Below are 50,194 nucleotides of genomic sequence, written 5' to 3'. Positions count from 1 at the left end.
AGGAGATGTCCGTTGGCCAGGTCATAGCTGGAAACTGTGCGTATTCCATTACCAGCCAGTTCCTCGAGGACCTGGCCGGCTGCGCTGTATTCAATACCGCCGACGAGGGTTTCGACGGTGTTGCACTGCGCTCGTTGCAGACCAATCTCACGCAGCTGACCTATGCAGTCATGGCGCAAATGCCGGGTATGCCCCTTGGCATCCATCTGACTCAGCACTTCACCGGTTGCCGCGAAACGCCAGTTGCAACGTGCGCCTTCACCCGGCTCCAGTAGCAGATCGCACTCGGCTTCTGCGTCTGGCCAATCAGGTGCTTCAAGGCTAGCAAGAAAATGCCGGACTTCTTCGAGGACCGCGCCGGACAGTCCATACTCGGAAATCAACCGGCTACCCGCCGGATCATCATGGCGCACCGGCTGGCCGCTGCGATTGTGCATGGCGTCAATCGGCGTATAGCGTCCCCAAGTGATGCGCTCCGCGTAACACTCCGGCTCGCCACTGATGTGCTCAGCAATAGCCACCGGCCTCAGCAACAGATCGTATTCGATCCGCCGATGCCACCCTCGCTGATCCCACATTTTAACCGCCAGCCCATCAGGACCTGGCAAGCTCAGCTGCCAGCCTGCATCGACGCTATCGCTGCACAGTGACTGGCCTGACAGACTGTAAATGGTGCGCAGGTTTACCGGCACTTCGGGATCAGTGAGGGATGAAACAAACAGTCGAGGATCGCGCTGCTCGCAAAGCCGCCCAGCCACGTCATGAACCTGATGCGTAACCCGCGTCTCTAGCAAACCGCCCGTCGCGCGGCGATGATAGGCCAGTTCACGAACGGCCAACCCGCGGGGTTCGATGACGGTGATTGAAGGCGTATGGCGATGCAAATCGTGGCGCTCGAAAGAAGAGAGGCCACTGCCAATCTAGATGCACCGCAGACTAGCGTCTACTGACAACAATGACAGTAGACCGCGCTCAGCGCCCACCGCCCAAGTCGACAAACGTCCCAGTCGCATAAGAAGCCTTGTCCGACAATAACCAGATTATCGCCTCGGCTACTTCATCCGGCCGACCGCCGCGAGCCATGGGAATGCCTGATTCGAGCTTGCTGACCCTTTCCGGATCCCCGCTCAATGCATGAAAGTCAGTAAAGATATAGCCGGGCCTGACCGCGTTAACGCGAACCCCTTCACCGGCCACTTCTTTGGACAAGCCGATGGTGAAGCTGTCCAGCGCACCTTTTGAAGCCGCGTAATCCACGTATTCATTCGGCGAGCCCAAGCGCGCCGCGACCGAGGACACATTGACGATGCTGCCGCCCTGCCCGCCGTGCTTGGGCGACATGCGCAGGATGGCGTGCTTGGCACAGTGGATCGGCGCCAGAACGTTGGTCTTGAGAATTTTGAGAACGCGAAATTCGGACATTTCATCGACCCGGGACTTGTGCCCCACGGTGCCGGCGTTGTTGACCAGTGCGGTCACCCGGCCAAGCTCTGCATCCACGCGATTGAACAGGGCGATCACTTCGTCCTCGATGCTGACGTCAGCACGAATGGCGATGGCTTGCGCGCCGAGTGCGCGGACCTGCTCCAGAACGTTGTGCGCTGCCTCTTCATCGGATTGGTAATTGATGCAGATCCGATAGCCCAGCCCCGCGGCCAACAATGCGGTGGCAGCCCCGATGCCGCGGCTGCCGCCGGTGATGACGATGACTTTTTCCATGCTGCCTGTTCTCCCGCTTCACACCTGTGCAGTCGGAGCAAAGGATAACCGCCATCGGGGTTTTTTGCATGACCTGTAGCAGCTGTCGAGCCTGCGAGGCTGCGTTCGGCGGCGCAGGCGTCGCAGGCGTCGCGAGATTATTGGCTGAGGTTGTTCAGGTAAAGGGTGTTGGCCGGTTTGACGACGGCTGCGCCGCGGGACGCAGCCTCGTAGGCTCAACAGTTGCTACGGAATGTTTCAACCGGCAGCCAACTGCTCTCCACGAATGATATCGACCATAAACCGATCCGCCGGGAGCGGGTGGCCCAGCAAATAGCCTTGCAGCGAATCGCACCCCAGCTGCGTCAGGAAATCCTGCTGAACACCGGTTTCCACACCTTCGGCAACGATGCGCAACCCCAGTGCCTGACCCAGCGCGACAATGGCGGACACGATGGCCGCATCGTCGCTGTCATGTTCCAGATCGCGGACGAAGCCCCGGTCGATTTTCAGCTCGTTGGCCGGCAGGCGTTTAAGGTACATCAGGCTCGAATAACCCGTACCGAAGTCGTCGATGGACAGATCAACCCCCATGTTTGACAGCTCCTGCAACACGGTCATGCTCGCATCGGCGTCGCTCATGGCGGTGGTTTCGGTGATTTCCAGAGTCAGGCTGTTAGCCGGCAAATGGTGAGTGGCCAAGGCCTTGGCGACACTTTGCACGAGCCCGGCATGGCAAAACTGCAGCGCCGAAAGATTGACCGCGATACGCCAGTCGGTATAGCCAAGGACGTACCATTCGCGCATCTGCCGACAGGCTTCGTTGAGCACCCATTCGCCAATCGGGATTATCAGGCCGGTTTTCTCTGCAAGATCGATGAACTTGTCCGGTAACAACATGCCTTGCGTCGGGTGCACCCAGCGCAGCAGCGCTTCGGCACCAACCGGGCGGCCGTTGCTCGCGTCAAATTTGGGTTGGTAATAAAGGCTGAACTGGCACTGATCCAATGCCGTGCGCAAATCCTGCAGCAGTTGCAGTTGCTTGCGCGCGTTGCTGTTCATCGACGCATCGAAAAAACTGTAGCCGTTTTTGCCAGCACCTTTGGCGTGATACATCGCCGCGTCGGCATTCATCAGTAGCTCATCGGCGGTTTCACCGTTGCCCGGATACAGCGCGATACCCACACTTGCGGAGATCTGCAGGTCATGTTCGGCCACGCGGAACGACCGTGCGATCAAGCCGACTTGCCGCGCGGCCAAGGCCAAGGCGTCGTTCGCCTCCTCCAACTGCACCAGCAGCACGAACTCGTCGCCACCGATTCGTGCCAGTGTGTCCGGGCTCCGTAAATCCTCACGCAGACGCAGGCCGACTTCGCGCAGCAACTGATCGCCCATGTGATGGCCAAACGCGTCATTGACCGGTTTGAATCCGTCGAGATCAATGAACATCAACGCAAAGCAACCGCCCTGTTCCTGCACCCTCGCCATCGCCTGGTCAATCCGGTCTGCCAGCAGCATCCGGTTTGGCAGGCCGGTGAGGTTGTCGTGCAAGGCCAGCTGCCTGAGCTCTCGATTGGCTTCAGTCAACGAAGCGGCCAGGCTGGCCGTTCGTGCTTCCAGTCGCGCGTCGAGGATCGACGTGAGCAACGCGATGCTCAGCACCGCCAGCGTGGTGACAAGCACCAGGCTGTCGAGGCCTTTGCCGTTGAGGCCATCGACTGCCGCGCCGCAGAAACTGCCGTCCGGAAAACGCGCAGCGGCCATGCCGGTGTAGTGCATGCCGACGATGGCGATGCCCATGATCACCGCCGCGCCACCTCGAATCAGGCAAACATAGGGCGAGTGCTGGCGCAGCCGAAAGGCGATCCACAGCGCCGCCCCCGACGCGCCGACGGCGATCAGCAACGAAGCGCTGAACAGTGTCGGATCGTAATCGATGCCCGGCTGCATGCGCATCGCAGCCATACCGGTGTAGTGCATCGCGCTGATGCCGGCGCCCATCACCAGCGCGCCGAAGGCCAACTGCCAGACCGGCAACTGCGGTTGACTGACCAGCCACAGGGCGAAGCCGCAGGACAAGACCGCCGTGATCAGTGACAACGCGGTGAGCGTCACGTCGTAACCCAGGTCGATTGGCAAATCGAAGGCGAGCATGCCGATAAAATGCATCGACCACACACCGATCCCCATGGCAATAGCGCCGCCCGCCGTCCAGAAATGCACGGCCCGACCTTTGGCGGAGGCAATGCGCCCGGTCAGATCCAGTGCGGTATAGGAGGCCAGAATCGCCACGCAGAGCGAGACGACCACTAGCGAGGTGGAATAAGTACCGGTGAGCATGAAGGTTCTGTTTCTCGAGACTGAACACGCCGGATTGCTTCCATTCGCGGCGATGCAAAACGCGCGAGTGTATAGGTTCCCCCGAGTAACGCACTGACAAAATAACCAAAACGCCAGCAAGCCGATGAAACGCTTGTTTCAAAATTTTACTTCAACGACGAAAGCCCCAAGTCCGTAGCAGCTGCCGAGCCCGCGAGGCTGCGTCCGATGGCGTAGCCGTCGCCAGACAGTCAGTTCGCGGCGACAGGTTTACGACCGCTGCGCGCTCTAACGCAGCCTCGCGCGCTCGGCAGCTGCTACCACGATCAGCGTTTTTCAGGCGCCTGCAGCGCGCCGACCCAGCCGCCGCCCAGTGCTGCGATCAATTGGACGCTGGCGATCAAACGGTTCTGCATCAAATCGAGCATATTGCGCTCGTTGTTCAGCGCGGTCGCCTGCACGACGACGACATCGAGATAGGCAATCACCCCGGCCTTGTATTGGTTTTGTATCAGGCGCAACGATTCTCGTGCCGCGTCCAACGCCTGCTGGCGAACGGCCGATTCGTCTTCCAGAACTTTAAGCTGCACCAGATAGTTTTCCACTTCTCGGAACCCGTCGAGCACGGTTTGCCGGTAGGCAGCAACAGTCTCATCGTAGGCCGCCTCGCTGCGATCGACTTCCGCCGAGCGCTGACCACCGTCGAACAAAGTCATCGCCAGTTGTGGGCCAACCGACCAGAAGCGGTTAGGCACACTGATCCAGTTGTTGGTCGTGCTGCTGCTATAACCGCCGTTCAGACTCAGCGTGAAGTCCGGGTAATACGCCGCTTTGGCGACACCGATGTTCGCGTTGGCCGCCATCACCGAACGCTCGGCCGAGGCGATATCCGGCCGCCGCTCGAGCAATTGCGACGGCAGCTCCAATGGCACAGCAGGCAGTGCAGGAATGTCCGTGGTTTCGGCAATGCTGAACTCAGCCGGTGGTACGCCAGTCAGCACCGCGATGGCATTCTCGAACTGTGCCCGTTGCCAGATCAGGTCAACCATCTCGGCTTCGGTGCTTTTCAGTTGTGTTGTCGCCTGCGCCACCGCGTCTTTGCCGGAAACACCTGCGCGATACTGGTTTTCGGTCATTTTCAGCGAGCGCTGATAGGCCTCGACAGTGGCCTGCAACAGGCGGCGCTGTTCATCGATCACGCGTAACTGAAGGTAGTTCTGCACCAGTTCCGACTGCTGACTCAGGCGCATCGCTGCCAGATCGGCAAAGCTCGCCTCGGCATTCGCGGTGTCGGCTTCGAGCCCCCGGCGCAATTTGCCCCAGACATCGGCTTCCCAACTCACGCCGGCCTGGGCCGTGTAGGTGTCGCGAATACCGCTGGAGGAGCTTGTCAGGCTGGAACTACTGCTGCCGGTGCCCTGGCTTGAACGGTTTTTGCCGACACTCAGATCCACCGTCGGGAAAAATGCCCCACGCGCGCTGCGGACCAACGCTTGCGCCTGGCGATATTGTGCTTCCGACTGCGCAACCGTCTGGTTGGAGCGGTTGAGTTGCTCGATCAGCTCATTGAGCTGGCGGTCTCCGTACAACTCCCACCAGGCCCCACGTGCCAGGGAATCGCTCGGGTTGGCCTGACGCCAGCCAGCCGCTTCCTTGTATTGCACCGGTGCGGCGGCCTGTGGACGCTGGTAATCCGGGCCGATGGCGCAGCCACTGAGCAGCGCCACGCACAGCGTGAGGCTCAGTAAACGCGACCCTCGCACGGTGATCAGCGATGTAGGCAGACGGGTGAGCGAACGGTCAGTCATAACGGGGTTTCCAAAGCAGCATCGGTACGCACCCCACGCCAGTGGTTGAAACGATGGCGCAGTTTGTCGAGATAGAGGTAAACCACCGGAGTGGTGTAAAGGGTCAGCACCTGACTGAAAATCAGCCCGCCGATAATGGTCAGGCCCAGCGGCTGGCGCATTTCCGCACCTTCGGCACGGCCGAGCAGCAGCGGCAAGGCGCCGAGGATCGCCGCCAGCGTGGTCATCAGAATCGGTCGCAGGCGTTGCAGGCAGGCACTGCGGATTGATTCAAGCGGCGCCAGGCCCTGATGCCGCTCCAGTTGTAAGGCGAGGTCGATCATCAGAATGGCGTTCTTCTTCACCACGCCAATCAGCAGGAACAGCCCCAACAACGAGATCAGGCTGAATTCACCGCCCAGCACGTAGATCGACAACAACGCGCCGACCCCGGCCGACGGCAAGGTCGAGAGGATGGTCAGCGGATGAATATAACTTTCATACAACACGCCCAGCACCAGGTACACCGCCACCAGCGCCCCCAGAATCATCCACGGCTGGCTCTTTTGCGTGGCGGCAAACGCGTCGGCAGTGCCGGACATTTTCGCGATGACTCCTTCCGGCAAGCCAACCCGGGCGATGGCCCGCTCGATGGCAGCGGTGCCCTGCTCCACCGTCACGCCTTCGGCCATGTCGAACGAGATGTCTTCGGAGGCGAACTGACCTTCGTGGCTGACCCGATCTTCTGCCAGGCTGTTTTCGTAGTGGGCAATCGTCGACAACGGAATTCGTGCGCCGTCGGCGGTGATGACCTTGACCTGGTTGAGGGTAATCGGGTCCTGCGCGTACTTCGGATTGACCTCCATAACCACCTGATACTGGTTGAGGCTGTCGTAGATCGTCGAGATCTGCCGCTGGCTGTAGGCGTTGTTCAACACCGACGTCACCATGTTCATGTCGACGCCCAGGCGTTTGGCCTGATCACGGTCGACAATCAGCGTCACCTGCTGCGCGCCGCTCCCTTCGCGAGCATCGATCGCGGTCAGCTCCGGCAATGCCTTCAGCGCCGTCACCACTTTTGGATACCACGCGCGCAACAGGCTCAGGTCACCGCTTTGCAGGATGTAGGAATATTGGGAGGTCGTCTGTTCGCGCCCGCCGCCGAATTGCAGGTCCTGATCGGCCATCAGCATCAGCTGCGCTCCGGGGACCTTGGGCATTTCTTTGCGCAGTTGTTCGATGACCTTTTGTGCATTGACGCCGCGTTCCTTGATTGGTTTCAGACGCACGAGCATGAAGGCGTTATTGGTACCGTTGTTGCCACCAATGAACCCCGCGACGCTTTCCACTGCGGGATTCTTCAACACCTCGCGGCGGAAAATCTCCATTTTCGGCTGCATCACGGTAAATGACAGCCCGTCATCACCGCGGACAAAACCGATCAGTTGACCGGTGTCCTGCTGAGGCATAAATGTCTTGGGAACAACGACATACAGCGCGATGTTCACGCCGATTGTGACGATAAGGCTGAGCAACGTCAGGCGTCGATGACGCAATACCCAATCAAGGCTGGTAGCGTATTTGCCGACCATCCAGTCGTTGGTACGCTGACTCCAGCGTTGCAGACGATTTTCCTGGCCCGGCGAGTGCGGCTTTAACCACCGCGCGCAGAGCATCGGCGTCAGCGTCAGCGAGACCACCAGCGAGACGATGATGGAAGCCGCCAGAGTGATCGAGAACTCCCGGAACAGACTCTCGACGATACCGCCCATGAACAGAATCGACAGGAACACTGCCACCAGCGACACGTTCATCGACAGAAGGGTGAAACCCACTTCTTCCGCGCCCAGGTACGCGGCCTTCATCGGCGGCACGCCTTGGTCGATGTGCCGGGAAATGTTTTCCAGCACCACGATGGCATCGTCGACCACCAGCCCGGTCGCCAGAATCAGCGCCATCAGCGACAGGTTGTTCAGCGAGAATCCGTACAGGTACATCACCGCAAAGGTGCCAACCAGCGACACCGGCACGGCGAGTGTCGGAATCAGCGATGCGCGGAAATTGCCGAGGAACAGGTACACCACCAAAATCACCAGAGCCACGGCAATCAGCAAGGTCATCTCGGCCTCGTGCAGCGTAGCCTTGATCACCGGCGAGCGGTCCATCGCCAGATTCAGCTTCACACTAGCCGGGAGCACCGCTTGCAAGGCCGGCAACTGCGCCTTGATTTCGTTGACCGTCTCGATGATGTTGGCACCGGCCTGCCGGTTGATCACCAACAGCACGGCAGCATCGTTATTGAAGAAACCGCTGTTGTAACGGTCCTCGACACCGTCACTGACCTTGGCCACGTCCTTCAGGCGCAGCGCGGCACCGTCCGCATAGTGAATAATCAGTGACTCGTAATCCTTGGCCTTTTCCAGCTGATCGTTAGCCTGCACCTGCCACAGCCGCTCGCCGTCTTCGACCGAACCTTTGGGTCGTCGCACGTTGGCATTGGCGATGGTGTTGCGCACATCGTCCAGCGCCACGCCGTACTGGTTGAGCGCCTGCGGCTCGAGCTCAATGCGCACCGCCGGCAACGAACTGCCGCCGATCTGCACCTCACCGACGCCCTGCACTTGCGACAGGCTCTGCGACAGAATGGTCGAGGCCAAATCGTAGAGCTGGCCCTTTTCCAGCACGTCCGAGGTCAGCGACAGCACCATGATTGGCGCCTGGGAGGGGTTGACCTTCTTGTAGGTCGGCATGCTGCGCATCCCGCTGGGCAGCAGGTTGCGTGAGGCGTTAATCGCTGCTTGCACCTCCCGCGCCGCGCCGTTGATGTCGCGGTCGAGGTCAAACTGCAAAATAACCCGGGTCGAACCCTGGCTGGAGCGGCTGCTCATGGTGTTGACGCCGGCGATGGCGCCGAAGGAACGCTCCAGCGGGGTTGCCACGGTCGACGCCATCACCTCGGGACTGGCCCCGGGCAAACTCGCCTGCACCACGATCACCGGGAAATCCATCTGCGGCAGCGGCGATACCGGCAGCAAGCCGAAACTCACGCCGCCCAGCAGCATGATCGCCAGGCTCAGCAACATGGTGGCGACCGGGCGCTTGATGAACGGTCCGGACAGATTCATGGCTGCTCAACCACGGCTGCCGGCTCGGATTTGCGCCCCCAGCGGCGGCCGAGACGGTCGAAGTACAGATAGATGACCGGCGTGGTAAACAGCGTCAGCACCTGGCTCAGCAGCAGGCCGCCAACCATGACCAGACCCAACGGCTGACGCAGCTCCGCGCCGGAGCCGGTGGCCAGCATCAAAGGGACAGCGCCGAACAACGCCGCCAGTGTGGTCATCAGAATCGGCCGGAAACGCAGAAGCGCCGCCTGATAGATCGCCGTTTCCGGGTCCAGGCCCTGATTGCGCTCGGCGTCGAGGGCGAAGTCGATCATCATGATCGCGTTTTTCTTGACGATACCGATCAGCAAGATGATGCCGATGATCGCGATCATCCCCAGATCGTTGCCGCTCAACAGCAACGCCAGCAAAGCGCCAACCGCCGCCGAGGGCAAGGTGGAGAGAATCGTGATCGGGTGAATATAGCTTTCGTACAGCACGCCGAGCACGATGTACATGGTCACCACGGCAGCCAGAACCAGCAGCAAGGTGCTCGACAGTGACGCCTGAAAAGCCTCGGCCGCGCCCTGGAACTGGGTCTGCACGCCAATCGGCATGCCGATGTCCTGCTGCACCTGCTCGATGATCTCCACGGCGTGCCCCAGCGCCACGCCGGGCGCCAGGTTGAAGGACATCATCACCGCCGGAAACTGGCCAATGTGGGTGATCGCCAGTTGCGCCTGTCGCTCTTCGATACGCGCCAGGCTCGACAGGCGTACCTGCCCGCCATCGGTAGTTTTGACGTGAATCTGATTCAGCGCATCCGGGCCGATTTTCTCGCCCGACTGCGATTGCAGGACCACCCGGTACTGGCTGGCCTGGGTGTAGATAGTGGAAATTTGCCGCTGACCAAAGGCATCGTAAAGCGCATCGGTAATATTCGACACCGATACGCCGACCCGCGACGCCGCATCCCGGTCGATCACCAGATAGACCTGCAAACCTTTGTCCTGCAGGTCACTGGCAACATCGGTCAGCTCCGGCCGCAGAGCCAAAGCCTCAACCAGTCGGCCGCTCCACAGGCTGAGCAATTCCGAGTCCGGCGACGACATGCTGAACTGATATTGCGTGCGGCTGACGCGGTCTTCGATAGTCAGGTCCTGCACCGGCTGCATGAACAGGCGAATGCCGGGCAGTTTGTCCAGTTCGGGTTGCAGACGACCGATCACTTGCGTCGCGCTCAAGTCGCGATCGCTGTGAGGCTTGAGGTTGATCAGCAGGCGTCCGCTGTTGAGCGTCGAGTTGTCACCGTCCACGCCTATGTAGGACGACAGGCTTTCAACTGCCGGGTCCGCCAGAATCACTTTCGCCAGACCTTGTTGACGCTCGCTCATCGCCGCAAACGAAATCGACTGCGGGGCCTCGGAAATGCCCTGGATGACCCCGGTGTCCTGCACCGGGAAAAAGCCCTTGGGCACCACCATGTACAGAAACACGGTCAAGGCCAGCGTACCGACAGCGACCAGCAGCGTGAGCGGCTGATGCTTGAGAACCCACGTTAACTTGCGCCCGTAAGCAGCGATCATCCAATCAATTGTTGCGCCACTGGCACGGTAGAAACGGCCCTGCTCTTCTTCCTTCGGCTCGCGTTTGAGCAAGCGTGCGCACATCATCGGCGTCAGTGTCAGAGACACCACCAGCGAGATGAGAATGGCCACCGCCAGGGTGATCGCAAACTCGCGGAACAGACGCCCCACGACGTCGGCCATGAACAGCAGCGGAATCAATACCGCGATTAGCGACAGCGTCAGGGAAACCAGGGTAAAGCCGATTTGTTTGGCGCCCTTGAGCGCCGCATTCATCGGGCTTTCGCCTTCTTCGATGTAGCGGGAAATGTTCTCCAGCATCACGATGGCATCGTCGACCACAAAACCGGTGGCGATGGTCAACGCCATCAAGGTCAGGTTGTTGACCGAAAATCCCGCGAGATACATCACGCCAAAGGTCCCGATCAGCGACAGCGGCACGGCCACCGACGGAATGATCGTGGCACTGAAACGCCGCAGGAACAGAAACGTGACCATGACCACCAGCGCGATGGCGATCAGCAGTTCGTGCTGCACGTCGGTGACGGAAGCGCGGATAGTCTGGGTGCGGTCGGTCAGTACGGTGACATCCAGGCCAGCGGGCAGGTTGTCAGTGATGCTCGGCAATAACGCTTTGATTCGATCAACCACTTCGATGACGTTGGCACCGGGCTGGCGTTGAATGTTCAGCAGCACGGCCTGGTTTTCGTTGGCCCATGCAGCCAGACGTTCGTTCTCTGCCCCGTCGACGATTTCCGCGACATCCTTGAGCCGCAGCGGCGCGCCATTGGCGTAAGCCAGGATCAGGTTGGCGTAATCTTCGGGCGAAGTCAGTTGATCGTTGGCGTCGAGCATCGATACGCGCGTCGGGCCGTCGAAATTGCCTTTTGGCTGGTTGACGTTGGAAGCGCCGATCAGCGTGCGAACATCCGACAGGTTCAAACCATTGGCGGCGAGCGCTTCGGGGTTGACCTTGATCCGCACCGCCTGACGCTGACCGCCGGCAATACTGACCATGCCGACGCCGCTGATCTGGGCGATTTTCTGCGCCATGCGCGTGTCGACCAGGTCATTCAGTTTGGGCAGCAGCATCGTTTTCGACGTGATGGCCAGCGTCAGTACCGGGGTGTCCGCCGGGTTGACCTTGTTGTACACCGGCGGCGCGGGCAAATCGTCTGGCAGCAAATTGGTCGCCGCATTGATCGCCGCTTGCACCTGCTGCTCGGCGACGTCCATGTTGATGTCGAGACTGAAACGCAGCGTCAGCACCGAGGCGCCGCCGGAGCTGGTCGAAGCCATCTGGGTCAGGCCGGGCATCTGCCCGAACTGACGCTCGAGCGGCGCAGTGACCGCACTGGTCATCACGTCCGGACTGGCGCCGGGGTACATCGTCATCACGCGGATGGTCGGGTAATCGACCTGGGGCAAGGCCGATACTGGCAGCAGGCGATAGGCAATCACACCGGCCAGAATAATAGCCAGCATGCTCAGGGTCGTCGCTACCGGACGCAGGATAAACAGCCGCGAGATGTTCATGCGCCGCCCTTTTTCGCCTTGTCGGTAACGCTCACATCCGGCGCCGTGGCGGCCGATTTGCCCTGCAGGTGTTCAGTGGGGGTGGTCGGCACATCCTTGCTGTCACTGACCACTTCCACTTCGCTGCCTTCCTTCAGACGATCGGTGCCTTCCAGGACCACGCGGTCACCGGCAGCCAGACCCTCGGTCACCACCGTATGCTCGCCATCGCTGGCGCCGATTTTCAATGCGCGGATCGTGACCTTCTTGTCGCCGTCCAGTGCATAGACGAAGGTGCCATTGGTGCCGAACTGGATCGCGGCCGAAGGCGCCAGGACCACGTCTTTCAGCGTGTCAGCCAACAGATGAACGTTGACGAACTGATTGGGAAACAGGGCCTGATCGCGGTTGTCGTAACGGGCCTTGAATTTGAGGGTGCCGGTGGTCACGTCGATCTGATTATCGAGGCTCTGCAGCACGCCGGTGGCCTGGATTTTAGTGTCGCCACGGTCCCAGGCTTCGGCGGGGAGTTTGGCACCCGAGCGGTAACGGGTCAGCACCACGTCAAGGCTGTTTTCCGGCAAGGTGAAGGCGACGCTGATCGGTTGTGTCTGGGTGATGATCGCCAGCGCAGTGGTGTCATTGGCGGCGACCAGGTTGCCGACGTCGAGTTGACGCAAGCCGACGCGGCCGGCAATCGGCGCGCGTATTTTGGTGAATTCCAGGTTGAGTTTGGCATCGTTGACCGCTGCCTGATTGGTTTTCACAGTGCCCTGATATTGGCCCACCAGCGCTTCGGCGGTGTCCAGCGTCTGCTTGGCAATACTGTCTTCGCGGAACAAACCGCGGTACCGCTCGACATCGACCTGAGCGTTTTTCAACTGTGCCTGATTCTGCAGCAACGTGCCTTGGGCCTGGAGCAAGGCGTTCTGGTAAGGACGTGGATCGATTTCAGCCAGCAGATCGCCCGCCTTGACCATTTGCCCTTCTTCGAACGAGATCTTGATCAGCTCGCCGCCGACCCGGCTGCGCACGTTGATGGTGTTCAGCGCCGTCACCGTGCCCAGCGCCTTGTAATAGAGCGGGAAGTCGCCCCTCACTGCTGGCGCCACACGTACCGGAATGGCCCCCGCTGCGCCGCCGAAGCCTGGACGCATGCCACCCGCCCGGCCGGTTTGCCCGGCAGCCGCTTTCTGCCCGGCCCCTTCTTTTGGCGCAGCGCTGTTCGGCCAGAATTTCCAGCACAGCACAGCGACGACCAACAGGACGAGCAAGCCGAATAGCCAGCGACGGGAATTACGGGGAGAGGATTGCATTGAATGATCAACCATTGGGCGCGAGAGCTTCTTTTACAGGAGGCTGAACGATAAGCACTGGAGCGACTTAAGCAAAGCGCCTTTACCGGCAATTTACCTTCTGCTTACGTAACAGGAGATTTAACTAAAGCGTTGAAGCACAAATGAAAACGGCCTGGCGGAGGGGCCAAGCCGTTATCAATTGTAATGGTTTGCTTATTTCAGAACAGACAGAGCCGCTTCGTAGTTCGGCTCTTCAGCGATTTCCTTGACCAGTTCGCTGTGCAGGACATTGTCATTTTCGTCCAGTACCACGACGGCACGGGCGGTCAGGCCTTTCAACGGACCGTCGGCTATTGCCACGCCATAGCTTTCAATGAACTCGGCGCCGCGCAGGGTCGACAGGTTCTGCACGTTTTCCAGACCTTCAGCGCCGCAGAAACGGGCCTGAGCGAATGGCAGGTCAGCAGAGATGCACAGCACGACGGTGTTGGCCAGTTCATTGGCCTGGGCGTTGAACTTGCGCACCGAAGTGGCGCAGGTCGGGGTGTCGACGCTTGGGAAAATGTTCAAAATTTTGCGCTTGCCGGCGAAGCTCGCCAGGGTCACGTCGGACAGATTGCCGGCCACCAGAGAAAAGGCTGGCGCCTTGGAACCGGCTTGTGGCAGTTGGCCGTTGACTTGAACCGGATTGCCTTTGAGAGTGACTTGAGCCATGAACGGAGTCCTTCTGAACGTTGATATGGAAATTCGACGAGGCAGAAGTTAACCATGAAATGCGCCGGGGACCTATGGCCGGATACAAAATGGAAAGGTTCACCTTCCGTTCACACTATTACGGGTGGTCAGTGGCGATGATTTTCTGCATCTGTAAGAATCACCGGCTGCTGCCGCTGCGTGCAAATAACTCGAATCAATCCCCCTGCTGGTGCCCCCCACGTTTACTGCTAACTTCAGTAGAACGCTTCACTGCGTTTGCTTGATTCAATGTCATTTTGGCTATCAGGAATTTTCGATATGCACGGTGCAATTCGCGCGGCGGGCTACAGCTTGATGATCTTGTTCGTGAGTTGCGGCGTGGGCGCTCAGGACCTTGCCGGCGGTGACAAAACCAGCTTCAGCGCAACTCCGCAGGAAGCGCGGGCAATCGCCAAGGAGGCCTATCTTTATGGTTTTCCGATGGTGGAGATGTACAAAACCCTGTACACCCAGGCCGTAGACGACCAAAGCCAGAATTTCAAAGCACCGCTGAACCAGATCGGCAACACTGCCACGGCTTTCACCGCACACGACACCGCATTCGTCACACCAAACGCCGACACGCCCTACTCGTTCGTCTGGATGGACCTGCGCAACGAACCGCTGGTATTGACGCTGCCGCCCATTGATGAAAAGCGCTATTACTCAGTACAACTGATCGACGCCTACACGCAGAATTTCGCCTACCTCGGCACGCGGAGCACCGGTAATAACGGCGGTCGATTTTTGATTGCGGGGCCGGACTGGCAGGGTCAGCCACCCGACGATGTTGATCGCCTGCTGCGCAGTGAAACCAATATTGCGTATGCGCTATACCGCACGCAGTTGTTTGATGCCAACGACTTGAGCAAGGTCAAGGACATCCAGGCAGGCTATACCGTTGAGAAGCTTAGCGATTATATGAAACAGCAAGCCCCGCCGCCGGCGCCGAACATTGATTGGCCAAAACCCGCGCCCACCATGAGCGACACCCCTGACCTGTTCCGCTACCTGAATTTCATGCTGACATTCGCTCCGCCTCAGGACGCTGAAAAACCGTTACTGGCGCGTTTCAAAGAGATCGGCATCGAGGCCGGCAAGCCCTTCATTGTCACTGATCTGAGCCCCGATCAGCGCCAGGCACTGGAAGACGGTATCGCAGACGCCAAGGCGGAATTCGCCACGCTCAAAAAAGCCCGGATCGATACTCACCAGGTCACCAGCGGTGATTTTTTCGGCTCACGCGATCATCTCAAAGGTAATTATCTGTACCGCTACGCGGGCGCCAATATGGGGATTTTCGGTAATTCTTCCGAAGAGGCTGCCTACATCGGCTATTTTGCTGACAAGGAGGGCCAGCCGTTAGACGCCTCCAAAAGGAGTTACACCCTGCGGTTTGACAAAGACGCCCTGCCCCCGGCCGAGGGGTTCTGGTCATTGACGATGTACGACGGCAAAAACAAACTCCTGGTAGCCAACCCGCTGAACCGCTACCTGATCAACTCGCGAATGTTGCCGGAGCTGTCCATGGATACCGACGGGGGTCTGACGCTTTATGTGCAACGCGACGCGCCAGCCGAGGCGCTGCAGAGTAACTGGCTGCCGGCGCCGGACGGGCCTTTTTTCGGAGTGTTACGGCTGTATCTGCCGAAACCTCAAGTGGCCGATGGTCAGTGGAAAATGCCGTTGTTGACATCGGGTAGTCGTCAGGAATAAGTGCTTGGTACCGGAGGAAGCGAACCTCCTCCGGGCCCCTTGGAAAAATATCCAGCAAGCTCAGCGCATCATTCTGACTTCAGCTTCACGTACGACTGATGCATGTCCGCCGCCCAGCCATCGATCACGGCTTTCACATCATCAGCTTTCATGACTTGGGCCTCATTCTCCAGCGGCTTGCCGATGCCTTTGCGCACCACCTGCGCCACGACATTGTTGCTGCCGCCATCGAGAAACACTGCTTCCGTGGCCAGATCGGTTTCCTGATCACGAATACCGGTGGCAGTGCTCACCGCCGCCGCTACCAGAGCAATCGGAATCACTTCGTAAGGTTTGAGGCCTTCGGTCTTGCTGCTGACTGCCGTAATAGCGGCTCGAACTACGATCACGCCGGGGCCAGGGCCGGCCGCAAGTGGCAGTGATTTGCTGATTTCGCGTTTGAGCGCTTGATCGTAGTAACTGGTAATACCGTTCAGCGTCGCTTGAGGAATTTTGGCGGTCGCCTGCGGCTGGGGATAGAGCTGGGTTGGTTCGATGTAGACGCTGGTGAACTTGTCGATGTCGATCTTCGGGTCGATCCAGCGCATTACCGTCGCACCCGAAGGTGATTTGGTTTCGCGTAACTGACTATAGTCCTTGAGAAAGCCGGAATACTGGTCTGGATCAACCACTTTGCTGGAGCAACCCACCAATCCAATTGAGACCACACACAGGGTGCTCACCATCACTGCTAGCTTCATGCTGTAACTCCTGGGTCGACAATCGTCTGAAGACGGGTGTTACAGGTATAGCCAATGATGAGTTATTTGTTATGAAAATCGAAAAATTCATATAAAAGAGCACACCGCTGCACGGCTAGCACGACCTCATCGTGATCAACCGCGCTCGCGGGGGATCAGGCTCTGCAACTGCTGGGCGAGGAAATTCGCGTCAAACGCAAACGTGTCCGGGTCTTTCAAACCGTTGGTTTTGCGCCATTGCCAGCTGTTCGATGGCGGTTGGCACACCAGCGAGATGCTGCCATAACGCGCGGCAGTCAGGCCCATCACTGCCAGCGAAATCTGGCCGGCGGAACCCATCACGTCAGGCACGAATTCAACAGGCTTGCCGGCGATCACGATGCTCAGCTTTTCCGTCTTGAACGTAGACGTCTCCACTGGAGCGCTCGGCCCTGAAGCAACGTACGTCTCGCGGCTGACTACCAACAGGTTCGGCGCCTTGACCGGCTCCAGCCATTGCTGGATCTCATCGAACAGCGCGCCAATGCGCGTCGCCCACACGGCCGATTGCGACTCGAACTGTTGTTTCTTGTGCGCTTCACTGTCTGCATAGAGACGAAGCATTTCGCCCAATTGCTGTACGTCGTCCATTGCGGTGATCCTTTGATTCAAGCGGTGCTACGGACATTGAGCATGGCAGATGCGCGACCGCGGCGTACGACTAAAACGCCTGAGCGGTCAATCCGTTGATGGACCGCCAGACGTAGGCGCCGGCCGACCGATTGATCATGCCCCGAGCGTACGCCGCAGACGGGCCATGCTTAACGTGTCCACCAGTCTGCCGTCGCGCACCGCATAGTCGCGGAACAGCCCTTCAGTCTCGAAACCGAACTTGCGGTACAAGCTAATGGCAGCTTCATTGTCGGCGTACACCGAGAGCTCGACCCTTTGCAGGTTCATCCAGTTGTCGGCAATGTCCAGCGCCGTCGCCAGCAGTTTCGAGCCAACGCCTTTGCCCTGCCATGCCGGCAGCACGCCCATGCCAAAGCTGCCGGCATGACTGCGGCGCACGCGCGAAAATTGTTCCAGGCCCATGTGGCCGATGACTGTCCCCTGATGCAGCGCCACCAGCTTTACAGCGCGCTCGTCCTCTGCCGCCAGACGCTTGCGCCAGATCTCGGTCGATTGGAAAGGCATTTGCAGGACCTGACGGGTCACCGCCGGGTCGTTATAGAGCGCGGTGACACCCTCGATGTGAGATTCGTTGAAACGTTCGAGCGTGATGACGTTGTTGCTGACAGGCATGGGTGATTCTTCCTTGAGATCCTTATGGCCATTCACTCTACAACGTGTTCTGCCGCCAAGGCGACTAACTCGCCCCGCTTGCGAATGCATTGAGCACTCCCTATGTACTAGGCGTCTGCCGAAAACTCACCGCCAGCCGATTCCAGCTGTTGATGGTGTTGACCGCGATGGTCAGGTCTACCATTTCACCGTCACTGAACTGCTCACGAGCCTCTGCGTAGACAGCGTCCGGAACCCGCGTCTCGGCGAGCAGGGTTACCGCTTCGGTCCATGCCAGCGCCGCCCTTTCGCGCAACGAAAAAAAGTTGCTGTCGCGCCAGACGACGATCGCATAGAGCCGACGCTCAGTCTCGCCCAGGCGCCGTGCGTCGAGCGAATGCATGTCGGTGCAAAAGGCGCAGCCGTTGACTTGCGAGGCGCGGATCTTGATCAGGTGGAGCAAAGCGGGTTCGATGCTCAAGTTGCTGGTCAAGGCTTCCATGGCAATCATCGCTTTCATCGCTTTGGGCGATGCACTGTAGTAATCCAGACGTGGATTCATGCCGGCCTCGGGATTGGATAGGTGCAGTCCACCTTAGGCTCAGACGGGCGGGCGTTACAGATCCAATTCTGCGGAATACCGGTGGACCATCTGTCACAGCACGCCAATCGCGGGTTTTTTCTCTACGCAACTTCTGCCGACTGGCGCATGCGGTACTCTTTGCGACGGTCTGCTGAACGCAGGCATGCGCGAATTCAAAGCGCTCTCTTCGGCCAAGGAGCCCTTGTCGGTATGGAACTTCATGTAGTCATCAACGGCCGCAAGGACCTCGCAGGCCAGCTCTACAACCAATTGCGCAGTGCGATCGAATCCGGTCGTTTGGCAGCGGGCACACAACTGCCGCCCAGTCGATTGCTCGCCGAGCAACTGGGGATTTCGCGCAAGACCATTTCCGATACCTACGCGCAACTCACCTACGAAAACTTCCTCACCGGCGTGATCGGCAAAGGCACTTACGTGAATGCGCGGCCGGCAAAAGTCATGCGCAAGCAAAGCCATAATGAGCTGGCCAGTTTTGAGGTCATCGAGTCGTGGCGCAACATGCCAGAGTTTCTACGCCACCCTACGCTGGAAGCGTGCCTGCGCTACGATTTCATCGGCGGCGCCACCAGCAGAGGCCAGTTTCCTCAGGATGACTGGCGACGCTGCACCGCCCACGCCCTGCGTCAGGTCGGCGCTGCCAAAGGGCTTTATAGTGAGTCCGAGGGCCTTGCGCCGCTGCGCAGTGCGATTGCCCGACACATCGCGTTTTCACGCGGGGTCATTTGTCAGGACAAAGACGTAGTGGTCTGCAACGGTGCGCAACAGGCGCTGGACCTGATTTCGCGTGTGACGACGCGGCCTGGCAGCCTGGTTGCCGTCGAAGATCCCGGTTATCCGCCCGCGCGACTGCTGTTCGGGTCTCACGGGGCCACGGTTGTCGGCGTGCCGGTGGACGCCGAGGGTATTCAGGTTGAGCTGATTCCGGACGGCACTCAGCTAATTTATGTGACACCGTCGCACCAGTTTCCCCTCGGCATGCCGATGAGTCAGGCGCGTCGCGTAGCGCTGCTGGAACGGGCGCACGAACTGGGCGCACTCATCATCGAGGATGATTACGACAGCGAATTTCGCTACGAGGGACGGCCGACCGATTCGCTGCAAAGCATGGACGAGCGCGGGATCGTCGCCTACGTCGGGACGTTTTCGAAAACCCTGCTGCCCGAGCTGCGCCTCGGCTACACGATTCTGCCGCCAGCGATTCTCGACGCCGTTATTCGCGCCAAACACCTCACCGACCGCCACACCTCTACCCTGCCCCAATGGACGCTGGCCAAATTCATTAGTGAAGGCTGCCTGCTCAAGCACATCCGGCGCTGTCACACCATTTACGCCGGGCGCCGTGAACGCATTCTGGTACGCATCGCCAGTGATCTTTCACCGTGGCTTGAAGCCGTGCCGATCACGGCCGGTTTTCACATGGTGCTCATGTGCAAAGTCCCGGTAGACCTGGCATTGGTCGTGGAGTTGGCGAGAAAGGTCGAGGTCGGGCTTTACCCTATCGCCCCCTTTTTCTACGAGCGAGCATCACAAAACGGCTTGTTGATGGGATTTGGTGCGATCGAAACCCTGGACATCGATATCGCTCTGGACCGACTGCGCGACATTCTCCAGCAGGTCGCCTGAGGCATTGGTCTGGCGCTTTATCCGGCGATTGGTTATTGGCGATGAAGGGATGCAGGCCTATTCTGCATGGGCGTTATCTCTCAGTGAGCAGGATTCGTCCGGCCTGATTCAGGAGTGTGAGTAATGTCCCCCGAAGTGATCAATACCGTAAAAGTCCAAGCCGCCGCTGGACGCTCGGAAGAGCTTGGCAGGCAATTGCAGAAAATTGTCGAAACCCTGCGCGAACTGCCCGGCTGTGACTCATATATGGTCGACCGCTGTCCCGAAGACAGTAACCGCTGGACGGTCAGCGCACGTTGGCAATCGGAAGCCGCCATGCACATGCATTACAACTGCCCCGAAGTGCAAGGCTTCATCGGCCTGATCGATAGTCGCTTGGCCAACAGCGTCGACTTCAACAGTTTTCCCCTCGTATGAGCGCAAATTGGTCACCTTGTCTTCACGAGTATTGGCTGTTTGATTGCTCAGGCTGGCAAATTACTGTGGGTCCAACAACCAACACCACGGGTAATTAACCATGAAAGCCTTGCGTTTCTGTGCTGCCTGCATCGCCGTTGTGACGCTGAGCGTTGCGCCCTCGACTTTCGCCGATGAGACCGAAGATCCTTCGGAGAAAGTGAAGGTGTTGCAAGAACAGATGCTGAAAAACGTGCCCGGCAAGAAAGCGATGATGATCGAGGTCGACTACAAGCCCGGCCAGTCATCCATCGCTCACAAGCACGAGGGTACAGCGATGGCTTACGTACTGTCCGGCGCTGTCACCTCTCAGGTTAAAGGTGAGAAGACCCACACCTATAAAGCAGGCGAATATTGGTACGAACCTGCTGGCTCGGAACATCTGGTGTCGAAAAACGCCAGCACGTCAGCGCCCGCGAAACTTCTGGTATTCATGGTGCTGTCCCCCGACGAGAAAGTGTTGGTCCCATTGGAAAACTGATAGCTGCGGGATCAGCCATGAATAAACCGGCTCGAATGATTGATTCGGGCTCGTTGCGGATATTAACGAACAGTAGATAGTGCAAGTTCGGGCGTAATGAAACAGGCTAAAAGTTGTCTTGAGGCGAATGGCTCAATCGCTGGCAAGCCAGCTCCAGGTTTTGCGTTGACCACAGATTTGCGAGCGCCATCAACCTTGGAGCTGGCTTGCCAGCGATCAGGGATCGCGCCCGTACCCTGAATCTTCAGACACAAAAAAACCCCGCATCTCTCAATGCGGGGTTTTTCATTCAGCCGTCGATCAGACCGCCGGCTCCAGCTCGGCGTTGGCCGTAGCAGGGGCCGCAATGACCGCCTGCCCGCTCAACGCCAGATCCAGCAACTCGCGGTTGGCGACTGCGTACATGGCGTAGTCAGTGCCGCTTGCTGCACGGATCTCCACCAGCATGGCGCGCCAGCGGTCGATCATGCTCTTGTGCTCTTCCATCCACAGTGCCAGGCGTGTTTCCACGTCCTGAGTGCCGTCGCCCTGTTGCAGGACGGAGATGGTGATCGCACGTTGCTGCCAGTCGACGTCATCGCGGAACGCTTCACGGGCCAGGGCCTGCCAGTTGTTTTCAACCGGCAGAGCGCTGATCTGTTGCAGGTACCAGGTGATGTCCAGCGCACTGCCCACGGCGAAGTAAGCCTTCGCCACGTCCGCAGGGTTCTGGCCGGTTACGTCGGACGCTTCGATGATCGGCAGCAGCGTATATAGGTGCGAAGTACCCGCCACCATACGCGCAAGCAACTCCGGCACACCGGCTTCGACGTACGCCTCATAACGCGCCTGCCAGTTTTCGTGGATTTCGCCACTCAGCAGTTCGTCGAGCTTGAGACCCAGTTCCTTCAGATGCGGACCAAAGTGCGCAACGTCACGGGCAGCGTTCTGCTCATTGCGACGGGCACGCAGGAACCAGCGCGTAGCACGACGGCCCAGGCGCATCAGCTCGTCCATCAGCTCCAGTTGCACGTCGGCGGAAACCTGGTAATCCAGGGCTTCTATTTGGCGGAACCAGTGCGGAAGGTGAAAGATATCCCGAACAATTACATACGCACCCGCCACATTCGCCGGGCTCATGCCGGTCGACTCTTTGAGTCGCTGCACGAAAGTGATGCCCATGTGGTTGACCAGATCGTTGGCGATCTGGGTGCTGACGATCTCACGCTTCAGACGGTGACGACGCATGGCTTGCGAGAACTTGCTCACCAGGCTTGGCGGGAAAGCGGTTTCCATGTCGCGCGTCAGGTAGTCGTCATCCGGAACCTGAGAGTTGAGCAGCGCTTCTTTGAGGTCGATCTTGCTGTAGGAGATCAGCACCGACAGCTCGGCACGGGTCAGGCCGTGGCCTTCCGCGACACGCTCGTTGAGCGCCTCTTCAGCCGGCAGGAACTCGATCGCGCGATCCAGCTTGCCGCGACCTTCCAGGTCGTTCATCAGACGCTTGTATTCGGCAATCCGCACGAAGGCACGACGGGCCGCCAGCGACAAGGCCTGAGTCTGCTTGTAGTTGTTGCCGAGCACCAGATTGCCGACTTCGTCAGTCATGCTGCCGAGCAACTGGTTACGTTGCTTCTCGGTCATGTCGCCCGCCTGAACCACTTCGTTCAGCAGAATCTTGATGTTCACTTCGTGGTCGGAGCAGTCCACGCCACCGGCGTTATCGATGAAGTCGGTGTTTGAGCCACCGCCATTCAGACCGAATTCGACACGACCCAGTTGGGTCATACCGAGGTTACCGCCCTCGCCCACGACCTTGCAGCGCAGTTCGTTGCCGTTCACGCGCAGCGCATCGTTGGCCTTGTCGCCCACATCGGCGTGGCTTTCGGTGCTGGCTTTGACGTACGTACCGATACCGCCGTTCCACAGCAAATCCACTGGTGCCTTGAGCAAGGCGTTCAGCAGTTCGGTTGGGGTCAGCTTGTCAGCCTTAATGTCGAAACGCTCTTTCATCTGCGGGGAAATCGCGATGCTTTTCGCGCTACGGGAGAAGATCCCGCCGCCTTCGGACATGATGCTGGTGTCGTAATCCGTCCACGCCGAACGCGGCAGATCGAACAGGCGCTGACGCTCGGCGAAGCTGTTCGCTGGCGTAGGGTTTGGATCGATGAAGATGTGCAGGTGGTTGAAGGCAGCGACCAGTTGCAACTTGTCGGACATCAACAAACCGTTACCGAACACGTCACCGGCCATGTCGCCGACGCCGACTACGGTGATGCTGTCTTCCTGAACATTGATGCCGCGCTCACGGAAGTGGCGTTGAACGCCGACCCATGCGCCCTTGGCAGTGATGCCCATTTTCTTGTGGTCGTAACCGGCCGAGCCACCCGACGCAAACGCGTCGCCGAGCCAGAAGCCGTAGTCGATGGCGATGCCGTTGGCGATATCGGAGAAGGTTGCAGTGCCCTTGTCCGCCGCAACCACCAGGTACGGATCATCGTCGTCATGGCGCACGACGTTGACTGGCGGAACCAGTGCGCCGTCCTTCAGGTTGTCGGTGATGTCCAACAGGCCCGAGATGAAAATGCGGTAGCAGGCGATGCCCTCGGCCGCGATCTCGTCACGGCTGCCGCCCAGCGGCAGGCGACGCGGCAGGAAGCCACCCTTCGCACCCACCGGCACGATGACCGAGTTCTTCACTTGTTGGGCTTTAACCAGACCCAACACTTCGGTGCGGTAATCCTCTTCACGATCGGACCAGCGCAGACCACCGCGAGCAACGTTGCCGAAGCGCAGGTGCACGCCTTCGACGCGCGGCGAGTAAACGAAGATTTCAAACTTCGGTACCGGCTTCGGCAGCTCTGGAATCTGGTGCGGGTTGAACTTGAAGCTGAAGTAGGATTTGTTCTGACCGTTGGCATCGGTCTGGTAGAAGTTGGTCCGCAGTGTGGCTTTGATCAGGTCCAGGTAGCGACGCAGAATACGGTCTTCGTTCAGCACCTGAACGTCGTCCAGTGCGGTCAGAATCGCCTGTTCCAGACGTTGCTGCTTGTCTTCCAGATCATCGCTGGACAACTTGCGCGCCAGGTAGAAACGGGTTTTGAACAGCCGGGTCAATTCGCGAGCAATGTCGGTGTGGTTGTTCAGGGTGCTGGCGATGTAGCCCAGGTCGAAGCCCAGACGGATCTGCTTCATGTAACGGGCATAAGCGCGCAGCAGCGCCACGTCGCGCCACGGCAGGCCGGCGGTCAGCACCAGACGGTTGAACGCATCGTTTTCAGCATCGCCACGGACGATGTGCACGAAGGCGTCCTGCAAGGTGTCGTTGAGTTGCTGGATGTCGAGTTCCAGCCCTTCAGCGGCGGTGAACGCGAAATCATGAATCCAGAACTCGCGGCCATTGTTGTGGCGCAGGCGATAAGGGAACTCACCCAGCACGCGCAGGCCGAGGTTTTCCAGAATCGGCAAGACGTCGGACAAGGCCAGCGGGGTGTCGGCGTGATACAGCTTGCAGTGCAGCTCACGCTGACCGGACACCTGGCCCAGTGGCTGATAGAAGCTCATCACCAGTGGATTTTTTTCGGTCAGGCTCAGCAGGTGCTGCATATCGACCACCGCCGAATGCGCAGCGAAACGCTCGCGGTACCCCGCCGGGAAGCCTTTCGGGAAATCGGCCAGCACGTTGGTGCCGCTGGCTTCGCCGAAGCTTTCGACCGTCAGGCTGGCGTAGTCGTCCTGCCAGCTGCGGCAGGCTTGCACCACTTCTTTTTCCAGCAGAACCGGGTCGATGTCGAGGCGGTTCTTCGGGTCGACACGCAGAATCAATTGCACGCGAGCCAGCACGGACTCGGAGAAGAAGGTCCAGAACTCGCAATCGGACGCTTTCAGGCGATCCATCAGCACTTGCTGGATTTTCTGGCGCACTTCGGTGGAATAGATGTCGCGCGGCACGTAGGCAAGGCAGTAGCAGAAACGGCCGTACGGGTCTTTGCGCAGGAACACGCGAATCTTGTTGCGTTCCTGGATCTGCACGATCGACATCACGGTGCTGAACAGCTCATCGACCGGCGTCTGGAACAGGTCATCACGCGGCAGCACTTCGACAACCTGCGCGAGTTCCTTGCCCAGGTGAGCCTTGGCCTGGAAGCCCGAACGGCGTTCGATTTCCTCGACCTTGCGGCGGATATACGGGATGACCCGCACACTCTCGCCATACACCGACGAGGTGTACAGGCCCATGAAACGGCATTCCTTGATGACTTTGCCATCGGCATCGATTTCGCGGATCGACACGTAATCCGGGTAAGCCGGGCGGTGTACACGGCTTGGATGCGCCGCTTTGGCAAACGACAGCAGGGTCGGTTCACGCAGGTAGTTCACCGCGTAATCTTCGATCCGCAGGTCTTCGTAGGTCAGGCCGCTGCGCAGCAGTTTGGTCAGACCGAGGAAGGAATCCTGGTCATAAACGATGTGGCCGCCGTCGGCTTCATCGCGCACCACGAACTCTTCGTAGCCGAGGAAGGTGAAGTGGTTGCCCACCAGCCATTCCAGGAAACTTTTGATTTCAGCTTTTTCTTCAGGATCGGCAGCGAACTGGCTGTTGTCCAGACCGGTGAGAATTTCGAGGACCTTGGCTTTCATCGGCTCGAAATCGGCGACCGCAACGCGGACTTCGCCGAGAACCTGCTCGAGCTCTTTGCTCAGAACATTCATTTCGGCCGCATTGGCGCAACGGTCGATTTCCAGGTACATCAGGGATTCTTGCAGGATCCCTTCGCCCTGCGTGCCCTTCGGCAGGATTTCCAGCAACTCGCCCTTGCTGCCGCGACGCACGCTCAGCACGGTGGTTTGCAGGGTGTGAATGCTGTAGCCGCGACGGTTCAGTTCGGTACGCACCGAATCCACGAGGAATGGCAGGTCGTGGTGCAGCACTTCCACTGCAGTGTGCGTGGACTGCCAGCCGTGGCGTTCGTAATCAGGGTTGTAAACGCGCACCTGCGGCTGCGCGTGATCGAAGCGCTCAAGCAGGCGCCATGCAGAAAGGGTGCAGCCAGCGAGGTCGGACAACCGACGCTGCGTCAGCTCGTCCAGGGAAATGATGCCGAAGAATTGTTCAGCGAACAGCGCCACTTGTGGCAGTGCCTGTTCACTGATGTGCTGCGCCAGTGCCGCTTGCAGTTGGTGCTGGAAGTCGGCTTTGCTGGCTGCGGTGAAGAACGCCATCTGTGGTACTCCGCTTGGGCTTGTTATTGATGGAAGCGTCGCGTGCAAAAACCCCTTTCGGGGCAATCCGTCGCCCTGTTCCTGATTCTCGGGCAGAGGAAACAGGGTGACAGGTGGGTGAAGCTGGACGAGACACTCAGGTCACATTCACCGTCCATGAATGGGCATCTGCAAAAACGACTCTGCGATCAATTGCACAATGTCTTTACAGGTATCCATTCGATGCGCAGCTTAACCAGTGCGGCAAGGCCCGTGCTTGCGGTGCAGCGACATATTCGGTCATCGGAATGCAGGTTATGGACCGAGCCTGGAACAACACTAGCAGCCACAGCGCAAAATGGCCGGTTTATCCCAGTATTTGCGGCACTTGCGTACCGGAAATGACCAGCAACACACCGGTTGCTCGCGACACATCCTCTGACACCCTGACGAGCATTAATTCCCGGGTGCTGGCAGAATCGCCTTTTATCATGCTCACAACGCTCGCCGAGTCAGGATTACCCTATGCAAATGACCACCGCTCTCTTGATCGTCAACCCTTGTGATGAGGAAGAAGACAATATGGCCATGCTCGCCTGCCACAGCGAAAAGGGCGAAATGTTCCTGATGACACGTTATCCGGACGAGGATGAGCTGGAAATTACCCTGGATGGTGAGCCTTCGACGCTGGACGGTGTGAAAGCCACCCTCAGCCCTACCCGCCTTCTCATCGAAATTGCCGCTGGCGATGCGGATGCGCTGAATGGGGATGATTCGCTGGAAATTACGCACAGCACGGATGCGGGGGATCTGGCAGAGGTTGAGGAGACTTTGCAGAATATTCTCAGGGGGAATGGGACTTATATCAGCGAGCTTTGATGGTGCCTTGGCCTGCCTCATCGCGAGCAGGCTCGCTCCCACATTGATCGCATCTCGATCAAGCAACTCGGTCACGGTGGGAGCGAGCCTGCTCGCGATGGGGCCTGAAAGAACACATCACCCTGTGCGCCTGCAATTTCTAACACTTTCACCCATCCATTCCCGCACTTTGAACAAATTGCCATTAGTCGCCGCCCCTCGCGATGGATTAAAGTAACGCCCCCAGCCCGGGCGTTGGCAAAACGTCTGCGGTCACCCTTTGCAGGAACAGTCATCGATGGAACATCGTGAAGCGCTGCTCGCGCTGCGAACCTTTCTTTCAACGCAGATTCTCGGCCAGGAAAAGCTCATTGAGCGCTTGCTCATCGCCCTGCTCGCCGACGGTCACATGTTGGTCGAGGGCGCTCCTGGTCTGGCCAAGACCAAGGCCATCAAAGAACTCGCTGAAGGCATCGAAGCCCAGTTCCATCGCATCCAGTTCACCCCGGACCTGCTGCCCGCCGACATCACCGGCACGGAAATCTATCGCCCGGAAACCGGCAGTTTCGTCTTCCAGCAAGGCCCGATCTTTCACAATCTGGTGCTGGCGGACGAAATCAACCGGGCGCCGGCCAAGGTGCAGTCAGCCCTGCTGGAGGCCATGGCCGAGCGTCAGGTCAGTGTCGGGCGCAGCACTTACGAGCTGTCGCCGCTGTTTCTGGTGATGGCCACGCAGAACCCGATCGAGCAGGAAGGCACCTATCCATTGCCCGAAGCGCAGCTCGACCGCTTCCTGATGCACGTCAAAATCGGTTTCCCGGATGCCGCCGTCGAGCGCCGCATCCTGCAGCAGGCCCGTGGCGAAGCGCTGAATGGCGAAACCAAACCGGAGCGCCGCGTCAGCCAGCAGGCCATTTTTGCCGCGCGCAAGGAAATCCTCGGCTTGTACATGGCCGATGCCGTTGAGGAATACCTGGTGCAGTTGGTCATGGCCACACGCACGCCGGCCAAGTTCGATCCGGAAATGGCCGAGTGGATCGCCTATGGCGCCAGCCCGCGAGGCTCGATCGCCCTTGACCGCTGCGCCCGCGCTCACGCCTGGCTGGCCGGGCGCGACTTCGTCAGCCCGGAAGACATTCAGGCGGTGCTGTTCGACGTATTGCGCCACCGCATCATTCTGTCCTTTGAAGCCGAAGCCGCGGGCATCGATCAGGACCGAGTGGTCCAGCGGATTCTCGACGTCGTAGCCGTCGCTTGACCCCGATGAACGCCAGCCTGCCGCCCGAACCGGGTATCCGTATCAGCCTTTCCGAGCTGATCGAGATGCGCCATCGTGTTCGCGAAGTGCAGCTGTTTTCCACGCCGAGCCAGCGCAGCCCGCTCATCGGCCTGCACCATTCCAAGCTGCGCGGGCGTGGCGTCGATTTTGATCAGGTGCGGGTTTATCAGGCGGGCGATGACGTACGCACCATCGACTGGCGGGTGACCGCACGCACGCAGGAACCCCACACCAAACTCTTCCACGAAGAACGCGAGCGGCCGATTTTCATCATGGTCGAGCAAAGTCGCCGACTGTTTTTCGGTTCCGGACTGATGTTCAAATCGGTACTCGCCGCGCAGGCCGCGAGCCTGATCGGCTGGGCCGCGCTCGGCCACAACGATCGCGTCGGCGGGTTGGTGTTCGGCGACAACGAGCATTACGAGATCAAACCACGCCGCAGCAAACAAAGTCTTTTGCAATTGCTCAACCGGCTGGTGCGCGTCAATCAGTCGCTGCACACCGAAAGCGAGCAGAATCGCGACTCGTTGAACATGGCGCTGCGCCGCGCCCGCGAGGTACTGCGCCCCGGCAGTCTGGTGATCGTGATCTGCGACGAGCGCGGACTGACCGAAGGTTCCGAGCAACAACTGAGTCTGTTGTCGCGGCATTGCGACCTGTTGCTGCTGCCGGTGTCCGACCCACTCGACCATGCCTTGCCCGCCGCCGGGCTTCTGCGCTTCGCCGAACGCGGCGCGCAACTGGAACTCGACACCCTCAATTATGATCTGCGCCAGACCTATCGCGCCCAGGCCGAAGCACGTATCGCCCGTTGGGAATTGCTGGCGCAAAAACTGCGTGTGCTGCTGATGCCGTTGAGCACCCAAAGCGAAATGGTCGAACAGTTGCGCGAGTACCTGAACCCGGAACGTCCAGGGAAAGGCCGATGAGCAGCCTCGATCAACTGCAACCGCTGATTTCGCCACCGCCCATTGGCTTCTGGCCACCGGCGCCAGGCTGGTGGTTATTGCTCCTGTTGATCCCGCTGCTGGCTTTCGGCTTTTGGCAACTGCGCCGCTTTCTGCCGGCTAAACGTGTTGCTGCGACCGCCGAGCAACCGCTGGATCCCGTGCGCGTGGCGGCGCTCGCTGAACTGGCGCTGATGCCCAAACCCTACGATGGCGCGCCCGCCGGGGCGTGGCTGCAGCAGCTCAACGGTCTACTCAAGCGCCTGTGCCGCAACCATTATCCCTACAGTCAAAGCCACACGCTGAATGGGCGCAAATGGCTGGCGTTTCTCGACAATCGCTGCCCCGCCGCCGGCCTGACGCGCTGGATGATACTGGTCGAAGGCGCCTACAAACCGGAATGCAAACTCGACGACAAAGCCATCGCCGGCCTCACCCAGGCTGTCGATACCTGGATCCGCAAACATGTTTGAGTTCGCCTGGCCTTGGATCTTCGCCCTGCTGCCGTTGCCTTGGCTGTTGCGCATTGTGTTGCCGGCGGCCGACAGCGGTGAACCGGTACTTAAAGTCAGCTTCCTCAGTGACCTCGAAGGACTCACCAACCGACGCGCCCGGGCCAATCTGCCCGCATGGCGGCAACAGGCGCCCTTCCTGCTGCTGTGGTTGTTGCTGCTGATCTCGGCGGCGCGCCCGCAATGGCTTGGCGAACCGTTGCCCATCGCCGCCAGTGGTCGCGATTTGCTGGTGGCGGTGGATGTCTCCGGCTCCATGGATTTCCCCGACATGCAGTGGCAGGACGATGAAGTCAGTCGCCTCGCGCTGGTGCAGCGACTGCTCGGTGATTTCCTCGAAAGTCGTGAAGGCGATCGCGTTGGCCTGATTCTGTTCGGCAGCAAGGCATACCTGCAATCGCCGCTGACCTTCGATCGGCGTACCGTGCGCATTTGGCTTGACGAAGCGCGGATCGGTATTGCCGGCAAAAACACGGCGATCGGCGACGCGATTGGCCTGGCACTCAAGCGCCTGCGCCTGCGTCCGGCGCAGAGCCGGGTATTGATACTGGTGACGGATGGTGCCAACAACGGCGGCGAAATCGACCCGCTAACGGCGGCGCGTCTGGCGGCCCGTGAAGGCGTGAAAATTTATCCGATCGGCATCGGCGGTGATCCCGAGCAAAGCGGCACGGCGGGCTTGCTCGGCATCAATCCGAGTCTGGACCTCGATGAGCCGTCCTTGAAGGCAATCGCCCAGGTTACCGGCGGCCAGTACTTCCGGGCACGCGATGGCCAGGAACTGCAAGCGATCAAGGCAACCCTCGATCAACTGGAGCCGGTGACCCAACAACCGACCCAGGCGCGCCCAGCCCAAGCGTTGTATCACTGGCCTCTGGCGCTGGCGTTGCTGCTGAGCATATTGCTGGTGGTGCGCGAACGCTGGCCGCATAACCCGATACAGCGTCTGTTTACCAAGGACTTGTTTCTGCAAGCGCAATTGCCTGACTGGCGCCAGCGGCTCAACCGCTTGCGTCTGCGGAGGCGCAAGTGAGCGTGCTCTGGCCGTACTGGTTCCGTCCGTGGTGGTTGCTGCTGTTGCCGGTGCTTGGCTGGTTGCTCTGGCAGCTTTGGCATCGGCAAAAGCGCGCCGGGCGCTGGCAAATGATCCTGCCGCCAGCCTTTCATGCGGCGTTGCTCAGTGGCGGCAACGGTCGCGAGAGCAAATTGCCATGGGTTGCCCTTGGTGTGGGCTGGGTATTGACCGTACTGACCCTGCTGGGGCCGAGTTGGGAGCGCGTCGAGCAAACCAGCCAGAAACCGGCCGATCCACTGGTGGTGATCCTTGAGCTGACCCCGGAAATGCTCGCCACCGACGTTGCGCCCAATCGCTTGGAACAAGCCCGACGCAAAGTCTTCGACTTGCTGCAGCGTCGCAGCGACGCCCAGACAGCCATCATCGTCTACTCCGGCAGCGCGCACACGCTGGTGCCGCTGTCGGACGACCTTCAGACCAGTCGCAATTTGCTGGATGCGCTCAAGCCCTCGCTGATGCCGGCAGCCGGCCATCGCGCCGATCTCGCCGTGCGCAAAGCCCTCGCGCTGCTGAACCAGGCCGCGCTCGGCGACGGTCGGATCCTGCTGGTTGGTTCGTCGCTGAACGAGCTGGAGCGCGAAGGCATTCACCTGGCGTTGAAGGGTAAATCCACGCAATTTCTGATGCTGGGTATTGGCACGCGCGAAGGCTCACCGATTACCCAGGAAGACGGCAGTTTTCTCAAGGATGAACTGGGCGCAATCCTCGTCTCACGCCTGGATGAGCCCGGTTTGAAAACCTTTGTCAACAGCGTCGATGGGCACTATCGCCACGCCCGTCTGGAAGACACCGACTTGCGTGCGCTGGGCCTGTTCGACGGGCCGCGTCACCTGCGCAATGACGGCCAGACCGTGCGTCTCGATACCTGGGCCGATCAAGGTTACTGGCTGTTGTTACCGCTGTTGCTGCTCGCCGCCTGCGCCGGTCGCCGTGGCTGGCTGTTCTGTTTGCCTCTGTTATTCCTGATACCACAACCGAGTTACGCCTTCGACTTCGAAGATTTGTGGTTGCGACCCGATCAGCGCGGGCTGCACCTGCTCAGGCAGCAACAACCAGCCGCAGCTGCGCAGCACTTCGAAGATGCGCAATGGCAAGGCGTGGCGCTGTATGAAGCTGGCGATTACAGTGGCGCCGCCCAGCGCTTCGCCGAAGGCAAGGATGCTTACGCCCACTACAATCGTGGCAACGCCCTGGCCAAAAGCGGCGAACTGGAAGCCGCGCTGGATGCCTATGAGCAAGCCCTGGAACGCCAACCGGATTTGCGCCCGGCCCTGAATAACAAGGCGCTGGTGGAAAATCTGCTGAAGCAGAAAAAGACCTCGCCGCCCGCTGAGCCGGACGAGCCACCGGCCGATGAGATCCCGTCGGAGCAAGAACCGCTCCCCGGCGCCGCGACGCAGCCGTCGAGCGAGGGCGAAACGGCTGTGGAGGCCGCTCAGCCGCCGCCCGACACTGACCAACCGACCACTGCACCGCCTAAACCGGGCAGCAATGAAGTCCCGGGGAGCGAGCTGGGCGATGAACAGCACACCAGCCCGCCCCTGCGTCCGGCCACTGAGAGCATCGACGGCGAACAACAGCAGGCGCTGGAGCAATGGTTGCGCAAAATCCCGGACGATCCGGGTGAACTGCTCAGACGCAAATTCTGGTACGAACAGCAACAACTTCAGGATCAGGAAAAAACCCGATGACCCGCTTCACGATGTTCATGCTGGCGCTGCTGCTGTGGACCACTCAGGTACAGGCTGTGGGGCTGGTTGCCAGTGTCGACCGCACTCGCCTGAATTCGGGCGAGACAGTCGAGCTAACGCTGGAATCCACAGACGTGACGCAGTTCGGCAAACCCGATCTGGCCGCGCTCGAGCCGCAGTTCGAAGTGCGCGGCACGCGGCAGGTCAACCAGTTGACAACCATCAACGGCGACTCAGGCGCCACCACCCGCTGGATCGTCACTCTGCTGCCGCGCCAGAACGGCACGGTGGTTATCCCGTCGCTGCAACTGGAGGACGGTCATAGCGAGCCGATCACCTTGCAAGTGCTGGAAAGCGACACCGAGGACAACACGGGCAAACTGGCGCCGGTGTTCATCGAAGCCAGTCTCGACCAGACCAGCGTTTATGTGCAGGCCCAGGCCATCCTGACCCTGCGTATCTATCATTCGGTCTCGCTGTACGACGACAGCAGCCTGACCCCGTTGCAGGTTCCTGATGCGCGCATCGAGCAGCTCGGAGACTCGCGCACCTATGAGAAAGACATCAAGGGCGTGCGTCACGGTGTGATCGAGATGCGCTACGCGATCTACCCGCAACACAGCGGGCCACTGAGCATTCCGGCGCAGGCGTTCAGTGCCACATTGGTCGATACACAACCGGCCCAGGATGCCGAGTCGCCAAAGTTGGGGAAAATGCTGCGAGTCAGCTCCAGCGAAATGGTGCTCACGGTTAAAGCCAAACCCAGCAGTTACCCGGCGGACGTGGCATGGCTGCCGGCCCGCAGCGTAAGCCTGAGCGAAAGCTGGAACCCGGAGCCGGAACAGGCCCAGGCCGGCGACTCGCTGACCCGCAGCCTGACGCTCAAGGCCGAAGGCCTCTCCAGCTCACAATTGCCACCGTTGCCGGCCACCGACATCAACGGCCTGCGGCGGTATCCGGATCAACCGCTGCTGGTCAATCAGAATAGCGAGCGCGGGTTGATCGGCAGTCGCGAAGATCGCGAAGCGCTGGTGCCCATCCGCAGCGGCGAGCTCGAGTTGCCCGCCGTGGACGTGGTTTGGTGGAACACCTTTGAAGATCACCTTGAACACACCAGCCTACCCGCCCGGACCCTGCAAGTGGCGAACAATCCAAGCCTGACGGTGGATACGCCGGCCAGCACAATGGCAATCGCCCCCGCGACCGACAGCGACACGTTGTGGCGCTGGCAACTCACCAGCCTGATCCTGCTCTGCACCACGCTGCTGGGTTTCGGCCTCTGGTGGCGTGCCCGCTGGCAACCGGCAATCCTGCGCGCCGCGCATGCGGGCCCGAGCACACGCACGGTGCTCGACGAACTCAAACGCGCCTGCCTGGCCAACGACTCCCACGCCACCCGCCAGGCCCTCGACGCCTGGGCCCGGCAACAACCGGAAACCCTCGCCGACATGGCAGCACGCTTCGTACCACTGTCCGACGCACTGGATGGTTTGAACGGCGCGCTGTACAGCGAGACCGGTCAGCATTGGCAAGGCGAAGACCTGTGGCGGGCAATCCGCGCGATCCCCACAGCGGATGGGGTTCAGGATGCGGTGGGTGACAGCGGGCTGCCGCCGTTGTATCCGAAATAACCACTATCAGCGACTGAGTCGTATCTCGTCGTCCAGCTTCAGCGCCTGCAAAAAAGCGCGGTCATGGGAGACGACGATCAGTGCTCCCTGGTATTGATCCAGCATTTGCTCAAGGGCGATTTTACTGGGCAGGTCCAGATGATTGTCCGGCTCATCCAGCAACAGCAATTGCGGCGGCTGCCGAGCATACAATTGCGCAGCCAGTGCTATTTTCAGCCGTTCGCCGCCGCTCAAATTACAGGTCTTGAGCGTCGCCCGGTCTGCATCAATGCCCATCTGCGCCAACCGGGTTCGGGCTTCGGCTTCGGGCAACTCTGAATTACTTTCATAGAGCCATTGCACCGCCGTGCGGTCGGGGTATCGCAATCCGGCGTGTTGATCCAGCCAGCCGACCTGGCAACTGCAAATGATTTCGCCTTCGCGCACCGGCAGTTGGCGGGCGATCACTTGCAACAGGGTCGACTTGCCGCTGCCATTGGCGCCCGCGACGGCCAGGCGCATCGGCCCCGTGAGCGTCAGATTGACTGGCGCCGCATGACCAAATGGCAACACGACGCCCCTTAACTGCACGAGTAACTTGCCGTGGGGAACGGAGCTTTCGGGAGACAGCATCATCCGCTGGATCTCCGGCGCACAGCGCGCACGCGCCTCGGCGATGCGCAATTGCTGCTGCTCCCGAGCGAGCTGTTGATTGAGGCGCAATTTTCCCTGACTGTTTTCACTGCGCTCTTTTTGTGCATTGGTAATCAGCTTAGTCTGACTGCCGTCTCGAGCCTGACGATCGCCGCGAGCATTACGCCGCTGCTGACGCTCCATCTGCACGACCATCTCGCGTTGCTCACGCTTGGCCTGCGCCCGCTCGCCTTGCAATGCTGACTGGAAGGTCTGCTGTTCCTGCTCGCGTGTCGCCGCGTAGTGACTGTAGTTACCACCATAAACTGCCAGCCCTGCAGGTGAGAGCTCGACAATCTCGTCCATGTGTTCCAGAAGACTGCGGTCGTGGCTGATCAACACCAGGCCGTTGGGCCAGCGATCGATCTGCTCTGCGAGTTTTTGTTGCTGATCAGCGTCCAGGTGATTGCTCGGTTCGTCGAGGATTAGCCAGTCGGCCCTGGACATCCACGCGCCCATCAGCGCCACACGCTGGCGTTCGCCGCCACTGAGAGCGGTTGTGGGCGAGTCGGCATTCAAATGGCCCAGATCGATCTTCTCTAACTCAGCGACAAGGCGTATGGCGCAATCCCATTGGTCGGCTGCCAGCGCGTGGTCGGCATCGTCGAGGCTGCCTTGGGCAATACGCTGCAACGCCGCCAGAATTGGGGCGACGCCCGCGAGTGAGGCAACTGTGGGATAGCGCTCCGCTTCCAGTAATTGCGCAACGGCGTAGATCTGCCCTTCGCAACGAACGATACCGGAGGTAGGCAGTTGTTTCTGCGTCAGGAGCCTGCCAAGCAATGACTTGCCGCAGCCATTAGCTCCGACGATTCCCGTGGCCTTGGTGTTGAAGGTGTGGTTCACACGCTCGAAAAACACGCGCCCGTCCGGCAGGTTGTAGAACACGTGATCAAATTGAAGCAATCGCTGGGTCATGACTCTTCCTTAAGCATTCACGCCTGGGCATGAAGTATTACCGTATTGCCCGATGATGCCTCATTACCGTAGAAACCAGCAAAGAAGGCGCGCCCCAATCCACCCTATTTACCAGTAAACTCTCCCCCCTTTCGCCGCCTCCAATTTCCACGCGGCCATTACCTTATTTCCCACGGAGTTCGCCTTGCGCCTGTTTCACACCTCCGACTGGCATCTTGGGCAGAATCTGCACGGCCAGGAACGCGATTTCGAGCACGGTTGTTTTCTCGACTGGCTGCTGCGTCAGCTGAAGCTTGATCAGCCCGATGCGCTGCTGATCGCCGGCGATATCTTCGACACGGTCAACCCGCCGGTTAAATCCCAGGAACGCCTCTACGATTTTATCGTCAGCGCCCATGAACAACAGCCGAAGCTGACCATCGTGATGATCGCCGGCAACCACGATTCCGGCTCACGCATTGAATTGCCGGCGCCGTTGATGCGCCGCTTGCGTACACATGCGCTGGGTCGCGTGTTGTGGCTGGACGACGGACAATTGGATGCCGAGCGTCTGCTGCTGCCACTGCCGGACGCCAAGGGCAAAACCGTTGCCTGGTGCCTGGCGCTGCCGTTCCTGCGCCCGGCCGAAGTGACCGGCGCGCATCTGGGCGACAACTATTTGCGCGGTATCGGTCAGGTCCACGAATGGCTAATCGCCGCCGCGAATGCCAAGCGCAAGAAAGGCCAGGCGTTGATTGCAATCAGCCACGCGCATATGGCCGGCGGCTCGGTGTCAGAAGATTCCGAGCGCAGCCTGATCATCGGCAATGCCGAAGCGCTGCCGGCCAGCCTGTTCGGCCCGAGCATCAGTTATGTCGCGCTTGGGCATCTGCACAAGCCGCAAAAGGTCAACGGTGAAGAGCGCATTCGCTACAGCGGTTCGCCGATTCCGCTGTCGTTTTCCGAAATCGGTTATCAGCACCAGATTCTTGATATTCAGCTCGACGGCGAGACCCTGGTCAGCGTCGTACCCAAGCTCATCCCCCGCGCAGTCAATCTGCAACGCATCGGCCCAGCGCCGTTGGCAGAAATCCTTTTGCAACTGGCCGACCTGCCGAACATTGATCTGCTGGCCGACATTCAGCGTCAACCGTGGCTGGAAGTCCGCGTTCGTCTCGACGAGCCGCAACCGGATTTGCGCCATCAGCTCGAAACCGCGCTGCAAGGCAAAGCGGTGCGGCTGGTGCGAATTGCCGCCGAATACGCTGGCAGTGGCGGCCGCGATGGTGCCGATGATGGCACCCGCCTGATCGAGCTGGATCAGCTGACACCGCAGGAATTGTTCAGCCGCGCCTGGCTGGACAACTACGGCAGCGAGGTCGACGAACAAACGTTGAAGGACTTTGCCGAGCTGTTGCAGGATGTGCAGATGGAGAGCGAGCAGCCATGAAAATCCTCGCAATCCGTTTGAAAAACCTCGCCTCGCTCGCCGGGCCATTCGAAATCGACTTCACGGCTGAACCGCTGGCCAGTGCCGGTTTGTTCGCGATCACCGGACCGACCGGCGCCGGTAAAAGCACCCTGCTCGACGCCTTGTGCCTGGCGCTGTTTGGCGCCGTGCCTAGGCTGAGCAACGCGCAGGTATCGGCCAAGGCGCCGGACGCTGATGGCGAAATCAGCACCGGCGACCCGCGCACGCTGTTGCGACGCGGCACCGGCGAAGGTTATGCCGAAGTGGATTTCGTCGGCATTGACGGTCGCCGCTATCGTGCGCGCTGGGAAGCCAATCGCGCCCGGGAAAAGGCTGGCGGCAAGCTGCAGGCCAGTCGCCAGAGTTTGCGCGACATCGATCAGGACCAACTGCTCGCCAGCCAGAAAGTCGACTTCAAGACCCAGCTAGAAGCCGTGCTGGGCCTGAATTTCGAGCAGTTCACCCGCGCCGTTCTGCTTGCCCAAAGTGAATTCAGCGCCTTCCTCAAGGCCAACGACAACGAACGCAGCGAACTGCTGGAAAAGCTCACCGACACTGCGCTGTACACGCGTCTGGGTCGTCGCGCCTTCGACAAGACCAAAGATGCGCGCGAACATCATAAGCTGTTGCAGGACCAGGCTACGGGTGTAACGCCGTTGGCGCCCGAAGCCCGCGCTGAACTGGATGAGCGTTTCAACGAAGCGCAGCAGCAGCTCAAGACGCAACAGGCGCAACTTAAACAACTTGAGCTGCAACACACCTGGCGCAAAGAGTTGCGTCAGTTGCAGGACGAGCAACGCAGCGCTGCCGAACAACTGAGCGGTGCTCAACAGCAGTGGGAAAGTCTGGCCACCGAACGCTTGAAGTTGACGCGCCTGGAGCAACTCGCGCCGCAACGCCACCAGTTTGCGCGCCAGAGCGAACTCAGCGCCCAGCTCACCCCGCTGGCCGCGCAGATGCAAGAGCACAGCCGTCAACAAGTCGAGCTGAACGAACGCCGCGCGCAACTTGAACAGAGCCTGAGCGCCGCACAAAGCGCACTGGCACAAGCGCAGACTCGCCACACGGCTAGCGCTCCGCTGCTGCGCCAGGCGTTCGAGGCACAGAGCTCCCTCGCCCGCTTGGGTAAAGACGCGAGCCTGAGTGCCGAGCGCAAGCAACAGGCAGAACTCGCCTGCACCGAGGGCCAAAGGGCGATTCAGGCCTTGCTCGACCAGCAACAGCGCGTGGCCGAGCGTCTGCAACAGATCGCCGCAGAGCTCGCGCATAGCGCGCACCTCGCGCCGCTCAGCGACGCCTGGAACGCTTATCGCGATCGGCTGCAGCAACTGATGTTAATCGGCAATCGCCTCAACAAAGGCCAAGCAGAACTGGCTTCGCTGGAGCAGAACGCTACCCGCTGCGCCGAACAGCTGGCCACGCAGAAACAGCAACTGGAAGTCCTCTACAAAGAGGCCGGGGCCGAACCGGAAGCCGTTGCCGAACAAATTCAATTGCTGGGTAATTTGCTGCAGGACAACCGCAAGCAATTGCGCGCGTTCGAAGAACTGAGCCGACTGTGGGCCAGCCAGCAAGAACTCGACAAGCGTGGCGCCGAACTGCAACAGCGCCAGCTCACCGCCCAGCAGGAGCGCGAGCGCCTGACTCAGGACGGGGTCAAGACCAAGGCCGCGTTGACCGTTGCCGAACAGACCTTGAACGTCACCCGAGAATTGCTCGAACGCCAGCGTCTGGCCCGCAGCGCCAGTGTCGAGGAATTGCGTGAGCAGTTGCAGGACGATCAGCCGTGCCCGGTGTGTGGCAGCCCCGATCATCCTTATCATCAGCCTGAAGCCCTGCTGCAAAGTCTCGGTCGGCATGATGAAAGCGAACAGGCCAATGCGCAGAAAGCGGTGGATACGCTCAAGGAACAGCTGACTGACTTGCGCACCGAAGTCGGCGGCGTGATTGCTCAACAGAAAGAGTTGTTGCAACAGCAGGAACAGCTCGCAACCCAGCAACAGGGCCTGACGCCGAGCCTTGAAGCGCATCCGCTGTCGACGCAGCTGCTGGCTCAGGATGGCGTTAAACGCGATGCCTGGCTGACCCAGCAAAGCAGTCAGTTGGCTCAGAGCATCACTCAGGACGAACAGCGGCAAACCGCCCTGCTCACCCTGCAACAGGATGCGGCGCGCCTTCAACAGCAATTGCGCAATGCCGAAACCGCCAGTCAGCAAGCCAGCCAGCACCTGGCCAACCAGCAGCGCGAGCTGAGCAGTGATCGCCAGCGTCTGGACGAGGAACTGAATGCCTTCAGCACGCTGTTACCTGCCGATACCCTCGAAGCGTTGCGCAGCGAACCGGCGGCAACGTTCCTGCAGCTTGACCAGCAAATCGCCCAGCGCCTGCAACAACTCGATCAGCAGCGCGATGAGCACAGCGAGCAACAGCAGCGCCAGCAAACGTTGGAGAAAGAGCAGGATCGCCAACTGACCCGAGCGCAGCAGCTCGAAGCCGCGCAGCACCAGTTCGCCGCGCTGAACGAGCAGCAGCAGGCCTGTCAGCAAACCCTTGCGCAGTTGCTGGGTGACCACGCCAGCGCCGAGCAGTGGCAGCTGCAACTGGATCAGGCCGTCGAGCAGGCCCGCAGTGCCGAAGCGAGTGCCGGTCAGGAATTGCAGAGCGTCCGCACGCGGCTGGTGCAACTGGCCGCCGAGCTCAAGGCCCAGGAGGACCGCAATCAGGCGCTGGTCAGTGAAGATCGCGAGTTAACTGGCAAGATTGCTGATTGGCGAGCGCTGCATCCGGAGCTCGATGATGGCGGTCTGGAAGCATTGCTGAGCGTGGACGATCAGCAGGTCAGCGACCTGCGTCAGCACTTGCAGCAAAGCGAAAAAGCGATCGAACAGGCCAAAGTCAGAGTGCAGGAGCGCGATCTGCGACTGCTCAATCATCAGGCGCAGCACAATGGCAACCTCGATGCCGAACAACTGGCCAGCGCACTGGCCGAACTGCAAAACCTGTTTACCGGCAGTGAACAGCGTTGCGCCGAATTGCGTGCCGAACAGGCCGAGGATCAGCGTCGGCAGAATGCCAATCAGGCGCTGGCCCAGCAGATCGCCGAGGCTTACGCCGAATATCAACGCTGGGCACGTTTGAATGCCCTGATCGGGTCGGCCACCGGCGATACCTTCCGCAAGATCGCCCAGGCTTACAACCTCGACTTGCTGGTGCACCACGCCAACGTTCAGTTGCGTCAACTGGTGCGGCGGTACCGCTTGAAGCGCGGCGGCAGCATGTTGGGCTTGCTGGTGATGGACACCGAAATGGGCGACGAACTGCGTTCGGTGCATTCGTTGTCCGGCGGTGAAACCTTCCTGGTGTCGCTGGCTCTGGCATTGGGACTGGCGTCGATGGCTTCCAGCACGCTGAAGATTGAATCGCTGTTTATCGACGAAGGCTTCGGCAGCCTCGACCCGGAATCCCTGCAGCTGGCCATGGACGCCCTTGACGGCTTGCAGGCTCAGGGCCGCAAGGTCGCGGTGATTTCCCACGTGCAGGAAATGCATGAGCGGATTCCGGTGCAGATCCAGGTCCATCGCCAGGGCAATGGCCTGAGTACGCTGGAGGTGAAATGAATACGCTGTATTCCTTCCGCCGCTGCCCCTACGCGATGCGCGCCAGAATGGCCCTGCGGTATAGCGCAGTCGCAGTGGACATTGTTGAGGTCAGTCTGAAAGCCAAGCCTGCCGAGATGCTCGCACTGTCGAGCAAAGGCACGGTGCCGGTGTTGAGTGTTGACGGCGAAGTGATCGATGAAAGTCTGGCGATCATGCGCTGGGCTCTTACGCAGCACGATCCGCAGGACTGGTTGCTCAAGGCGGATCCTGTCGGACAGGCACGCATCGCCGAGCTGATCGAGCAGAATGATCAGGTGTTCAAGGTACATCTCAACCGCTACAAATATGCCGAGCGCTATCCAGAGCAGCCAATGGAGATTTATCGGGCCGAGGGTGAGGTGTTTTTAAGCAAGCTTGAGGCATTGCTTGAGGGTCGCGATTACCTATTGGCCGACCACCCGAGCCTGGCGGATATAGCGCTGATGCCGTTCGTGCGACAGTTCGCGCATGTTGACCGCGAGTGGTTTGCACAAACGCCGTATGTTCGGTTGCAGGCGTGGTTGCAGCGCTTTCTGCTGTCGGATTTGTTCATCAGTGTGATGCAAAAGTAACCACCCCGTTGTAGCAGCTGCCGTAGGCTGCTACGTGGGGTTAGCGATCATCAAGATCAAGCAAACACTTCGCACATCTGCAACACCGAGCAATCCACCTGGAACGGGCCGAAAAAATCCACTTCACGCTTGATCGGCGGATTGCCGGCCAGTAATCCCATGGCCTTGGCGGTGTCTATTGCGTGGGCCAGGTTGTGGTTGGCCTCTATGGCGCGGGCCACCGAGCCTGCCGAGCTTTGGCCAATACCTAAAAGCGTAGAGCCATTGGTCATGAACGCCAGGAAGGCAATGACCCAGAGTTTCCTTCCTTTCATGATCCGCCGACTCCTGCGAGTTCGGCCCGATCTACCAACACGCTTTGAGTGCGATGATCAAACTGGATACCGGGATGAGCGACCTCGATCGGTGCTTCGAATTCGTGTTCGGTCTGCGCCGCAATGCTGACACCGAGGACCATGACCAGGTACAGACCGATGGCCAGGTAGGCGCCGCGTTTGGCGGAAGAGAGGATTGCGCTGGCCATGGTGTTCTCCCGTGGACATGTTTTTTGATGTCCACAGAATCGATCAAAAAAGCCGAGGCAACCACTCAGGGTTATCCATAGTAACCATCAGCATCGTTGATTATTAAGCCAGTCTATCCGGGCCTTTGAGGAAATTGATCAAGCTCGTCCCTTGATGCCGGGAGCGGGTTGAAAGGCGGGTGGGTTTCAGAGAAAAACGCGTTATGCAGGAGCGACCTCACTCGACGTTTCCCGAATTTACTTCGAGCCGCGCAAGTGACTTCGCTCCTGCATAAAGGGTGCAGGATTTATATTTCAGGCTTGGGTTTTGTGATCCAGCGCTGCGTAGAAGTTGGCGCTTTGTTGCAGGTATTTTTGCGTGTAGCTCTGGGCGTGGGATTTTTTGTCGCTGAGTTCAACGTTGGCACTGGCGGGCAATGCGACGGTGGCAGAGATAGCGGAAGCAGCGATTACAGAGAAAAGATTGAAGTTCATGGCGGTAGTCCTCGAAGTCAGTTGGCTTGCTTGCCCGGTGGGGCCGTGAAGCAAACTTAACCTTCGAGGGTTTAACCCTTGAAATGCTTTGTAGCACTTCTACATATCATCCGCATTGATACAAGCGTGCAGGCCCCATCCACCGGGGCCTGCGGCTTATTGACGCACCAGAAACTTCAAATCGCTGGGCGCGTCCATTGGCAGTTTCTGCACGGTTTTGCCCAGTAAACCGCTTTTGGCATCGCGCTCGACCACGACGATCTGGTTACTTTTTTGATTCGCGATCAGCAGGAACCTGCCGCTCGGGTCGAGGCTGAACTCGCGCGGGTGATCCCCTTCCACGGAGCGCCGCTGCAGCTCTTTGAGCTGGCCCGACGCCGGGTCGATGGCAAACACCAACAGCTGATTTGCCGTGCCGCGGTTGCTCACATACAGAAACTTGCCATCGGCGGACGCATGCAGCGCTGCCGCAGCCTTGTCGGAAGTGGGCTGTCCCGCTGCCAGATCGACCATCTGCGTTTGCTCAAGCTTGCCGTCCAGATAATTGAACACGGCAACCTGCGCGCTCATTTCCATGGTCAGCCACGCGTGTTTGCCATCGGCACTGAACAACAGATGACGCGGCCCGCTGCCTGGCGGCAGTTGCACGAATGGCGGTGTGGCGGCGATCAATGGCAATTCGGGATTGGCTTTCGGATCGAAGCGATAAACGAACACCTTGTCCGCGCCCAAGTCATTGGAGAAAACAAATTTGCCGTCTGGCGACGAGACCGTCGAATGCACGTGCGCCGACATCTGCCGCTCGGGGTTGACCCGGCTCGGTGTATGGCTGCTCATCTGCACCACCGTTTTGAGCTGGCCATCCGCGCTCACCGGCAATACCGCCAGCGTGCCACCCGGATCTTCGACCACGGAGTAATTGCTGACGAACAAATGGCTGGCATCCGTGCTGTGGCTCGAATGGGTCGGCTCATTGCCCAGGCTCTGCACCTGATTGATCAGGCTCAAGGCGTGGGTCTTGGGGTCGATCGCAAAACTGCTGACGCGCCCTACCGGATCGGCCTGACCCGGGCCGTTTTCGTTGACCGCAAACAGGTAGCGCTGATCCTTCGAGAGTGTCAGCCAGGATGGGTTTTCGCTTTTGATCACTTGCAGCGGCTTGGCGTCGATGTGGCCGGTAGCGGCGTCGAAACTGAGGCGATAAATCCCTTCGCTCTGGCCTGCGGTGTAGGAGCCGACCAGCAGGTCGTAGCGCTCGTCAGCCACAGCCTGAACGCCCATCGCGCCGACGCTGCCGGCGATCAACAGTGGCCAGAAGTTACGCATCCTCATTCGTTTCGTCCTCGTCGTTATCACCACCGAAAGCTTCCATGGGCACCAGCCGGTGTTCGCCTGAATCGCCTGTGATGATCCAGCTTTTCAAGTCAGGGTCGAAGGTAGCGGCCTCAATCTGCGCCATGCTGAACGCCCAGCGTTTGAGCGCGCGGCCGTCCATGCATTCGATGTGCAGGTTGTCGTCTTCATCGAGGGAAAAATCGAACGCGTGCAGCCCGTCGATTTCGAGCATGTCTGCGTGTTCGAGGGATTGGAGCAAGGTGTCGGTGTTGGCAGTCATGGCAGTCAATCTTTGGAGAGGAAAGACGCAATGATAGCGCATGCCTGCACCGAAGCTCTCGGGCAGCCTCGCACCCCACCAAGATCGTTCCCGCGCTCTGCGTGGGAATGCCTCATCGGACGCTCCGCGTTCGGCTTCGATTGGACGCAGAGCGTCCCGGGATGCATTCCAACGCGGAGCGTGGGAACGATCAGCTAATCCGGAAACGACACAACCCCCTGTAGGAGCGAGCCTGCTCGCGATAGCGGCGTGTCATTCAACGCCGATGTCGCCTGATACTCGGTTATCGCGAGCAGGCTCACTCCTACAGGATTTGCGTTAGCCCTTGATCGCGTCGCGCGACGGCTGACCATCCACCAGGCGCTGGATGCGCAGCGGGTTAGCGTTTTTCAACGCGTCCGGCAGCAGGCTGTCTGGGTAGTTCTGGAAACATACCGGCCGCAGGAAACGGTCGATGGCCAGAGTGCCTACAGACGTGCCGCGCGCATCGGAAGTGGCCGGGTACGGTCCGCCGTGCACCATTGAATCGCAGACTTCCACGCCAGTCGGGTAGCCGTTCAGCAGGATCCGGCCGACCTTCTGTTCCAGCAACGCGGTCAATTCGCCGAACTGCTCGAAGTCTGCTGGTTCGCCGATGATGGTGGCGGTCAACTGGCCGTGCAAACCGTTCAAGGCCGCACTCAATTGCGCCTGGTCAGCCACTTCGACGAACACGGTGGTCGGACCGAACACCTCTTCCTGCAGCACTTCATCGCCGTCAATCAGCAGGCTGACGTCGGCCTTGAACAGTTGCGGCTGCGCCTGATTACCTTCCTGCGCACGACCGGCCAGATGCTCGATGCCAGGATGCGCGAGGAGTTTTTGCAGGCCTTTGCCGTAGCTGCCCAAAGTGCCGGCGTTGAGCATGGTCTGCGCCGGTTGATCGCCGATCAATTGCGCAACCTGCTGCGCGAAGGCGCTGAATTCCGGCGAGCGAATACCGATCACCAAGCCAGGATTGGTGCAGAACTGCCCGCAGCCCTGAACCACCGAAGCGGTCAGGTCACGCGCCACTGTTTCTGCACGGGCTTTCAGCGCCCGCGGCAAGACGATCACCGGGTTGATGCTCGACATCTCGGCAAACACTGGAATCGGCTGCGGACGCGCCGCCGCCATGTCGCACAGCGCCCGACCGCCCTTGAGCGAGCCGGTAAAGCCGACTGCCTGAATCGCGGGGTGTTTGACCAGCGCTTCACCGACACCCGCGCCATAAATCATGTTGAACACACCGGCCGGCATGCCGGTTTTTTCCGCAGCACGGGTCAGCGCACACGCGACCAATTCGGCAGTGGCCATGTGTCCACTGTGGGCCTTGAACACCACCGGGCAACCGGCGGCCAACGCAGATGCGGTGTCGCCGCCTGCCGTGGAAAACGCCAACGGGAAGTTGCTTGCACCGAACACGGCAACCGGGCCGAGGCCGATGCGGTATTGGCGCAGGTCCGGACGCGGCAATGGTTGGCGCTCGGGCAACGCCTGATCAATCCGTGCGCCATAAAAATCGCCGCGACGCAGCACTTTGGCGAACAGGCGCATCTGGCCACTGGTGCGCCCGCGTTCGCCTTGAATGCGTCCGGCCGGCAAAGCGGTTTCACGGCAAACCACGGCAACGAAGTGGTCACCCAACGCGTCCAGTTCATCGGCGATCGCATCGAGAAATTCCGCACGACGTTCAGCGCTCAAGCTGCGATAAGCCGGATACGCGGCAGCGGCGGCCTTGGCAGCGGCGTCGACTTCTTCCGGGGTGGCCTGGTAAAACTCATGTGGCAACGGCTCGCCGGTCGTGGCGTCGACGCTTTGCAGGGTCTGGGAGCCGGCGGCGCTGCGCTGGCCGCCGATGTAGTTGTGGCCAAGAATGCTGGTCATGAAGTTCTCCTTAAAGAGTGCCAATGGTGCCGGGTTCGTATGACGCTTCGACAGGCATGATGCCATTGATCAACGGTGCACCGAATTCGGCCTGGCTGATCTCGAACACATCGCCCGGCTGCGTGCGGATGCCGTCGGCGAACGACAGCGTCGCAGTGCCGAAAAAATGGATGTGCACATCGCCGGGTCGCAGGAACTGGCTGTACTTGAAGTGGTGGTACTCGAGGTTCTCGAGACTGTGGCACATGTTCGCTTCGCCACTGAGAAACTCGTTCTGCCACAACACTTCACCGTCACGCAGGATGCGACTTGTGCCTGCCAGATGTTGAGGCAGTTCACCGACCCGAAGTTCCGGACCATAACTGCAACTGCGCAATTTCGAGTGTGCAAGGTACAGATAATTCTTGCGTTCCATGACGTGATCGGAAAATTCGTTGCCGACCGCGAAACCGAGTCGATACGGCTTGCCGTCGTGGCCGATGATGTAGAGGCCGCTGAGTTCGGGCTCTTCGCCGGCGTCCTCGGCAAACGGCGGTAGCGGAAACGGTTGGCCCGGGCGCACGACAATGCTGCCGTCACCTTTGTAGAACCACTCCGGTTGTACGCCGGCCTGCCCTGCTGCGGGTTTGCCGCCCTCCACGCCCCATTTGAAGATACGCATGGTGTCGGTCATCGCCGTCTCGTCGCCGGCCTGCTGGTGCATTTTGTCTCGCGCCGAGGCGCTGCCCAGGTGAGTCAAGCCGGTGCCGCTGACCAGCATGTGCGCCGTATCCGGGTGATCCAGCGGCGGCAGGATGCGCAGTTCGGTCAGCAGTTCGGCGTAATCGTGGGTAATGCCCAGCCCGAGGGTTTTCACCTGTTGTTCAAGATTTACGCCGGCCTCGATGGCCGCCAGGGCAAGATCGCGCACCGTACGTGCGCCCTGGACTTCACGGACCAGAGTGCCCTCGACCACGCCAACCCGACGCTCGCCGTTAATCAATTCGAATTGAACCAGACGCATGATTTTCTCCTGTGTTATTCGAAACACCGCAGATTCCTGTAGGAGTGAGCCTGCTCGCGAAAGCGTCGGCACATCCAGAATTGTTGGTGGCTGATACACCGCAATCGCGAGCGGGCTCACTCCTACAGGGGCCGGTGTCAGTCATTTAGGTACGCGTAGCACCCCGCGCACTCGCGGCAAACTGATCCGCCGGCAACGCGTGCTTGCGCTCCAGCACCCGATAGACCACGCCCGTCAGTACCAAACCGAACACCATCACGCCCGACAGGAAGTACAAACCCGAGGCCAGGTTGCCGGTGTATTCCTTCAGCGCGCCGATCACGAATGGGCCAATGTAGCCGCCAAGGTTGCCGACCGAGTTGATCAACGCGATCCCGGCCGCGGCGCTCGCGCCGGCGAAGAAACGGCCCGGCAAGGTCCAGAACACCGCAGTGCAGGAAAACAGCGCAAACGCCACCAGACACAATGCCGCCAGTTGCCATACCGGCACCGTCAGCCACGCGCTGAAAAACAGGCCGATGGCACCCAACACGTAAAGCACTGCGAGGTGACCGTAACGGTCATTCAAACGGTCGGAACTGCGTGGAATGATCAGCAAACCGATGATCCCGAAAATGTACGGCACCGACGAGACAAAACCAGTCACCAGGTCAGTGCCGCCGAACTGCTTGATCAGGGTCGGCAACCACAACCCGAGGCCATAAATGCTCAGAGTCACCGGGAGGTAAAACAGCGCCAGCAGCAACACTCGCTTGTCTTTCAACGCGTGCAGCGGATTACCGTGGCGGGTCTGGCCGTACGCTTCCAGATCCTTTTTCAGCTCACCGCTCAGCCAGTCCTTTTCGGCCTGGTCCATCCATTTCACTTGCTGCGGACCATCCGGCAGCCAACGCAGCACGGGCCAGGTCAACAGGATCGCCGGGGTGCCGATGACGATGAACAACCACTGCCAGCCGTGGAGGCCGAGGATGCCATCCATGCCTAGCAAACCGCCGGACACCGGGCCGGTGATCAGCATGGCGATCGGTTGCGAGAGGATGAACAGTCCAAGAATCTTGCCGCGATGGCGCACCGGGAACCACTGGGTAATGTAGTAGAGAACACCCGGGAAGAACCCGGCTTCGGCGGCACCCAGCAGGAAGCGCATCACGTAGAAACTGTGCGGCCCCTGGACGAATGCCATGCCGATGGTGATGGCGCCCCAGGTGATCATGATCCGCGCGAACCAGCGACGTGCGCCGAAGCGATCGAGCATCAGGTTGCTGGGGATTTCGAAAAGGAAGTAGCCAATGAAGAACAGCCCGGCACCCAGACCGTAAGCCGCATCACCGATGCCGATGTCGGCGCCCATGTGCAACTTGGCGAACCCGACGGCGGAGCGATCCACATAGGCGATCAGGTACAGCAGGATCAGGAAGGGAATCAGTTTCAGTGTAATGCGACGAATAAGCCGCAGTTCCTGGCTCATGGGATCGGTCTCCGATTGTTGTTGTTATAGAAACTCGGGGGACGCCTCTCGCGAAAATCGCCAGGGCCAATCCCTCCGTGGAAACCGACTATATAGTAATACTATTTGAGCAACAACTCTTCCAATGGCGGGAATTTGAGCTTATGTTACCCATCAGCTAAAACAATATAGTCATACAATAAGAGAATCGATCATGTCTGATAAGAAACCCAACCTGCGCTCCGCCCAATGGTTTGGCACGGCCGATAAAAACGGCTTCATGTATCGCAGCTGGATGAAGAATCAGGGCATCGCCGACCACCAGTTTCACGGCAAGCCGATCATCGGCATCTGCAATACCTGGTCGGAACTGACCCCTTGCAACGCGCACTTCCGCCAGATTGCGGAGCACGTCAAACGCGGGGTGATCGAAGCCGGTGGCTTCCCGGTGGAATTCCCGGTGTTCTCCAACGGCGAGTCGAATCTGCGCCCGACCGCCATGCTCACCCGTAACCTGGCGAGCATGGACGTGGAAGAAGCCATTCGCGGCAACCCTATCGATGGTGTGGTGCTGCTGACCGGCTGCGACAAAACCACCCCTGCTCTGCTGATGGGCGCGGCCAGTTGCGACGTACCGGCGATCGTCGTCACCGGCGGGCCGATGCTTAACGGTAAACACAAGGGCAAAGACATTGGCTCGGGCACCGTGGTCTGGCAGCTCAGCGAGCAGGTGAAGGCCGGGACCATCACCATCGACGATTTCCTCGCGGCCGAGGGCGGTATGTCCCGCTCGGCTGGCACCTGTAACACCATGGGCACGGCCTCGACCATGGCGTGCATGGCTGAAGCGCTAGGCACGTCCCTGCCCCACAACGCCGCCATTCCTGCGGTGGATGCGCGCCGCTACGTGTTGGCGCACATGTCCGGCATGCGTGCCGTGGAAATGGTTCGCGAAGATTTGCGCCTGTCGAAAATCCTCACCAAGGAGGCCTTCGAAAACGCCATTCGGGTCAACGCCGCCATCGGTGGTTCGACCAACGCGGTTATCCATTTGAAAGCCATTGCTGGCCGTATCGGCGTGGAACTGGACCTTGATGACTGGACGCGCATGGGTCGCGGCATGCCGACCATCGTCGACCTGCAACCGTCCGGGCGCTTCCTGATGGAAGAGTTCTACTACGCCGGCGGTTTGCCTGCGGTGCTGCGCCGCCTCGGCGAAGCCAACCTGATCCCGAACCCGCACGCCTTGACCGTCAACGGCAAGTCGATCGGCGAGAACACCAGGGACGCGCCGATTTATGGCGAAGACGAAGTGATCCGCACCCTCGACAACCCGATCCGCGCCGACGGTGGCATCTGCGTGCTGCGCGGCAATTTGGCGCCGCTGGGTGCAGTGCTGAAGCCGTCCGCCGCGAGTGCCGAGCTGATGCAGCATCGCGGCCGCGCGGTGGTGTTCGAGAACTTCGACATGTACAAGGCGCGCATCAACGATCCGGAACTGGACGTGGATGCCAACTCGATTCTGGTGATGAAGAACTGCGGGCCGAAGGGTTATCCAGGCATGGCCGAGGTGGGCAATATGGGCTTGCCTGCCAAGCTCCTGGCCCAAGGCGTCACGGACATGGTGCGGATTTCCGATGCGCGCATGAGCGGCACTGCATATGGCACGGTGGTTTTGCATGTGGCGCCGGAAGCGGCGGCCGGCGGCCCTTTGGCGACGGTCAAGGAAGGCGACTGGATCGAGCTCGATTGTGCCAATGGCCGTCTGCACCTGGATATTCCGGACGCCGAACTCGCCGCGCGCATGGCCGACCTGCAACCGCCGCAGCAGTTGATCGTCGGCGGTTATCGTCAGCTTTATATTGATCATGTATTGCA

36 protein-coding genes and 1 pseudogene are annotated in these 50,194 nt (G+C 59.8%); 15 read left to right on the top strand and 22 right to left on the bottom strand.

From position 1 onward, the window contains the following. The 8 genes and pseudogenes from DU29_RS0104360 to tpx all read right to left on the bottom strand — a co-directional run. A pseudogene (locus DU29_RS0104360) lies at window positions 1-839 on the bottom strand (RHS repeat-associated core domain-containing protein); the annotation flags it as partial. Between the two features lie 133 nt (window positions 840-972). Continuing rightward, entirely contained in the window at window positions 973-1,719 is a 747-nt protein-coding gene (locus DU29_RS0104355; RefSeq protein WP_028620611.1) for an SDR family oxidoreductase, read from the bottom strand. Window positions 1,720-1,956: 237 nt separating this feature from the next. After that, window positions 1,957-4,038, bottom strand: coding sequence for a putative bifunctional diguanylate cyclase/phosphodiesterase (locus tag DU29_RS0104350; protein WP_028620610.1), 2,082 nt, complete (start codon window positions 4,036-4,038; stop codon window positions 1,957-1,959). 305 nt (window positions 4,039-4,343) lie between these two features. Further along, window positions 4,344-5,825 (bottom strand): efflux transporter outer membrane subunit, encoded by a 1,482-nt coding sequence (locus tag DU29_RS0104345; RefSeq protein ID WP_028620609.1) that lies wholly within the window; start codon window positions 5,823-5,825, stop codon window positions 4,344-4,346. Beyond that, window positions 5,822-8,929 carry an efflux RND transporter permease subunit gene (locus DU29_RS0104340; RefSeq protein ID WP_028620608.1) on the bottom strand — a complete coding sequence of 1,036 codons (3,108 nt, stop codon included), beginning with the start codon at window positions 8,927-8,929 and terminating at the stop codon, window positions 5,822-5,824. Before DU29_RS0104340 ends, DU29_RS0104345 begins: the two co-directional genes overlap by 4 nt. Next, window positions 8,926-12,030, bottom strand: a complete 3,105-nt coding sequence (locus tag DU29_RS0104335) for an MdtB/MuxB family multidrug efflux RND transporter permease subunit (protein ID WP_028620607.1) — start codon at window positions 12,028-12,030, stop codon at window positions 8,926-8,928. The genes DU29_RS0104340 and DU29_RS0104335 overlap by 4 nt, the downstream gene beginning before the upstream one ends. Beyond that, a complete protein-coding gene (locus tag DU29_RS0104330) occupies window positions 12,027-13,340 on the bottom strand; it encodes an MdtA/MuxA family multidrug efflux RND transporter periplasmic adaptor subunit (RefSeq protein ID WP_028620606.1) in 1,314 nt (437 codons plus the stop codon). The genes DU29_RS0104335 and DU29_RS0104330 overlap by 4 nt, the downstream gene beginning before the upstream one ends. Window positions 13,341-13,520: 180 nt before the next feature. Next, window positions 13,521-14,021 carry a thiol peroxidase gene (gene tpx, locus DU29_RS0104325; protein ID WP_028620605.1) on the bottom strand — a complete coding sequence of 167 codons (501 nt, stop codon included), beginning with the start codon at window positions 14,019-14,021 and terminating at the stop codon, window positions 13,521-13,523. Window positions 14,022-14,321: 300 nt separating this feature from the next. On the opposite strand from tpx, the gene DU29_RS0104320 reads away from it, so the two are divergent. Further along, window positions 14,322-15,758: a DUF1254 domain-containing protein gene (locus DU29_RS0104320; RefSeq protein ID WP_028620604.1), complete on the top strand. Its 1,437-nt coding sequence runs from the start codon at window positions 14,322-14,324 to the stop codon at window positions 15,756-15,758. A 68-nt stretch (window positions 15,759-15,826) separates the two neighbouring features. Here the strand turns inward: DU29_RS0104320 and DU29_RS0104315 are convergent, their stop codons facing one another. The 4 genes from DU29_RS0104315 to DU29_RS0104300 all read right to left on the bottom strand — a co-directional run bounded on the left by DU29_RS0104315 (window position 15,827) and on the right by DU29_RS0104300 (window position 18,323). After that, entirely contained in the window at window positions 15,827-16,498 is a 672-nt protein-coding gene (locus tag DU29_RS0104315) for a DUF3313 domain-containing protein (RefSeq protein WP_028620603.1), read from the bottom strand. Between the two features lie 135 nt (window positions 16,499-16,633). Beyond that, window positions 16,634-17,128: a hypothetical protein gene (locus DU29_RS0104310; RefSeq protein ID WP_028620602.1), complete on the bottom strand. Its 495-nt coding sequence runs from the start codon at window positions 17,126-17,128 to the stop codon at window positions 16,634-16,636. 135 nt (window positions 17,129-17,263) lie between these two features. Next, window positions 17,264-17,782 (bottom strand): GNAT family N-acetyltransferase, encoded by a 519-nt coding sequence (locus tag DU29_RS0104305; protein WP_028620601.1) that lies wholly within the window; start codon window positions 17,780-17,782, stop codon window positions 17,264-17,266. 100 nt (window positions 17,783-17,882) lie between these two features. Continuing rightward, window positions 17,883-18,323: a carboxymuconolactone decarboxylase family protein gene (locus DU29_RS0104300; protein WP_028620600.1), complete on the bottom strand. Its 441-nt coding sequence runs from the start codon at window positions 18,321-18,323 to the stop codon at window positions 17,883-17,885. A 231-nt stretch (window positions 18,324-18,554) separates the two neighbouring features. Here DU29_RS0104300 and pdxR point away from each other — a divergent pair, with 231 nt between their 5' ends. The 3 genes from pdxR to DU29_RS0104285 all read left to right on the top strand — a co-directional run bounded on the left by pdxR (window position 18,555) and on the right by DU29_RS0104285 (window position 20,925). Beyond that, window positions 18,555-19,988: a MocR-like pyridoxine biosynthesis transcription factor PdxR gene (pdxR, locus tag DU29_RS0104295; protein ID WP_028620599.1), complete on the top strand. Its 1,434-nt coding sequence runs from the start codon at window positions 18,555-18,557 to the stop codon at window positions 19,986-19,988. Window positions 19,989-20,111: 123 nt separating this feature from the next. Beyond that, window positions 20,112-20,405, top strand: a complete 294-nt coding sequence (locus tag DU29_RS0104290) for an antibiotic biosynthesis monooxygenase family protein (protein WP_028620598.1) — start codon at window positions 20,112-20,114, stop codon at window positions 20,403-20,405. Between the two features lie 100 nt (window positions 20,406-20,505). Then, on the top strand, window positions 20,506-20,925 hold the full coding sequence (locus tag DU29_RS0104285; RefSeq protein WP_028620597.1) for a cupin domain-containing protein: 420 nt from the start codon (window positions 20,506-20,508) through the stop codon (window positions 20,923-20,925). Window positions 20,926-21,225: 300 nt separating this feature from the next. On the opposite strand, the gene DU29_RS0104280 is transcribed toward DU29_RS0104285, so the two are convergent. Further along, window positions 21,226-26,127, bottom strand: coding sequence for an NAD-glutamate dehydrogenase (locus DU29_RS0104280; RefSeq protein ID WP_028620596.1), 4,902 nt, complete (start codon window positions 26,125-26,127; stop codon window positions 21,226-21,228). Between the two features lie 504 nt (window positions 26,128-26,631). Between DU29_RS0104280 and DU29_RS0104275 the strand changes: the two genes are divergently transcribed. From DU29_RS0104275 to DU29_RS0104245, 7 genes are all read left to right on the top strand, one after another. Next, window positions 26,632-26,985 (top strand): hypothetical protein, encoded by a 354-nt coding sequence (locus DU29_RS0104275; RefSeq protein WP_028620595.1) that lies wholly within the window; start codon window positions 26,632-26,634, stop codon window positions 26,983-26,985. 277 nt (window positions 26,986-27,262) lie between these two features. Next, a complete protein-coding gene (locus tag DU29_RS0104270) occupies window positions 27,263-28,222 on the top strand; it encodes an AAA family ATPase (RefSeq protein WP_003218556.1) in 960 nt (319 codons plus the stop codon). Window positions 28,223-28,227: 5 nt separating this feature from the next. After that, complete coding sequence (locus DU29_RS0104265; protein ID WP_028620594.1) at window positions 28,228-29,172, top strand: DUF58 domain-containing protein; 945 nt, start codon at window positions 28,228-28,230, stop codon at window positions 29,170-29,172. Continuing rightward, complete coding sequence (locus tag DU29_RS0104260; RefSeq protein ID WP_028620593.1) at window positions 29,169-29,663, top strand: DUF4381 domain-containing protein; 495 nt, start codon at window positions 29,169-29,171, stop codon at window positions 29,661-29,663. The genes DU29_RS0104265 and DU29_RS0104260 overlap by 4 nt, the downstream gene beginning before the upstream one ends. Then, window positions 29,656-30,735 (top strand): vWA domain-containing protein, encoded by a 1,080-nt coding sequence (locus DU29_RS0104255; RefSeq protein ID WP_028620592.1) that lies wholly within the window; start codon window positions 29,656-29,658, stop codon window positions 30,733-30,735. The genes DU29_RS0104260 and DU29_RS0104255 overlap by 8 nt, the downstream gene beginning before the upstream one ends. Next, a complete protein-coding gene (locus DU29_RS0104250; RefSeq protein WP_028620591.1) occupies window positions 30,732-32,468 on the top strand; it encodes a VWA domain-containing protein in 1,737 nt (578 codons plus the stop codon). Before DU29_RS0104255 ends, DU29_RS0104250 begins: the two co-directional genes overlap by 4 nt. Further along, entirely contained in the window at window positions 32,465-34,099 is a 1,635-nt protein-coding gene (locus DU29_RS0104245) for a BatD family protein (protein ID WP_028620590.1), read from the top strand. Before DU29_RS0104250 ends, DU29_RS0104245 begins: the two co-directional genes overlap by 4 nt. A 6-nt stretch (window positions 34,100-34,105) precedes the next feature. Here the strand turns inward: DU29_RS0104245 and DU29_RS0104240 are convergent, their stop codons facing one another. After that, window positions 34,106-35,689, bottom strand: a complete 1,584-nt coding sequence (locus DU29_RS0104240; protein ID WP_028620589.1) for an ATP-binding cassette domain-containing protein — start codon at window positions 35,687-35,689, stop codon at window positions 34,106-34,108. A gap of 184 nt (window positions 35,690-35,873) precedes the next feature. Between DU29_RS0104240 and DU29_RS0104235 the strand changes: the two genes are divergently transcribed. From DU29_RS0104235 to DU29_RS0104225, 3 genes are read left to right on the top strand one after another with little or no spacing between them, the layout of a single operon-like run. Next, window positions 35,874-37,118 (top strand): exonuclease SbcCD subunit D C-terminal domain-containing protein, encoded by a 1,245-nt coding sequence (locus DU29_RS0104235; protein ID WP_028620588.1) that lies wholly within the window; start codon window positions 35,874-35,876, stop codon window positions 37,116-37,118. Further along, the gene (locus DU29_RS0104230; protein WP_028620587.1) at window positions 37,115-40,756 is read left to right on the top strand and encodes an AAA family ATPase; all 3,642 of its coding nucleotides are present in this window, start codon (window positions 37,115-37,117) and stop codon (window positions 40,754-40,756) included. The genes DU29_RS0104235 and DU29_RS0104230 overlap by 4 nt, the downstream gene beginning before the upstream one ends. After that, window positions 40,753-41,349 carry a glutathione S-transferase gene (locus DU29_RS0104225; RefSeq protein WP_028620586.1) on the top strand — a complete coding sequence of 199 codons (597 nt, stop codon included), beginning with the start codon at window positions 40,753-40,755 and terminating at the stop codon, window positions 41,347-41,349. Before DU29_RS0104230 ends, DU29_RS0104225 begins: the two co-directional genes overlap by 4 nt. Before the next feature lie 56 nt (window positions 41,350-41,405). Here DU29_RS0104225 and DU29_RS0104220 read toward each other — a convergent pair whose 3' ends face one another. The 8 genes from DU29_RS0104220 to DU29_RS0104185 all read right to left on the bottom strand — a co-directional run bounded on the left by DU29_RS0104220 (window position 41,406) and on the right by DU29_RS0104185 (window position 48,337). Then, a complete protein-coding gene (locus tag DU29_RS0104220) occupies window positions 41,406-41,663 on the bottom strand; it encodes a hypothetical protein (RefSeq protein ID WP_028620585.1) in 258 nt (85 codons plus the stop codon). Next, complete coding sequence (locus DU29_RS0104215) at window positions 41,660-41,872, bottom strand: hypothetical protein (RefSeq protein WP_028620584.1); 213 nt, start codon at window positions 41,870-41,872, stop codon at window positions 41,660-41,662. The genes DU29_RS0104220 and DU29_RS0104215 overlap by 4 nt, the downstream gene beginning before the upstream one ends. Window positions 41,873-42,166: 294 nt before the next feature. Next, a complete protein-coding gene (locus tag DU29_RS0104210) occupies window positions 42,167-42,346 on the bottom strand; it encodes a hypothetical protein (protein ID WP_028620583.1) in 180 nt (59 codons plus the stop codon). A 156-nt stretch (window positions 42,347-42,502) separates the two neighbouring features. Next, the gene (locus DU29_RS0104205) at window positions 42,503-43,672 is read right to left on the bottom strand and encodes a lactonase family protein (protein ID WP_028620582.1); all 1,170 of its coding nucleotides are present in this window, start codon (window positions 43,670-43,672) and stop codon (window positions 42,503-42,505) included. Further along, window positions 43,665-43,961: a DUF5629 family protein gene (locus DU29_RS0104200; RefSeq protein ID WP_028620581.1), complete on the bottom strand. Its 297-nt coding sequence runs from the start codon at window positions 43,959-43,961 to the stop codon at window positions 43,665-43,667. The genes DU29_RS0104205 and DU29_RS0104200 overlap by 8 nt, the downstream gene beginning before the upstream one ends. 318 nt (window positions 43,962-44,279) lie before the next feature. Next, window positions 44,280-45,866, bottom strand: coding sequence for an aldehyde dehydrogenase (NADP(+)) (locus DU29_RS0104195; RefSeq protein WP_028620580.1), 1,587 nt, complete (start codon window positions 45,864-45,866; stop codon window positions 44,280-44,282). Between the two features lie 10 nt (window positions 45,867-45,876). Further along, window positions 45,877-46,869 carry an AraD1 family protein gene (araD1, locus tag DU29_RS0104190; RefSeq protein ID WP_028620579.1) on the bottom strand — a complete coding sequence of 331 codons (993 nt, stop codon included), beginning with the start codon at window positions 46,867-46,869 and terminating at the stop codon, window positions 45,877-45,879. A gap of 145 nt (window positions 46,870-47,014) precedes the next feature. Continuing rightward, complete coding sequence (locus DU29_RS0104185) at window positions 47,015-48,337, bottom strand: MFS transporter (protein WP_028620578.1); 1,323 nt, start codon at window positions 48,335-48,337, stop codon at window positions 47,015-47,017. 193 nt (window positions 48,338-48,530) lie between these two features. Between DU29_RS0104185 and DU29_RS0104180 the strand changes: the two genes are divergently transcribed. After that, the coding region (locus DU29_RS0104180) for an IlvD/Edd family dehydratase (RefSeq protein WP_028620577.1) at window positions 48,531-50,194 on the top strand (1,664 nt) is incomplete at its 3' end.

It is taken from the genome of Pseudomonas sp. Ant30-3, from assembly GCF_000690905.1.
GTDB lineage: Bacteria > Pseudomonadota > Gammaproteobacteria > Pseudomonadales > Pseudomonadaceae > Aquipseudomonas.
Note: the sequence above shows the minus strand (reverse complement) of the source record. Positions and strands in the feature narration are given on the sequence as shown.

Bases quoted from the DNA above. Each gene is read 5' to 3' on its own strand.
- DU29_RS0104355 (WP_028620611.1), bottom strand. From the start codon at position 1,719: ATGGAAAAAGTCATCGTCATCACCGGCGGCAGCCGCGGCATCGGGGCT.
- DU29_RS0104350 (WP_028620610.1), bottom strand. From the start codon at position 4,038: ATGCTCACCGGTACTTATTCCACCTCGCTAGTGGTCGTCTCGCTCTGC.
- DU29_RS0104345 (WP_028620609.1), bottom strand. From the start codon at position 5,825: ATGACTGACCGTTCGCTCACCCGTCTGCCTACATCGCTGATCACCGTG.
- DU29_RS0104340 (WP_028620608.1), bottom strand. From the start codon at position 8,929: ATGAATCTGTCCGGACCGTTCATCAAGCGCCCGGTCGCCACCATGTTG.
- DU29_RS0104335 (WP_028620607.1), bottom strand. From the start codon at position 12,030: ATGAACATCTCGCGGCTGTTTATCCTGCGTCCGGTAGCGACGACCCTG.
- DU29_RS0104330 (WP_028620606.1), bottom strand. From the start codon at position 13,340: ATGGTTGATCATTCAATGCAATCCTCTCCCCGTAATTCCCGTCGCTGG.
- tpx (WP_028620605.1), bottom strand. From the start codon at position 14,021: ATGGCTCAAGTCACTCTCAAAGGCAATCCGGTTCAAGTCAACGGCCAA.
- DU29_RS0104320 (WP_028620604.1), top strand. From the start codon at position 14,322: ATGCACGGTGCAATTCGCGCGGCGGGCTACAGCTTGATGATCTTGTTC.
- DU29_RS0104315 (WP_028620603.1), bottom strand. From the start codon at position 16,498: ATGAAGCTAGCAGTGATGGTGAGCACCCTGTGTGTGGTCTCAATTGGA.
- DU29_RS0104310 (WP_028620602.1), bottom strand. From the start codon at position 17,128: ATGGACGACGTACAGCAATTGGGCGAAATGCTTCGTCTCTATGCAGAC.
- DU29_RS0104305 (WP_028620601.1), bottom strand. From the start codon at position 17,782: ATGCCTGTCAGCAACAACGTCATCACGCTCGAACGTTTCAACGAATCT.
- DU29_RS0104300 (WP_028620600.1), bottom strand. From the start codon at position 18,323: ATGAATCCACGTCTGGATTACTACAGTGCATCGCCCAAAGCGATGAAA.
- pdxR (WP_028620599.1), top strand. From the start codon at position 18,555: ATGGAACTTCATGTAGTCATCAACGGCCGCAAGGACCTCGCAGGCCAG.
- DU29_RS0104290 (WP_028620598.1), top strand. From the start codon at position 20,112: ATGTCCCCCGAAGTGATCAATACCGTAAAAGTCCAAGCCGCCGCTGGA.
- DU29_RS0104285 (WP_028620597.1), top strand. From the start codon at position 20,506: ATGAAAGCCTTGCGTTTCTGTGCTGCCTGCATCGCCGTTGTGACGCTG.
- DU29_RS0104280 (WP_028620596.1), bottom strand. From the start codon at position 26,127: ATGGCGTTCTTCACCGCAGCCAGCAAAGCCGACTTCCAGCACCAACTG.
- DU29_RS0104275 (WP_028620595.1), top strand. From the start codon at position 26,632: ATGCAAATGACCACCGCTCTCTTGATCGTCAACCCTTGTGATGAGGAA.
- DU29_RS0104270 (WP_003218556.1), top strand. From the start codon at position 27,263: ATGGAACATCGTGAAGCGCTGCTCGCGCTGCGAACCTTTCTTTCAACG.
- DU29_RS0104265 (WP_028620594.1), top strand. From the start codon at position 28,228: ATGAACGCCAGCCTGCCGCCCGAACCGGGTATCCGTATCAGCCTTTCC.
- DU29_RS0104260 (WP_028620593.1), top strand. From the start codon at position 29,169: ATGAGCAGCCTCGATCAACTGCAACCGCTGATTTCGCCACCGCCCATT.
- DU29_RS0104255 (WP_028620592.1), top strand. From the start codon at position 29,656: ATGTTTGAGTTCGCCTGGCCTTGGATCTTCGCCCTGCTGCCGTTGCCT.
- DU29_RS0104245 (WP_028620590.1), top strand. From the start codon at position 32,465: ATGACCCGCTTCACGATGTTCATGCTGGCGCTGCTGCTGTGGACCACT.
- DU29_RS0104240 (WP_028620589.1), bottom strand. From the start codon at position 35,689: ATGACCCAGCGATTGCTTCAATTTGATCACGTGTTCTACAACCTGCCG.
- DU29_RS0104230 (WP_028620587.1), top strand. From the start codon at position 37,115: ATGAAAATCCTCGCAATCCGTTTGAAAAACCTCGCCTCGCTCGCCGGG.
- DU29_RS0104225 (WP_028620586.1), top strand. From the start codon at position 40,753: ATGAATACGCTGTATTCCTTCCGCCGCTGCCCCTACGCGATGCGCGCC.
- DU29_RS0104220 (WP_028620585.1), bottom strand. From the start codon at position 41,663: ATGAAAGGAAGGAAACTCTGGGTCATTGCCTTCCTGGCGTTCATGACC.
- DU29_RS0104215 (WP_028620584.1), bottom strand. From the start codon at position 41,872: ATGGCCAGCGCAATCCTCTCTTCCGCCAAACGCGGCGCCTACCTGGCC.
- DU29_RS0104210 (WP_028620583.1), bottom strand. From the start codon at position 42,346: ATGAACTTCAATCTTTTCTCTGTAATCGCTGCTTCCGCTATCTCTGCC.
- DU29_RS0104205 (WP_028620582.1), bottom strand. From the start codon at position 43,672: ATGCGTAACTTCTGGCCACTGTTGATCGCCGGCAGCGTCGGCGCGATG.
- DU29_RS0104200 (WP_028620581.1), bottom strand. From the start codon at position 43,961: ATGACTGCCAACACCGACACCTTGCTCCAATCCCTCGAACACGCAGAC.
- DU29_RS0104195 (WP_028620580.1), bottom strand. From the start codon at position 45,866: ATGACCAGCATTCTTGGCCACAACTACATCGGCGGCCAGCGCAGCGCC.
- araD1 (WP_028620579.1), bottom strand. From the start codon at position 46,869: ATGCGTCTGGTTCAATTCGAATTGATTAACGGCGAGCGTCGGGTTGGC.
- DU29_RS0104185 (WP_028620578.1), bottom strand. From the start codon at position 48,337: ATGAGCCAGGAACTGCGGCTTATTCGTCGCATTACACTGAAACTGATT.